Genomic DNA, 46,366 nt, shown 5'->3' on the forward strand with positions numbered 1-46,366 from the left:
TGTTGATAATATCGAGAGCATTAGAAAGTTGCATAAAAAATCCGAATTCTACAAAAGAATTCGGATTCTTACATACCTAGAAGATCGTTCAAGTGCTATTAACTATTTCTTAAATGATCGGCATTACCGGTAATCATTAGCTTTTACCGTGGTGGCTGGTGCCCATATTGTAATTTAGAACTAAAAGCACTTAACGACTACTTACCACAATTTAAAACTCAAAGTGCTCAGTTAATCGCAATATCACCACAACTACCTGATGAAACTCTCTCAACTGCACAAAAAAACGACCTTGAATTTGACGTGCTTTGCGATGTGAGCAATAAAGTAGCTGAGCAATTGGTTTGTTGTTTACACTTGATGAGCGTATTCAAGCGTTATATACACAATTTGGTATTGATTTTGAACACTACTACGGCGATAAAAGCTTTAAATTACCGCTACCGGCCACCTATGTGATAAACCAAGAAGGTGTAATTACATACGCATTTTTAAGCGAAGATTACACCCTACGCGCAGAACCTATTGATGTTATGACAGCACTTGAATCGGAGAATAATTAATGTCTATTTTAAAATCGTTAAAAACACTTACTCTTTCACTACTTGTGGGCACAAGCCTTGTATCTGGTTATGCAGTCGCTGATGAACCAAAAGAACAAGCAAAACCTAAAGTGCTTATTTTTGATGTAAACGAAACCCTACTTGATTTAACGTCAATGCGTACCTCTATTGGTAAAGCGCTAGGCGGACGTGAATATTTATTACCACTGTGGTTTTCAACTATGCTGCATCATTCATTAGTAGATACTGTAAGCGGTAGTTATCACGACTTTGGGCAAATCGGTGTGGCGTCACTTCTTATGGTTGCTCAAAATAACAACATTGATATTACAAGTGAACAAGCTAAAACAGCTATTGTTACGCCTCTTTTAACGCTTCCTCCCCACAGCGATGTTAAAGAAGGACTGGCAAAACTCAAAGCACAGGGCTATAAGTTAGTAAGCCTTACAAATTCTTCAAACAAAGGTGTAAAGGCACAGTTTGAAAGCGCTGGTTTAATGTCTTACTTTGATGCGCGTTACAGCATTGAAGATATTAAAATTTACAAACCAGACTTACGTGTGTATGAGTGGGTACTTAAAAAGCTAAACGTAGCACCAAATGAAGCAATGATGGTTGCAGCCCATGGCTGGGATGTTGCTGGTGCAAAAGAAGCTGGCTTACAAACCACTTTTATAGCACGCCCAGGTAAAGCACTTTACCCATTAGCTAAAAAACCAGATCACGTTGTGAAAGATTTACATGAATTAGCCGCTCTACTTAAATAAGTACACGCTGATGAATCAATACCCAAGCGGCCAATGTTAGGATGACATTGGCCGCTTTTTTGTAACTCCCCCTAAATATGTCTTAGTGTATTTATTTTCATAATCTGTATGTTAAAAATTGAATGTAAACAAAGCATTTAGCCCGCTACGCGTTATTTTATCTGCTAGCAATTTAGTACTCACAACGCTACTATTAAATAAATACGTGGTGGAGAACATAATGAATAGTGAAAGATTAGGTGAGTTTGAGCAGTACTTTCAAATTAATGAAAGTATAAGAGTAAATTTATTCCCCGTATCAAACGGACAAGTTCCTAAATCGCAGCTTGAGCTTGAAGACGACATTCCCCCACTATTTAGATTAGCAAATGAAGTAAGTGAGCTTGAGCAAAGCTCGTTACGCCCACTGCGTAACTTAGGCGATATAGCACAAGAGCTAGCTACTTTTTTACAAGCGCAGTCACGTAAAATAGATTTAATAATGAGCCATATTTTGGCCTCAGAACAAGCCCAAGATAACGCAATACAATGTGATAGCTACGGCGGTGGCGGTATTCGTTTTACATCACCTGAAGTACACTCAATTGGCCAAGCATTTAGAACCAAACTGTTTTTGCACCACGAGGCCTCTGCGGTTTATTGTTACACCGAAGTTGTGGCAGTAGAAAAACAAGATAGCGAACACTACCAATACACTATGCTCTTTACCGCAATTAGAACCACTGACCAAGAACTTATTGTTAGAGCGAGTTTACATGCTCAAACCCGCCAACTTAAAAAACGTCAAGAACTTGATCAAAACCAAGGCGACCTAAACAGTGATAATTAGCTGACATCTTTATGTAAAATGCTAAACTAGCGCCATATTAATTAGTATATAAAATTCATGAACTTTAGACTTTTACCAGAATGGGCCGAGCAAGACGCTGTTATGCTTACATGGCCTCACAAAGACACCGATTGGGCCGACAACTTAGCGCGTGTAGAACCTGTATATATTGAACTTGCTAAACACATAACAACGCAGCAACAGCTTGTTATTGTGGCGCATAACAGTGCCTTAAAAGTGCATATTACAGCATTACTAAATAGTGCTAACGTCTCTCTTAATCGTGTCCATTTTGTAGTAACGCCTACTAACGATACCTGGGCGCGCGATCATGGTCCGCTTACTTGCGCCGCAATTGACTCACCAGAGCAACTAAAAGTATATGATTTTACTTTTAATGGTTGGGGCAATAAGTTTGAAAGCGCATTAGACAACCAAATTAATCGTACTTTGGTAAAAGAGCTAAGTAGCACAAACAACCAATATCAAGCGCTTGATATGGTACTTGAAGGTGGCGGTATTGAAATAAACGAGCACGGTGTGTTGCTAACAACCAGCGAATGTTTGCTTAATAAAAACCGTAACCCTGATTTAAACCCAAATGATATTGAAGCTCTTTTAAAAGAGTACTTAGGCGCGACGAGTTTTTTATGGGTTGAACATGGCTATTTAGCGGGCGATGACACCGACAGCCACATTGATACTTTAGTGCGCTTTGCACCAAATAATACCCTTGTATATGTGCAGTGTGACGATAAAACTGATGAGCACTTTAGCGCACTTGATGCGATGGAAAAACAACTAAAAACCTTTAAAACTGCCGATAACACCCCATATAACTTAATTGAGTTACCGTGGCCAAAAGCCGCTTATGACGATGAGCAAACACGCTTACCGGCTACCTACGCTAACTACTTAATTATTAATAATGCTGTGCTTGTGCCAACGTATAATGATGCCAGTGATGAGCGTGCTCTTGCGCAAGTTCAAAAAGCATACCCACAACACACTATTATTGGCGTTAATTGCCAACCAATAATTGAACAATTTGGCAGCCTGCACTGTATTACAATGCAATTACCTCGTGGATTTTTAGCTGGAGCAGCACAATGACAAGCCCTGCAAAATTAACCGTTGCGTTAGTGCAACAAAGCAATACCGATAACGCTCAGGACAATATGGCAAAATCAATGAGTGCCATTCGTGAAGCAGCTCAAAAAGGTGCAAAACTGGTTGTACTTCAAGAGCTACACCGAAGCCTCTATTTTTGCCAAACCGAAAATGTTGACGTATTTGATTTAGCCGAAACCATTCCAGGCCCTAGCAGTAATGCCTTAGGTGAGCTTGCTAAAGAGCTAAGCATTGTTATTGTGGCCTCTTTATTTGAAAAACGCGCTACGGGCCTTTATCACAATACTGCGGTTGTATTAGAGCAAGACGGCAGCATTGCGGGTAAATACCGTAAAATGCATATTCCTGATGACCCAGGTTTTTACGAAAAATTTTACTTTACCCCAGGTGATATCGGTTTTGAGCCTATTCAAACCTCGGTGGGTAAATTAGGCGTGCTAGTATGTTGGGATCAATGGTTTCCTGAAGCTGCACGTTTAATGGCAATGGCTGGCGCTGAGGTATTAATTTACCCAACCGCTATCGGTTGGGATCCTAACGACGATTCGGCTGAGCAAACTCGTCAAAAAGATGCGTGGGTTATTAGCCAACGTGCCCATGCTGTTGCCAATGGCGTGCCGGTAATTAGCTGTAACCGCGTTGGCCATGAAAGTGACCCTAGTGCGCAAAGCGATGGTATTTCGTTTTGGGGCAATTCGTTTATTGCAGGCCCACAAGGTGAACTATTAGCAGAGGCTAATAATACTGATGAGCAAATTTTAGTAGTAGAAATTGATCAAAAACGCTCAGAAAACGTAAGACGTATTTGGCCTTTCTTACGTGACCGAAGAATTGATCACTATAAAGACCTAACAAAAATATACCGAGACTAAGTAACCTTAACTCAAGATGGCTCTTACTTGCTAAGAGCCAACTATAAATGGAGTAATAAATGGCGTTTGAGCAATGGGCAGCCTTGCCTTGGGTAAAATCTCATAAAGATAAAATTCAATGGGGCCAGCTAAGCGGAAGTGGTTTAAGTATTGCTATTGCTGAAGGCGTTAAACAACAAGATAACTTAGTCTTAATTGTTACGCCTGATACACCAAGTGCACTGCGCCTTGAAACAGAGTTAGAATATTTATTACCCGATAACCCAGTCATGGTATTTCCTGATTGGGAAACTCTGCCATACGATCATTTTTCTCCCCATCAAGATATTATTTCAGCCCGTTTGGCCACTTTAAACACCTTAAAAAAAGAACAACAAAGTGTGTTAATTGTGCCTGTATCTACTTTAATGTTGCGCACAGCCCCGGCCTCATTTATTTACGGTTCAACAATAAACTTTAAAGTGGGCGACAAACTAGACACTCATAACTTCCGTGACAACTTAGAGCAAGCTGGTTATTTAAATGTTCAACAAGTAATGGAGCACGGCGAATACGCTATACGCGGCTCTATCGTTGACTTATACCCAATGGGTAGCCCACACCCATTTAGACTCGACTTTTTTGATGACGAACTCGATAGCATTCGCTTATTTGATGTAGAAACACAGCGCTCTGATGAAAAAGTAGATAAAATTGAGCTACTTCCAGCACATGAATTTCCTACTAACGACGCTGATATTGAACGTTTTAGAATAAGCTACCGTGAAAAGTTTGGCGCAAGCTCGCAGCAAGATTCAGTATACATGCAAGTAAGCAAAGGTAACTGGCCTGCAGGTATTGAATACTACATGCCGTTGTTTTTTGAAAAGCTCGCGACTATTTTTGACTACCTGCCAGATACAACAACCGTTATGCAGCTGGGTGATTTAGAGCATGCGGCAGATAACTTTTGGCACGATGTAAATGTACGCTATGAAAACCGCAGAGTTGACCCACTTCGTCCATTACTTGAACCTAATGCGCTTTATCAGCCAATTGAAGAGCTGTTTTCTAATTTAGGCAATTTTGCACGTATTAGATTATCCCTTGCAAAGCTTGGCACTAAAGCGGGTAATAAAAACTTAAGCGTTAGCGAGCTGCCAGCCATTCGTATTGATCATAAACAGCATGAACCTTATGGCGCGTTTATAAATTATGTAGCAGAGCAAAAAAAGAAAAAAGGCCGCATATTACTCAGTGTTGAATCGGACGGTCGTCGCGAATCATTGCTGAGCATTTTAAAACCAAGCGGTTTAAAATTTAAAGAATTTGAAACACTCGAACAATTTATAAAAAGTGCAAGTGATGTAGGCTTAGTAGTAAGCCCGCTCGAGCAAAGTGTAGTACTTGGCACTAAACCAAGCCTTTCTATTATTACCGAGCAAGAACTACTTGGCATAAAAGTATCTCAGCGCAGACGCCGCAAGCACAAGTACGAAGCCAGCCAAGATGCGCTAATTCGTAATTTAGCCGAGCTTAAAGAAGGTCAACCTGTTGTGCATCTTGATCATGGTGTTGGCCGTTATCAGGGTTTGCAAACAATTGATGCTGCAGGTGTAGTTACTGAATTTGTAACAATTACTTACGCAAGTGAAGCTAAATTGTACGTGCCAGTATCAGCATTGCATATGCTGAGTCGATACTCTGGTGGTGAAGAAGCCAGCGCCCCGCTGCATAAGCTTGGCTCAGATGCATGGGAAAAAGCAAAAAAACGTGCGGCTGAAAAAGTTCGCGATGTCGCCGCAGAATTACTCGACATTTATGCTCAGCGCCAAGCAAAACCTGGTAATAAATTTACTCTAGATGCCCCCGCATATCGACAATTTAGCGATAGCTTCCCGTTTGAAGAAACAGACGATCAGCGCAACGCCATAGAAGCCGTATTAGGTGATATGCAATCAAAACAAGCGATGGATCGTTTAGTGTGTGGTGACGTAGGCTTTGGTAAAACAGAAGTGGCCATGCGCGCTGCTTTTGTAGCGGTTAACGATGATAAACAGGTAGCCATTTTAGTACCAACTACCCTGCTGGCTCAACAACACTATGAAAACTTTAAAGACCGTTTTGCTGATTTTCCTATTGAAGTAGGTGTGCTTTCGCGCTTTAACTCCACTAAAGAGCAAAAAGACACACTTGAAAAAATGGCCAACGGTAAGCTCGATATAGTTATTGGCACGCATAAACTTATTCAGCAAGACATTAAATTTAACGATTTAGGCTTGTTAATTGTTGATGAAGAACATCGCTTTGGTGTTCGTCAAAAAGAGAAAATTAAAGCACTGCGCGCCGATGTAGACATACTCACACTGACTGCAACGCCAATACCTCGTACACTCAACATGGCCATGAGCGGCATGCGCGATTTATCGATAATCGCAACGCCACCGGCGAAACGTTTAGCGGTAAAAACCTTTGTACGCCAACGCGATGTAGAACTTATACGCGAAGCAGTACTGCGAGAAATTAAACGCGGTGGCCAAGTTTACTTTTTACATAACAACGTAGAAACTATTGAGCGTGTTGCACAAGAAATTAGTGAATGGGTACCTGAAGCAAGTGTGACCACAGCTCATGGCCAAATGCGCGAGCAAGAGCTTGAGCAGATAATGACTGACTTTTATCATCAAAAATACAACGTGCTGGTATGTACCACGATTATCGAAACCGGTATTGATGTGCCTACGGCTAATACCATTATCATGGACAGAGCAGATAAACTCGGCCTTGCCCAGTTACACCAATTACGTGGACGAGTTGGGCGAAGCCACCATCAAGCGTATGCCTACTTACTAACAGGTGATCCTAAAGCGCTTTCTAAAGATGCGAGTAAACGCTTACAAGCAATTGAATCATTAGAGGATTTAGGTGCAGGCTTTGCCCTCGCTGCACACGATTTAGAAATTCGTGGTGCGGGTGAGCTACTTGGCGATGATCAATCAGGCCAAATGCAAACCATCGGCTTTAGTTTGTATATGGAAATGCTCGAACAAGCCGTAAATGCGCTGCGCGAGGGTAAAGAGCCAACGCTTGAAAACCTACTTCAAAAACAAACCGAAGTAGATTTAAAGCTAGCTGCATTACTACCTGATGACTACATACACGATGTTAATGCACGCTTGGGTATGTATAAGCGAATTGCAAGTTGTGCTAACCTTGATGATATGGATGAACTACAGGTGGAACTAATAGACCGCTTTGGTTTACTACCTGATGCTGCTAAAAACCTATTTAGCCTACAATTATTAAAAATGAAAGCTAGTAGTTTAGGTATAACTAAAATTGAGGCAAACCCAAAAGGTGGTTACTTTGAGTTTAGCCAAGATACCAAGGTTAACCCTAGCTTCATCATTGGCTTGATACAAAGTGCACCTAAGGTGTACAAAATGGATGGCGCAAATAAACTGCGCTTTGCAATTAGTGAGGCAAATGCCCGCGAACGCTTAAAAATGGTCACTGCAATGATTGCAGATTTCGAAAAAAAGGTTAGCCATTAATGTTGCTAAAAAAATCGCTTATTGTTTTATGCTGCTTATTTAGCAGCACTGCATTTGCAGAACGCTGGTTTGAGGTTGAGGTGCTTGTATTTAAACAGCGCCCTGCCCCGTATTTACAAGAAGACTTTAGCCTTAAGCACAAAGCTATTGAAGATAAAAATACGCTAGACTTACTGACCCCTCTTTACACTGAACAAGCAATGCAGGCCTGCATAGATGGCGATGAGCGTTTTCAAAAACGCTCTTTTACAGATTCATTAGTAAATTCAAACCCGCAATCGGGTGTATGTGGTGACAGTACAAACTACCTACAAAGCTATGATGAGCTACCTGTTACACCTCTAGCGCCCGCTAAAGATGATATGCAGCAAACTTATTTATTAGCGCCAGAACAGCTGCAATTTAAAGCGCAGTACCGACAGCTAGATCGCAAAGGATTAACACCTATTCTACATACAGGCTGGCGCTTTGAAGGCGCAAGTAAGTCGCGTGCACCAAGCATGCATTTAATCGCAGGTAAACACCTTAAAAGTGACTCTAACTTAACCCCTAGCTATTCAAACCCTGATTTTGTAAGTTTATTAAATTCACAACCTGAACTATTTAACGACCCGGAGCAATCAAAGGCAGAATGGGAACTAGACGGTTTATTTAAAATACACTTACGACATTATTTATACATTACAGCTAATTTTGATATTAGCCAAAAGCTAAAAAATGGCGATATAGAGTCAGCCCGCTTTTCTCAGTTTAGACGTGTAATAAGTGGTGAAGTACATTACTTTGACCACCCACGAATGGGCATGATTGTCCAAATCAGAAAATTCAAACATTAATACTAAGTAGGATATAACAATGAAAAAACTCCTTATCATCGCAGCTACATTAAGCCTTGCGGCTTGTTCTAAAGTAAGCCTTGAAAGCTACGAAAAAATTAAAGTAGGTATGGATAAGACTGAAGTGGAAACCATTTTAGGCAGTGCTGATAACTGTGTTGAAAAAACACTGCATACTAATTGTGTGTGGGGCGATGAAGCGAAAAATATCGAGATCACGCTAGTGTCAGACAAAGTAACTTTATATAGTAAACATGGTTTAGCTAATAAATAAATTTAAAAAAGGACTGATTTTATCAGTCCCTTTTTTATTCTTAAGCTTACTTTTTCGAGTAAATGAGCTCAATATTGACGATTTTACTGCGATTTAACGTTATTTTATAGCGTTGGTAAAGTGTTCTATCTTCCTCAGTCAGCACAAGCACCATGTTAAGTTGGTAGCGCCGCTCAACCGCCTGTTTAGATATTTTATTACTGTCTAAATGATATAACTTCCCTTCACCACGTTTTAAATAACGCGCAAATGGCGCAAGACTAAATTGCAGAGTTTGTTGCAAGGTATCGTAACCAGGTAAAAATTCTTTTGCACTTACACGCGTTTCACTCGCAAAATGTAACCACTGCGCAGCTTGTTTATTTTGCTGTCGACGTTTTGAAAATATAGATTTTACTTCTTTAGGGATTTTTTTAAAGCGTGTGTATTCAAGCCAAATTAGCTGACTCGCTATTTTGTCTTTGGTAATACTATTTTTAAAACTAAATCGCCACTTGGGTCGCCCTTGTACAATAGCTCGCCAAATCATACGCGTAATATCTTCTTTAAATATCTCACGCAGACCGTAAATAACCCCCAAAATTAAAATAAGCGTCGCGGTGACTTCAGTAAACGTTGAGCGAGCATTAAGTATCACAACCATCACAAATGCCATTATAACGGCTGTTACCGTGCCCTTAACTAATCGCTTAAGGTAGCTATTAAGAAACCGCGTTTGGCGTTGTAATATAACGCCATGCTCAATTAAGCGTTGTAGCAAGCGCATTTTATTTGTTATTCGATTAGCGTCTTGCATTGTGGTTTCAGAATTATAGTTTTTGTCAGCCCGGTACGCATTTTCGTTTTTACAAAACTGCATTAAATCGTTACGTTCTTTTGCATAATCGCTACTACGGGGGCCTTCATCTAAAAGCTTTAAAAAAGATTGCTCAACATGCCAACTTAAATAGTTATCAGCATTGGTAAAAAATGGCAGTAGCTTTTCGTCATCTGGCGTATAACGGCGCAGCTTTTTTAAAAGCCCTTCACTTTGTTCATATACTTCGTTAGCACGTTTATAAAAATCTTCGGCTTCGTCAATTTTTAACGCGTCTTTTATATCGGCATCAAGGGCTAAACGCACTTGATAACAAAATAAGTTAAGATTTTGACGATAATCTTGTTGCTCACCTTTATTTTTACTCACAAAGCGGCTTCGCACTAAAGGCAGGTGTATATTATTCGCGTTATACGCTAAATGGGATTTGAAGTGGTTATTAAAGTAAGATTCTTCGGTAAGCGTTTGCGGATTAATCCCCATTTCATTAGGGATAGAAAAATACAGATCTATGCGCTGCTCAGAACGAGGAGTTAGTTCTGGCTCAATGACAAAAGATAAGTTTTCATCTTGTTTTAACAATCAGTTCTCCTTCTAAAATATCGTTTTAGTGTACTTGTCTCCTTTGTTTTGTTCAATAAAAAAGGCCCAGTAAATACTGAGCCTTAATACGATTAATGTGCTAGTTAAAACTTGTAGTTTACACTTGCAAAAATACGTGAACCAATTACATCGTAAACCTCAGGAACTGTACCCATATCGTTACCGCCTAATACTTTCTCAGGCTCTTTATCGAAAATGTTGTTCATACCACCAGTAAATCTCAATGCATCATTCAAGTTATAGCTCATTGAAATATCGTGGTAAATAATGTTGTCAGTACTAAAATTTTCGCCGTAGTATTCACCATCCATTCCACGAATGAATCGTGCGTTATAGAGGATGTTTAATGAATCAGTAAGATCGTAATTAACTGAAAGGTTCGACTTTATTTTAGAATAGCCACCAAAGTTGCCATCGATAGTACCTGTATAATTAATGTCATCTTCTTCAAACTTAATTAGATAAGTAGTATCAAGGTTTATACGGTATCTATCACCCGTGTAACTAACATTCCAATCAACCCCAGATGTTTTTTGAGAGCCAACATTAGTTAGTACAGAAGTTAAGTTAGATAAATCGCCAGCTTGAGTCACTCTAATTGATGAACATGAATCTGTATCGCCTTCAAAACAAGAGTTCAATTCATTCTGAACATCCAAGCGGGTAATTGCATTAGTAATATCAAACTTCCAGTAATCTAAAGTACTTGATAAGCCATCAGTAACTTCCCAAACCATACCAAAAGTGAATGAACGGCTTTCCTCTGCTTGTAGGTCATCATCACTTGCACGGTTTACAAGTATTTGAGCATCTGTAGCATTTTCCCATGGATCTGATAAGTAATCATAAGAACCTGAATTTCCGCCAAATAATTCAGCAACATTTGGTGCTCTAAAGCCAGTAGCTAATACAGAGCGCACCATAAATTCATCAGTGACATTCCAAGTGGCACCTAGTTTCCAGGTAATTTCACCACCAAAGGTAGAATAATTATCGTAACGAGCCGCACCTTCTAATGATACAGACTCCAAAACTGGTATTGATGTCTCAAAGTAGACTGACTGTACAGAATAGTCGCCATCTGTAGAATCCTGCTGTGCTGAAGAACTTTCGCCTAATTGAGTAATTAAATCAGGGGTATAAAAACCACTTTCAAAACGGTTTTCAATACCTATAGCATAACCAATATCACTTTCTGTTACATTGCTGTATCCAGCAGAAAGAACGAACTGCTCATTGCCGCCCTCATTATTGGCCATAAATATTGAATTATTAGCTGTTAAGAAGTTGCGTTCTAGAGGTTCGCCACTAAACCAAATATCCTGATTAGCATAAATACTTTCTTCTACTCTGACAGCGTTAATTGAATTTTTTACGCTATCCTTAGAGTCATTTCGCCCATAAGTTGCACTTATATCCCAACTAGCATCATTATCCAAAAGACCTTGTAAAGATACTGAAGCTCTGTAAGTGTCAGTTTCTTGTTCATAGAGACGAGGACCAGCATCAGCCATTCTTCTTTTATATTCTAATGTATCAGCTAGCGTACCATTTTCAGAAAATGAATTGGTATATTTAGCATTAAGTCTATTGGTTTTTAAATCGATACTTGTCGGTTGCGGCGCTAATTGCTGCGATGATTCACGACGCGTATACATTAAATCGATATTTAAAGTTGTATCTGAATCAAGTTCAGTATCGTAGCTTGTAAAAAGACTATACAAGTCATTGGGTGTTTGCGCATAACTAGATGTAGTGAAATCATAAGAAGTCGTTCGATCTTTAAAACCACCATTACCATCTGCAGTTTTACCACCTAATGTACCTTGTGGTATCCAAGATGACTGCCCTGCATCCACAAAGCGCCGATCAGATTGAATTATTTCTCCCCGACCAGAGTACTGAGCGCCAACGACAAAGTTACCATCCGCTACCTGCATACCGTGGAGTATACTAAAACCGTAATTATTGCCGTCATTCTTTGTTGTTCTACTACCATCAATATTGAGTTCAGTGCCTTCAAAATCTTTTTTAGTGATGATATTTACAACACCAGCTATGGCATCAGAACCATATACTGCAGACGCACCATCTTTTAATATCTCAATAGACTTGATCATCGCAACTGGAATGGTATTCAAATCGACAGAAGAATCAGCGCCAGTACCAGATGACACCATTCTGCGACCGTTCAATAAAACTAAGGTACGTTGAGAGCTCATACCACGTAAGTTTACTGTTGCAGAACCACCTGAACCGTTATTACTAGTACCACCTAAGCTTGTACCTGCAACTGAAGGTTGATTTGAAAGTACATCAGCAACTGATGTATAACCACTTTTGGTAATAAAATCATCACCAATGACGGTAATAGGGCTTGACGTTTCCATATCAGTGCGATTAATACGAGAACCCGTCACTTGAATTTTTTCGATTGATTTTGCAGCTTCGTCTGCCGCTAAAACTTGCACACTAGAGAACATTGGGATCGCTGCAATTACAGCTAAACCAAGAGTTGATTTTTTCATGAAAGAACCCTACTTGTTGGAAATTTACCTTTATTGGTAATGCTCACTTTTTATTAGAATAGTGAGTCAGGTGGGCAACTTAGGCGCCCTTAACTGAACGAAAACTTAATGGCAGCTCAATTTATATCATGCAATAAAATGGAATAACTACTTTAGGTACATAGGTTACATTATGTTTCAGTATTAATTAATAAATACAATTTAAAAACAGTAACCTAACAAAAAACCGAAACATTCGAAACACACCTGAAACCAAAGTGATTCACTTTGTAATCAAATGTAATTAACTGAGCTATGTACCAAAAACAGACAAATTAACAACTTAATCACAGCACATTATTAAAACCGCAAAACTAAATGTTAATTAATAACCATATTTATGCATGCTTGGTGCTTAAATAGTCTTATTTAGCCTCTTTGGAAGGTTTTTTGATTAGATTTTTTATTCAGTCGTAATTAAAGTTGAACTTTTTGAGAGCACTTATTCACTATTGAAGTTTTGTCAGTATTAAAACCTAAAAAGGCAATTTTATTGATCTTGTCACTCAAATAATCGTATGTATAAGAAAACGAACTCACATCAAAAATGTAAGCTGTATACAAGAGTTTGTAGTCGCAACTTTAATACGTTACGTAAAAAGAGTAATTGTGTGTTTGTATTACAGAGGTGGCATTATCTTTAACGGTTAGTTCTAAATTCCAAAGCATATTTTGCTCAGAACAAATACCTACCATAGTATTACTTTGCCACAAATCATTATGTTTTTTAAACTGCTGAGGAATGTAACCCATGTACATAGTAATACCTTTTAGCTTGGCATCTTCAATTGTAATGTTTGTTGGTAAATCACTAAAAATAGTAAATGGGGTTTCGGGGGAAAGGGTTTTCTCGCTTAACCATACTTTAACACCATTTGAAAAAGTGCAAGGTAAATTAGCTACACATGTAGTGCTTTTAAGAAATTTTTCATCTGTATTTTTAGAGAAATCACACGCTGTTAATAAAAAAAACACCGCCGTAAATAAACTTAATCTATATATAAACATAACAATTTCGCACTAAAGAAAAGCAAATACTAATAATCGTGACTGTAAATAACAAGTGCGAGTGTTACTATTAGGCCAAATTAGGCACAAACTGTATCAAAAAATAAACAACAAGCTCACAAAGTTTGATTGATGTCATAATTTTATGTAATTGACCTATCTTTTTTAGGCCAAAAAATTTATCATTTCACCCGCAAAAAAATAAGGGTTTCTCAAGTTTTTTTTTCTGAAGTTTTCATGTATTGAAAGTTTTAGATAACACGCTTGGGGAAAATAGTAGGCCCCACTTTTAAAGGTGGGTAATTCATTTCTAAACGCATTTATTGCAGCGGAAGCCAGAAAATGAGCCAAACAGTAGCATCACAAACTGAGTATAACTATAAGGTTGTACGCCAATTCGCTATTATGACAGTGATTTGGGGCATCGTTGGCATGAGTATTGGGGTTCTGATTGCTGCCCAATTAGCTTGGCCAGCACTTAACTTTGATACACCATGGTTAACTTACTCTCGACTACGTCCGTTACACACGAACGCAGTAATTTTCGCATTTGGTACTAGTGCACTGTTTGCGACGTCTTATTACGTCGTACAACGTACTTGTCAAACGCGTCTTTTCTCAGACAAACTCGCCGCCTTTTCATTTTGGGGCTGGCAGCTAGTTATTGTATTAGCAGTAATTACATTACCACTTGGTATTACTAGCTCAAAAGAATACGCAGAACTTGAATGGCCAATCGATATTTTAATCGCTGTGGTTTGGATTGTTTACGCTATTGTATTCTTTGGTACTTTAATCAAGCGTAAAGTGTCGCACATTTATGTTGCTAACTGGTTCTATGCTGGCTTTATTATTACTGTTGCAGTACTACACATTGTAAACAGCATGGCAGTGCCTGTGTCGTTAACTAAATCATACTCAATCTACGCAGGTGCGGTAGATGCTATGGTTCAGTGGTGGTACGGTCATAACGCTGTAGGTTTCCTATTAACTGCTGGTTTCTTAGGTATGATGTATTACTTTGTACCAAAACAAGCAGGTCGCCCAGTTTACTCATACCGTTTATCGGTAGTTCACTTTTGGGCATTAATTTCATTATACATCTGGGCAGGTCCTCACCACCTTCACTACACTGCGCTTCCTGATTGGACGCAAAGTTTAGGTATGGTTATGTCTATTATCCTATTCGTACCGTCTTGGGGTGGTATGATTAACGGTATTATGACCCTATCAGGCGCATGGCATAAACTACGTACTGATCCAGTACTACGCTTCTTAGTTGTTTCATTGTCTTTCTACGGTATGTCTACGTTTGAAGGTCCTATGATGGCAATTAAATCTGTAAATGCGTTATCTCACTACACAGATTGGACAATCGGCCACGTACACTCAGGTGCACTAGGTTGGGTTGCTATGATTTCAATTGGTGCTATTTACCACTTAATTCCTGCGCTATTCGCGCAAGGTCGTATGTATAGCGTTAAATTGGTTAATACCCACTTCTGGTTACACACTGTAGGCGTTGTTTTATACATTGTTGCAATGTGGATTTCAGGTGTAATGCAAGGTCTAATGTGGCGTGCAGTGAATGCTGACGGTACATTAATGTACAGCTTTGTGCAGTCTTTAGAAGCGTCGCATCCCTTCTATATCATGCGCTTTGTAGGCGGTGTATTCATCGTAACGGGTATGTTAGTTATGGCTTATAACGTTTACCGCACTATTTCAGCTGAGAAAGAATCTCTGAAACTAGACGCGCAAGCACAATTAGCATAACGGAGTGAGATGATGAGCAAGAAAAATTCACAAAACAAACATGAAATAGTAGAAAAGAACGTTGGCCTTATGGCTATTCTGACTGTTTTTGCTATTAGCTTCGGCGCGTTAGTTGAGATCACTCCGCTAATGTTTCAAGACGATACAACTAAACCAGTAGAGGGTTTACGCCCTCTTAACGCTTTAGAAATGGAAGGCCGCGACCTTTACGTGCGTGAAGGTTGTTCTAACTGTCACTCACAAATGATTCGTCCTTTTCGTGATGAAGTTGAGCGTTATGGTCACTACTCTGTAGCAGGCGAATCAGTATGGGATCATCCGTTTTTATGGGGTTCTAAACGTACTGGTCCTGACTTGGCTCGTGTTGGTAAGCGCTACTCGGATGATTGGCATTATGCTCACTTAGTTGATCCACGTGCTGTGGTTCCTGAGTCAAACATGCCAGGCTTTCCTTGGTTAGCAGAGAATACGGTTGATACAAGCCTTACTCTGAAAAAACTACAACTTTTCCGTGATACTTTTGCTATTAACCCAGAAAACCCAAAACATCCGGGTTTAGGTTATGGCGATGATGCAGAGCTTCAAGCAGATGTTGATAAAGTTAATGCTATGAATGATGGCAAAGGCGCAACAGAAATCCAAGCTCTCATCGCGTATTTACAGCAACTTGGTACCCACTTGAAGTAAAAAATTATGGATTACGGAACATACAGAGGCATTTTGACTCTGGTAATTTTAGTATTGTTTATTGTGATTGTTGCATGGGCATATAGCAAGCGAAGCAAAACTCGTTTTGACAGCGCTGCTAATGCCATTTTTGAAGATGAAAAAAAACATGACAACACGCTCTCTAACGAGGAAAAGGAGTCTGAAAAATGACTAGCTTTTGGAGTATTTGGGTTATTGTATTAACCCTTGCATGCTTATGCATCATCTTTGGCCTATTAGTTTGGAACTTAAAAAACTATGCTGGCGTAAAAGAAGGTGAAAGCTGTGGACATGAATTTGACGGCATTGAAGAGCTAAATAATCCACTACCAAAATGGTGGACCTACATGTTTTTCGCAACTTTCATTTGGTCAGTATATTACCTTGCAGCTTACCCAGGTTTAGGCAACTGGGAAGGTTTAGGTAAATGGACTAGTTCTAATCAAGGTATTACGTCTTTAGCTGAATCTAAAAAAGCAGTTGCAGAGGCAAAAGCGGATGGTCGCTTTGTAAAACTTGATAAAGAGTACGAAGCTGCAGAAGAGCGCTTTGGTCCTATTTTTAATAAACTTGCACAAGTACCCGTTTTAGATTTAGTTAACTCTAAATTTGAAGGTGATGCTGCACAGCAAATAGCACTTGATAATGGTAATAAACATGAGCAAACAGATGGCCAAGTAGCCATTGAAATTGGTCAGCGTTTATTTTCACAAAACTGTGCGCAATGTCATGGCTCTGATGCACGTGGTGGTGCTGGCTTCCCTAACCTAACTGATAAAGATTGGTTATATGGCGGAACACCTGACAAAATTAAAGAAACACTTCTTTATGGTCGTATTGCAGCAATGCCAGCTTGGGGTCCTGCTCTTGGCGAACAAGGCGTTAAAGAAATGACAGCACATGTGCTGAGCCTTTCTGGTCGTACTGTTAACCAAAAAGACGCAGACGCAGGTGCCGCTAAGTTTGCTATGTGCGCCGCATGTCATGGTGCTGATGGTAAAGGGTCAGTTGCACATAACTTACCATTTGGCGCGCCTAACCTGACTGATAACATTTGGTTATATGGTGGTTCTCAACGTGCTGTTGAAGAAACGCTTAACCACGGCCGTGCCGGTGTAATGCCTGCATGGAAAGACATTTTAGGTGAAGATAAGATTCACTTATTAACTGCCTATGTTTACAGTTTATCGCAAGATAAATAAGCACGCGGTTAATAAAATGTTTATAAATTAATTTATTTAATTCAATAGATTAATCCAGATCAAAAAAGCCTCCACTGTGAGGCTTTTTTTTAGTCTTTTACGTATAATTCCTATAAAATAAACCTCCCTAAACTAATTTAGAGCAACTATGCAACCTACTCCGTGGTATAAAAATTTTTGGCCTTGGTTTTTAATCTTTTTTCCGTTAGTTGCCATTATTGGCTGTATTAGCTTATTTATTACGGCAATAGGTAACGGTCCAGATATGGTTGTTGACGACTACTACAAAAAAGGTAAAGCAATAAACTTAGAACTGACTAAGTTTGAAAAAGCAAAAGCACTTTATCTACATGGCGAATTAAATGTAACAAACGAGCGTGTAAGCTTTAGATTTTCTAAAGGCGACTTTAGTAATGTACATGCGTTGAAGCTATCTTTTTATCACCGCACCATTAAAGCACATGACTTTGCAGTTACGCTTACGCCTAATGCTAATCAAGAATTTACTGCATTACTTAACGAGTATACGCAAGGTGCCTACTCTGTCTTTATTGAGCCAATAGATGGCAGTTGGAAAATGAAAGAAAATATAACGTTACCAACTGAACAAACCGTTTTAGTTACTCCTAATTATAAGTAGTAATAACTATGTCTAACTCTTGCTTTCATTGCCTTGAAAGTGTGCCAAACGGATTTAGCGCAAACGTTATAATTGACGATAAAGCTCAGCCAATGTGTTGCATTGGCTGCCAAGCTGTTGCGCAAAATATTGTTGATCAAGGTATGACCGATTATTATAAATACCGAACGGTTCGTGCTGGAAAGGTCGAACAGCTGGTACCTGAGCAACTCGCATTTATAAAAAGTTATGACAACGAAGACATTCAAGACGAATTTATAGCCACTAACGATAATATCTCAGAGGTATTATTAAGCGTTGAAGGTATAACCTGCGCCGCTTGTGCATGGCTTATCGAAAAACAACTCTTAAATTTAACCTCAGTTAAGCGTGTTGATGTAAATACATCTACCAACCGCGCGATGATTCAATGGGATAAAACCAGCACCCCATTAAGTGAAGTTATTACTTCCTTAGCTAAAATTGGTTATAAAGCCTACCCATTTCAATCAGATATTGAAGCTCAGCAAAAGCAACAAACTGCAAAAGCCTATATTCGCCGTTTAGGTGTTGCTGGTTTAATGACCATGCAAGTAATGATGTTTGCATTTGCCATGTACTTTGGCATGTTTTCAGGCATGGACAGTAACTTTGAGCAGTATTTTAGATGGATCAGCTTAGTACTTGCCTCCCCTGTTGTTTTATATAGCGCACTGCCCTTTTTAACCAATGCTATAAATGGCTTGAAAGCAAAACAGCTCAATATGGATTTACCCGTATCACTGGCTATTTTTGGCGCATTTGGCGCAAGTTGTTACGCCACATTTATGCAAGTCGGCGAAGTGTATTTTGAATCTGTGTGTATGTTCACCTTTTTACTGTTATTAGGTAAATACCTTGAATTTAGAGCGCGTTTAAAAGCCAGTGAGTTTACTGCCAACTTACAAAAACTATTGCCATTAACAGCCCGCACCATTAACGAAAGTGGCGAAGAGCTTATAATTGCAGCCAAAAAACTAAAACTTAATGACGTAGTACTTATTAAAGCGGGTGAAACGATTCCTGCCGATGGCGAACTAATTAAAGGTAAAACCACCGTTGATGAGTCAATGATGACGGGGGAGCATCAACCTGTAACTAAATTTATTGGTCACAATGTTTATGCCGGTTGCGTTAACCACGACGGCGTTATTGAAATAAAAATTAATAAAATTGGCCAAAATACACTTTTAAATCAAATAATACGCCTGCAACATAACGCATTAACCAAGCGCCCTAAACTAGTTGAAATTACTGATAAAGTCGCACAGTGGTTCATAGCTTGTTTGCTTGTATTTGCTTCACTTACAGCGATCGGCTGGTACCAAATTGATCCTGAGCACGCATTTTGGATCACCATTTCGGTTTTAGTTGCTACCTGCCCGTGTGCGCTGAGTTTAGCTATACCCACCGCGCTTACATGTGCAGTGGCAACACTTACTCGAAAAGGCGTATTAATAAAACAAGCACATGTGCTCGAAACACTCTCACAAATCACTTTATTTGCATTTGATAAAACAGGCACACTTACGCAAGGTAAATTTAGCCTTGATGAAGTAGATATAATCGATAAAAAATATACAAAAACGCAAGTGCTAGATATGGCAGCCATGCTAGAGCGTTATTCTGAGCATCCTATTGCCAGCGCTTTTGATGAAATCACGCCCGTTCATAACACTCTTGATAACGTTGAAGTACATCCAGGGCTAGGAATTAGCGCACAAGATACAACTCATCATTACGCAATTGGTAAAAGTGGCTGGTTTGATAGCAAAAAATCGAATGCACAAGCAAGCTTATATATAAATAAACAAGTTGTTGCACGTTTTTACTTTGTTGATAAAGTAAAAAACGATGCGAAAAAGCTTATAGAGTCTCTTCAATCGCAAAACTTAACGTGTCATATGTTAACCGGTGACGCGTCAGATGCAGGGCAAAAAGTAGCTAAACAGCTTAAACTTGAAAGCGTACAATCAGGATGTTCCCCACAGGATAAACAAACCGCAGTTGAGCAATGGTCTTCACAAAGCGAAGTGGTTGCTATGGTCGGTGATGGCATAAACGACAGCCCAGTATTTGCCAGTGCGCATTTATCAATTGCTATGGAAACCGGTGCTGACATATCAAAAAATAGTGCTGATGTAGTGCTTCTTAATAGCGATTTAGCCTCCATTGGTCATTTACTTAATGTTGCCAAACAAACCAGACGTATTATTAAACAAAATCTTGCGCTGTCTTTATTGTATAATGCTTCCATATTACCATTGGCAGCGCTGGGCTTAGTAGCCCCATGGATGGCTGTTATTGGCATGTCTGCCAGCTCAATTATTGTGATTAGTAATTCACTAAGGCTATTAAAGTTATGAGCATAATTTACATTTTGATCCCTATTGCCATTTTATTTGTCATTATTGCTATTGGCGTATTTTTTTGGGCCGTAAAAAGTGAGCAGTTTTCAGATTTAAACAAGCAAGGTCATAGTATTTTGTTTGAAGACGACAAAGAGCAACATAATAAAAGTAATGATTGACCCTCTTTATACCAGCGCATTTTTAATGGGCCTAATCGGTAGCGGTCATTGCATTGCTATGTGTGGCGGTATTGCAAGCTCATTACAACTGGCTAGTGACAAACGCAAAACATTTACCTATTCATTTGCCTATAATGTTGGACGTGCCCTGAGCTACATGGCAGCAGGCGCACTTGTTGCAGGAATTAGTAGTCAATTTGCAAGGCAAAATACGTCCTTTTCTTTAGCCCTTTCATTCATTGCTGCTATTTTTATGCTCCTCGTTGGCGTGTATATAATGCGCTTGGGCCCTACTTTGCAGTGGTTAGAAAGAATTGGCAAAACCTTGGTGTGGCAACACATTGTTAAACTAAATAAATATTTAATGCCTATCAACTCTCCTTTTAAAGCCCTAGGTTACGGTGCTTTGTGGGGCTGGCTGCCTTGTGGTTTAGTATATTCAGCGCTTACATGGGCGATGACTAGTCCTAGTGCTTTAGATGGTGCTTTAGTTATGCTTTGCTTTGCTCTGGGTACTTTTCCCGCGATGATCACGTTAGGCGTTGCAGCGCAAAAACTAAATACTATTATTAACCATCCATGGACCCGAATTGTTTTAGGCAGTGTTATAATTTGGTATGGTATCTACTTATTGATTATTGCAACCGACAAGTTGGTACATTAATCTACACAATGTCGTGAATAAAAATTTAAACGGATTAAATTATGGATTTCTCTCAAAGCCGTACTAAAGGTAATTGTGCTATTAGCTGTAATAACTGCAGTATTAGTCAATTGTGTTTGCCATTTTCACTTAATGGCCAAGAAATGGACAAGCTAGACGAAATTATTGAGCGAAAAAAACCTCTCCATAAAGGCGACTACTTATTTGAATCAGGCGCACCTTTACAGGCTATTTATGCGGTACGTTCAGGCTCATTTAAATCGTACACATTATCAGAGCGAGGTGATGAGCAAATAACTGGCTTTCATTTAGCTGGCGATCTAGTTGGTTTTGATGCGATAAATAAAATGACTCATCCCAGTTTTTCACAAGCACTTGAAACGTCAATGGTTTGCGAAATCCCATTCGATACTCTTGACGAACTATCAGGGAAATTACCTAAACTTCGCCAACAAATAATGCGTTTAATGAGTAGCGAAATTACTTACGATCAAGAAATGCTGTTACTACTCAATAAAAAATCAGCAGAAGAGCGCCTAGCTAGTTTTATTTATAACTTATCTGAGCGCTTTGGTGAGCGCGGTTTTTCGCGTAAGGAATTTAGATTTACGATGACTCGCGGTGAAATTGGTAATTACTTAGGTCTAACTGTAGAAACGATTAGCCGTTTATTAAGTCGTTTTCAAAAAGCAGACTTAATTAAAGTAGAAGGTAAATTTATTACAATTTTAGATAATGATGCCTTGGCTAAAACAGCGGCAATTGTTAAGCCTCGTCAAATTAAATAGTTTGATTTAGAACAACAATTTATATGCTACCCCTTTAACTGTTTTATATTTACGTTACACTAAATGTACACCCGTTATGTAAATGGAGTAGCATATGAACACTATTAAACGCATTATTGCGGTTATTGACCCTACCAAAGACGATCAACACGGCTTAGCACGTTCAATAGATTTAGCTAAAAAGTCTGGCGCAAGTATTACCGCTTTTATGACGGTTTACGACTTCTCTTACGAAATGACAACCATGCTATCAGGCGATGAACGCGAAGCAATGCGTGACGCTGTACTAAAAGATCGTGAGCTATGGCTAAACGATTTAGTCTCTCCTTACAAAGATATAAATATTGAAACCCAAGTGGTTTGGCATAATCGCCCTTACGAAGCCATAATCGATACTGTAATTGATGAAAAGTACGATCTAGTAATTAAAGGCACACATCAACATGGTGCACTTAAATCCGTTATTTTTACCCCGACCGATTGGCACTTAGTACGCAAATGCCCAGCTCCGGTTTTATTTGTAAAAGAAATGGCGTGGCCTGCTCACGGTAATATTTTAGCTGCTGTAAATGCAGTTAGCGAAAATGAAGAGCATGTAGCACTTAATAAACGCGTTATTAAAGACGCACAATTTTTATGTGAACTTGCCAACGCAAAACTTAATTTAGTTAATGCTTATCCTGCAACGCCCATAAATATCGCAATCGAAATTCCTGAGTTTAACCCGGGGCTTTATAACGAATCAGTTAAAAAACATCATCATGAATCAACCAATGCACTTGCTGCAGAGTTTAATTTAAACCCAGAGCAATGTTTTATTGAAGAAGGCCTGCCAGAGGATGTAATCCCTGATGTAGCGAAGCGGTTAAATAGCGAATTAGTTGTTATTGGTACCGTTGGGCGTACCGGCTTAAGTGCTGCTCTTGTAGGTAACACAGCAGAGCATGTAATTGATAGCCTAGACTGTGATGTACTGGCACTCAAACCCGATGGTTACGTGAGCCCACTTGCAAAAAACTAGATTAACCAAAAGATTTTTAGCAAGTAACAGCTCATATACTACTTGCTAAAAATACCGTGTTTAAATTGCTTTTAATTACATCCTAAACTCGCATATTCAGGTGGTTTGGGTATAATACGCCCCTTTATTTTTAGCAAATAACTTTGCTGTATTGTTTTACTAGGGGGCGTAATTGTCACACTCAGATCAAGCTAAAGCTCAATTTAACTTAAATAAGCTGCAAAAGCGTTTACGTCGCCAAACTGGTCAAGCTGTTATGGACTTCAATATGATTGAAGAAGGCGACCGTATTATGGTGTGTTTATCAGGCGGCAAAGATAGCTACACCATGCTTGAAATGCTTCAACATTTAAAACGTGTAGCACCTATAAAGTTTGACCTAGTTGTTGTAAATCTTGATCAAAAACAACCAGGTTTCCCTGAACATGTACTACCCCAGTACCTTGATAAACTAAATGTTGAGTACAAAATTGTAGAAGAAGATACCTACAGCATTGTTACCGATATTATCCCTGAAGGTAAAACAACGTGTTCACTTTGCTCACGCTTACGTCGTGGTATTTTATACCGCACAGCAAATGAGATAGGCGCTACTAAAATAGCCCTTGGGCATCACCGTGATGACATGATTGAAACCTTATTTTTGAACATGTTTTATGGCGGTAAACTAAAAAGTATGCCGGCTAAATTAATGAGTGATAATGGCGAGCACATGGTTATTCGCCCACTTGCATACTGCAAAGAAACCGATATAGCCCAATACGCATTTGCACAAGGCTACCCTATAATCCCTTGTAATCTTTGTGGCTCACAAGAAAACCTACAGCGTAAACATACAAAAGCAATGCTTGCAAAATGGGATGCGGAGCATCCTGGGCGTATCGAAAGTATTTTTACAGCAATGCAAAACATAGTGCCTTCACATTTAGCTGATGCTGACTTATTTGATTTTAAAAACTTACAAACAGGTGAAGTAATTGATGGTGGCGATATCGCCCTTGATAAACCTGACATACCTAAAGTACCAGTAAGTAGTGAAATTGATGAACAAGAAGTGCCAAGTGTAGTTACTATAAATCTTAGCTAACTTTTAGTTATAGTTAGCTAAGAGTAAAGGATTAAGGGTTTGTATTTATATACAAACCCTTTAATTTACCAATTTAATCTTAAGCTTTACTTTAACTCTCAGCTAAACCTTGTAAAAACTCTAAACTTAACTTTTCTTGTGCATTGGCCTGGTATGGCAACTGTTGCAAGCTATCGTACGAAAAATCGTTAATATCAAAGTGACTTATTTCACTATTCCCAAAGCTGTAACGCTCACCGGGGCTTGGGGACATTTTCTCAATTACAAAATCACTTAAACGCATATCTGTAATACCTTGTGGTAATACCGACCAGTGAGCTTTCAAATTAAGTGTTTGGCTTCCCTGTGCTAACCGCTCTTTAGATACTAAATGAGCAAGTGGTGTATCGCCACTGTATAAGTTAGCCCTAACACGATACAAACCGCTTTTTATCACTGTTAAATTAGCTGGCACGACCATGTTTTCATCTTGTGCATATGCAGTTTCAAAACCTGTTAAAGTCGCACTCGGCGCCATATATTGAATTTGTGCAACTACAGGGACTTTTTTACCAGCAACATCACCCTCTACAAACACTTGCAAACTACGAGGGTAATCATCCTCTCCTTTAAAGGTGATAGTTGCCTCACCTTCACGTGCATTGCCCGTATGGGTATTTAATACTTCCTTTGTATCTATATTGGCAAGCTCAACGACTACTTTACCAAGTCCTTGAGCACTTACTCTTATTATTATTTCTTCTGGGTATACAAAACGATACTGCTTAATACTTAACGTTAAAGCATCACCACTTTCGTCAATAGGGCTTGACACAGGGTAAAACTGGTTTGGTTTTAATCGGTCTTCATCTAGTGGGCTTAATGGTTGAGAATAAGGAGGAAATTTGAGTGCGCTTTGGTATTGCATAACCACTTGCTGCGCCGCTTTTGTTAAGTCTTCATTAAACGCGACTTGCTTTTTTGATTGTGTTTTATTTTTTTTAGGTACATCTATGGGAATCACTTTTACAGGTGATAAATCAGCTGCGTTCGCACTGTGTTTAATCTGTGGTTTTATTGGCTCTACAACTTTATGAGTGTCATTTTTACCAGTAAACCATAGCGAAAATAAAATAGTGCTAATAATTAAAGCAACGACATAAAATTTTTTCATTTTTATATTTCAATCTTTTATAAGGCGTATAGTTTTTAATACTAATCTGCTTATATATGGGGTCTATTTAACGTTAAGAAAATTACGCTAGAACTAGGCAAAAATTTTTGTATCTAGTTGTTCTAAATAAAAAATTTTTAACAACGTTATAGTGCAATTTAATTCGTTAAATTGATCAAAGATTTATGCAGATTGGTATAACTACACGCCTTCTATGTTATGGAATCACATTATAAATAAGTGCTGATGCACTTAAATTATTTGAATCCTTAATATAACGATATTGTTTTTTCCAAAACCAACTACCTGTAGTTTTATCAAACGTATTAAACCCTACGTTATTACCTTCAACATTTACGTTATTCATGGCTATTGTGACATTACCTTTACGCTGCGCGTTATGTCTTTCGTTATGGCTATAACTGTCACTCATCATCATTGGATAATGATTTGGCATAAAGCTACTAACAGCATCACCTTGCGATTTTAAATGGCCATCTGTATCAATACTGCTGCTACAACTTCCAAACGAGCCAGCCGAACTTGCACCACATGAAGAGTGCGATGCTACAACCGAATCATCATTACCTTTTAAAAATCCACCTGTTAAACCTAAATACGCATTACCATCTGCCACAAAGCGTAATCTAGGTGTACGTGCATCAGGAAATGGCGATATTTTACGGGCATTATTCACTTTTAAATCGTGTAATACACCAACAGCTTCGGTTACATCGCTCCCTAGCCACCATTTGAGTGCTGCATCGACCGCAAAGTTCCATGATGCGCCAGTTAAAGCACTAACTGCTACATCAGCCAGCTCACTTCCACCGCCCGCGCCTGCTAAATCAAACGTCGCAACAATATTAAGCGGCTGTAAGCCTGCGTTTTCTAACCAGTTTTCTTGGTTATCAATAATATGGCGTGCAACTAAGTTGCCTGTTGAATGTGTTACAAATACACAGCCATCACTGCATAAATTAGAGCGTGAAATTTGCTTTAACTTTGGCCACACCCAATCGGTAGCAATTTTACCTTCAATTCGCTCATAAGCAGGCCAATCAATTCGCTCATCTGCACGATTATTCCAGTACGATTGCCAATATGTTTCACCGTCATTAATTACATCACTACCCGACTTATTGGTTATTTGCGAAGTTTGTAACCCGTGAATTAATATAATTTTGTAGTCTTTACTCGCAGCAGAAAAGCTCATTAGCATAGCAAGCCCAGCACCAATTAGGTGACTTGGTTTAATTAATGTGTGTGTGCGCTTAGTGTTGTTCATACAATTCCTTAATGTTGTGTACGTAATATTTTATTATCATTTAAGGTATTCATACTAGGGCTTGTCAGCCTTGGCGTTCATCAGCATTAGGAGCAAATAACAAAAATGCAACAATTCATTATCATTTATAGGGATGAAGAAACTTATTACTTGTTATTTAATGGGTTAATAAAGAATAGTTGTTAAATTTAAAATTATCAGGGATGTTTCGAGAGTAATATTGAGGGGGGTTAGGTTGAGCGGTACCGGTAAAGGTGCCCGCTTTAGAATAAGGACGTAACTAATCTAGCCGTTAGCTTTGAGTTCACTGGTAAATTGCCCAATCGCATTTACAACTTCTTGTGCGCCTTGCTGAATTTCCTGCATCACATCACCCGACTCTTTAGATAGTGCTAAACCTTGCTCTGCTTTTTCTTTACCTTTTTCTATTACAGCCACCGTATTTTGGGTTTGTGATTGGTTACGCTGTACTACTTCTACTATTTCTTCTGTTGCTTTTGATGTACGAGATGCAAGCAGTCGAACCTCGTCTGCAACCACAGCAAAGCCTCGACCTTGCTCGCCAGCTCTAGCCGCTTCAATTGCGGCATTTAATGCTAACAAATTGGTTTGCTCTGCAATACTACTAATACTTTGTACAATACTCGATATTTGTTGCGACTGCTGATCAAGCGCTGAAATTTCACTTGCCGCTTGCTCCATGTTAATAGCCAGCTCGGTCATTACTGCAACCGTATCTTGTATAACGCTCGCGCCTTGCTCTGCTTTTTTATCCGTTTGGGTTGAGGTGCTATAAGCAATTTCGGCAGCCTTAGATATCGCAATTTCTTGATTTACTTGCTCTGTAATAACTGTTGCAAACTTCATTACTTTATAAAGCTCATTCACGTCATTTGAGATTGGGTTATATGACGCTTCTAACCATACAACATTGCCGTATTTATCAACACGCTTAAAGCGCTCCGCTATAAACTGTCCTTCTCTTAATTTAGCCCAAAACTGTTGATACTCTTGGGAATTATACTCTGAAGCTTCACAAAATGTGCGATGGTGTTTTCCTATTAATTCACTTTCTTGATAACCCATTGCTGATAAAAACTGCTCATTTGCTTTTAAAACATGGCCTTCTAAATCAAATTCAATTACTGCCATAGAGCGATATATCGCTTTGATAGTGTCGCTTTGCTCGCGGGAAGCCGTAATTGTTTTTGTAAGCACACTCCCGAATATAGAAAAATAGAGCAACTGATCTTGCTCCCCTTTTACAGGATGTACTATTAAACGTAACCATTCAGCTTTACCATCACCGCGCGCAATTTGTAATGCACCGCCCCAATGTCCTTCTTTTTTTATAGCTTGCTGTAGGCTTTTAAATTCTGAAGATTGACGAGATGACTCAGTAATAAAATCATCAAAAGAGTTATTAGTAAGATCGTCTTCGTTGTAGCCTAAGTTTTCTAAAAACCTATCATTGGCGTGCGAAATTCTGCCATCATAGAGAATGTTCAGTACTAACATCTCTCGGTAAAGCCCTTCCCACACTTGTTGTAACGGATAGAGTTCTGCTTTTAAAGAGGCTATTTCATTTTGCTTATTTTTAGAAAAAAACATTAATATCCTTACTAGGGCGTGTTGACCTTTGTGGATTGAAATTTGTTCAATCTAGGGGCGATTAAATCACGGCGCGAGGTTTGTAACCTAGTGGGCTAAGTAAAAACCGAGCAAAGCTTCCGCGTCCTGCTCACGCCCCTTACCTACATCCATGTAGGCAACAAAGAGTTAATCGTCCCTAGAAAGAACCCAAAGGGCAGCGTATGTTTGGTATTTATACTACGTTATCGCCTATTTATGGGGAATACCACACTACATAGGCTCTGCCTTGACTAAAAACCAAACACACTACTGCAAATTCACCCACCAAAGATCAACACGCCCGAATACATTCAGTATAAAATTAACTTTAGTATAGAAGACATTTATAATAACGCGATAAATAACAAGCAGTTTGAAGCTAAATTATTAATAAAAAATTCAAATTAAGCTTAAAATTGTAACCTTTCATATAAACCAGATGCTCTTGATACGCTTTTATTCATTGCTAGTTGCAGTACTTTTTTGTCAGCCACCAGCTCAAACTTATTTTTAGCGCGGGTTATTCCCGTATACACTAATTGCCTGTTAATACCCATGCGCGCTTGTTTTAGCGGTGGCAGTACCATAGCGGTGTAACTAAACTCTGAACCTTGTGATTTATGAATAGTCATTACGTATACTTTATCGTGTGCAGGGAGTCGTGCTGGCGAAAATGCTCGTTGATTACCTTGCTCGTCAATAAATATGGCTTTGAGCTGATTGCTTTCATCGGGCATTAAAATACCAATATCGCCGTTAAATAACTTAAGCTGGTAATCGTTTTGGCTCACCATAATGGGCATGCCTGTATAATGATGAGTATTAGGGCTAACTGTTATTAAACCTTGCTGTTGCAATACGCGCTCTATTCGCTGATTTAAGCTATGCACGCCGTAATCGCCCTCTCGTACCGCAGCTAAAAGCTGATAACTAGCAAAAGCAGCATGCACCTGTGCAACATCTGCACCTTGGGCAATTAAGTTAAGGTATTTTGCATAATGACTTGCTGCACTTTTAACAAGCTTTTCAATTGGTTTTGCTACAAAGTCGTAATCTAAAATTACATCGTTAAAGCGCCCTTCACTACTTTCTTGCTCTACGTAATTTAAAATACCGGTGTTATTGGTGTTTACCGCAAGTGCGAGTTGACCAATGCCGCTTTGTGCATCAAATCGATAACTGTGTTGTAAAAAGGCAATGCAATCTGCGAGTTTAAATTCACTCACGCTTTGCGCTACGAGCTTATGCTCATTATTAAAACATAAGCTATTTAGCTCATCACAACGTGCTTGCGAGTAGCTTGGCGTTTGCCCAAGTGTTAAACCTTGGCATAAATCGCTCATTACGCTGCCGGTATCTACCGAGGCAAGCTGATCTTTGTCACCTAGGAGTATTAATCGCGCGTGCGCAGGAAGTGCTTCTATTAATTTAGCCATCAGCGATAAATCGACCATACTGGCTTCATCAATAATTAGTACATCTAAATGCAGCGGATTACTTTTGTTATGCCTAAATTTATTAGTAAACGGTTTTACACCCAATAAGCGATGAATAGTTTGAGCGCTTTGCGGGATCAGCGTTTTTATATCATCAGGAATCGTTGTGAGCTTATTTTTGGCACCTAAAATAGATTCACTTAATCTTGCAGCGGCTTTACCTGTAGGGGCCACCAGCTTAATACTAAGGGGTGCTGTTTCATAAAGTGACTGCAAAATAGCCAGCAACTTAGTCACTGTGGTAGTTTTACCTGTACCTGGGCCACCCGTGATCACACTAAAGCCTTTGGTGGCCGCAATCGCACACGCCACTTTTTGCCAATCAGTTTCAATTGTCGAATCAGCAGGAAAATAGGTATTTAAAAGTTCAGCCAATACTTCATTATTAATATTGAGCTTTCGCTCGCTCATGCTTAATAGTCTATCCGCGAGTGTTTGCTCATAACCGGCAAGGCGCGCAAAATAAAGTCGCTCGTTAAACAGCTGCAGTGGTTTATTTTCGCCCACGCTTTCATGGCTTTGTAAATAATTAAGCGCTGTGTGTACATTAAAATCATCACTAAACGGGCTTAGCGTACTGGGTACATTGCCATCGAGTTTATTAAAGTCACTTTTGCGCAAGTTAAAAGGATTGCTCCAGTCAACCTCATTTAAGGTTAGGCAGCTATGCTGGCTTTGCTGTGATAAGCACAGCAATAAAATAATATAAAATAGTTCATTGTGAGTTTGCTCAATGTCATTAGCACACAGTAATTCAGCGAGCTTCACATCAACTACACGCAGTCGGTTTTGCGCTAATAAATACTCAAGTAACGGGACTTCGGTAATCGTATTATTTAACACAATGTCCTCTAATGGGGCATCTTGTGCTACATTTTTTGAAGTAAGAGGCTCTGCGGCTTCATTATTAAGTGTCTCGTCTATATCGTCAAACAAGCCAGGTTGCTCATTTAAATCGCTCATAGCATAGCTCCTTGGCTAAATAAGCCATCTAAAATAATCACTTGTTCTTCAGTTAGCTTTTTAAAGTACACGCCTTGCCCTGTCGGCATTCCACGTAAAAACGTGTAATACACGCCGCCTAAATGGGTTTCTATCGAGTAATCAGCTATACGTTGTTTTAATAAACGATGCAGCGCTACCGTGTAGATTAAATACTGTAAATGATACTGATGACTGCTCATCGCTTGCTCAAGCATATCGCCTTCGTAATCAGCTGGCGTACTGCCTAAATAATTAGACTTATAATCTAAAATATAATATTTGCCTTGGTAGCAAAATATTAAATCGACAAAGCCTTTTAACAAGCCTTTTACTTGTGAAAATTCAAGCTTACTTTGCGTAAAACCAAAATGTTTAACCAACATTTCGTTTAGCTTAGGTGCACTTAAGCTCTCAAGTGGTAAATTAAACTCCATTTCGACTAGGCAGTCGCTTGGTGTAAGTACACCCAATGAAAGAAGGCTCTTATCTAGAGAGCTGTTATCTAGGGGGCACGCAAGAACATCGAGCACCCACTTTTCAGCCACTTCTCGCCATTGCTCACCTATGTGGTATTTTTCAAGGCAGCGCTTAACAACTTCCGATAAGTTTTGCTCAGTATTAGTTGGGTGGACTATTGGGCTAGTAAAATCTATTTGTTCAAATATTTCGTGCAAACAACTACCGGGCTTTGGCCCTTTAGGAAAACTATAAGGTGATGGCAGTTCGTCCTCTTGCACTGCAAACTCGTCTTTTTCATGATCTTCATCGCTTCGCCCTGGGGCTAATTGGTCGCTGTGCTTTTTAAAGCTCAACGCGCTAAAGCTGGTTGCTCGCCAGTTACGCTCAATAGTTGCCGTTACTTTATTAACACTTAATGTTTGCTGCGCAATTTTACTATTATTAAAACTAAGTGTTCCCTGCTCTAATAATGTGTGTGAGGTAAATTGCTGATAGCTCATCGCGCTATTAGCGTCGCAAAACTCACTTAAATGCGTACGCCATGTTTGGCTACTGGCAAGTTCAAGCCCTGCAAATAACACATGCCCTAGTGCACTACTTTGCATAGCTAAGCGGCTACTTTGCCCTTGCCCAATATTATAAACACCCAGCGCACAAAAGTGCACGGCGCGAGTAAGTGCTACATACAGCAGGCGTAAATCTTCAGCTAGACGCTCTTGCTCTGCTTTTTGCAGGGCATCTTCGTCTTTACTTAAATCGTAAATCAGCTTGCCATTATTGTGATAAAGCGCTTCTTTAGTTTCGCGATAGCCACTGGCAAATGGCATAAATACCAGTGGGTATTCTAGCCCTTTTGAGGCATGCATAGTAACAATTTTAACTAAGTTGGCGTCACTTTCTAGGCGTACTTGTACTGTTTCACCATCTTGTTGGCTTACCTTTTGTGCAAACCAGCGCAGTAAACGCAGCGTGCCTTCAAGCTCTATTTGTTTTTGTTGAAGTATTTCGCCCAAATGCCTAAAGTCAGTCAGCCAACGCTCAACGTTATACCCTAAACCTTGCCATCTAGCGCTAAGCTGATTATGGCTCATTAAACGCTCAAGCATTGCCATAGCGCCTTGCTTGTTCCAAATATGACTAAGTTGTGCAAAAAAGTTTAAGTAGTCTTGCCATTTATTTTCATCATCGGCGAGTGCATGTATTTCGTTATAACTTAGACAAAATAGCGGACCAGCTAAAACACCGCGCAGCAGTGACTCGTCATATTGCCCATGCAGCGCCGTTAAAAAGTTAAGCAGGTGATGGCTAAGCTCTTGGCTAAAAACGCTCTCGCGCGATAAATACACACTCGCTATTTTGGCTTCGCTTAGCGCTTTTTTCATTATTTGCGCTTCAACACGGTCGCGCACTAATATACAAATATCGGCAGCACTTACAGGATTACTGCCAATACACGCATCCCCCTGTTTTGCTTTTTCAAGCAGGGTCACTATTTTATTAGCAAAGTGAGCGGCTAAATGTGCTTGCCCTACACCTTTGTTGGTTGGTTTGTTTTTTTCATCGGCGGCTTCATCCACAAATACATTAAATTCGAATGCGGTCGCGGGTTTGCCATCAATTAAAAAAGAGTCTTCCGCTTTTTTACCTTTAGCAGCCACTGCGTTAAACGGTATGGCGTCGTTATAAATAAAGCTGTTAGCGTGTTTGCCAAATAAACTATTAACACTATTTACTATATCGGTGCTTGAGCGAAAGTTAGTACCCAGCGTAAATTGCTGATCAGTCTGTACAGCTTCTTTTGCGCCAATATACGTAAAAATATCTGCGCCCCTAAAGCCATAAATAGCCTGCTTGGGGTCGCCTATCATGGCAAGTGTGGTATTTTGTTGCCCATAAATTTTACTAAAAATACCGTACTGAATTGGATCGGTATCTTGGAATTCATCAATCATAGCAACCGGAAACAACTGCGCAATTTTTTGCGCCAGTACGTCGCCTTGCTCGTTATTAAGCGCACTGTGTAAATTGGTCAGTAAATCATCTGGGGTGATCACGCTTTGCTCTTGCTTGCGCTTAACTATTGCGGCTTTTACCCAGCGCGCTGCATGTTGTACAACCGCTATTTTGAGCCCTTGGTTTATGCTGTTATTAAGTGCGGCAAGCTCGTCAAATTGACTCAGTAATGGATGCACAAATAATGGCTGATTTTTTTTATAATTGCCTGCATCGCTTAGGTTTTCTGTACTCCACACTTCAAACGAATACTTGTTAGTGCCAAATTCAAAAAACAAATCGCCGCCTAAACAAAATGCTTCAAGCGCACCAAGGCTGCCTTTTCGTGCTGGCGTTTTAGACCCGCTTAAACCCGAGCCTTTAATAGCACCTATAAACTCTTGATCTAATACTGCTTTTTTAAATGCAGGTACACGGGTTATGTACTCCTCACGGGCTTTCCATACATCATCTAAATTTATTTGTGGTGTAATGTGCGCATTAGCTTTGTTTAAAATGCTCGCCACTTGAGCGAATAAAGCCTCAGGTGCGGCAAATACATCTAAAATAGCATCGGTGCGTTCTTTGTTAAGTGGGTATACAAACGCACGCCAAAAATCTTTAATAGTTTCGAGCAGTATGTCGCGCTCATCTAAAATAAATTCGAGGTTAAACGCCACACCCGATTCAAACGCATGTTGTTTTAGCATCCGCTGACAAAAGCCATGAATAGTAAAAATAGCGGCTTCGTCCATTGATTTAGCAGCTGCATCGAGTAAATCAAAGGCGCGGTGTTTATCATCAATTTTGGCAATTACGCCTTCAATGAGTTCGTCGTTTGGGTCTTGCCCAAGTAGTGCATCGCGCGCAGCAATAATTCGGCTGCGTACGCGGTCTTTAATTTCTTGGGTGGCGGCATCGGTAAAGGTTACAACCAAAATTTGCTCAACACTGAGCGGCGTATTTAACTCACCTTCTATTTGCATACCTAACAAGTAGCGTAAATACAGCCCCGTAATTGTATAAGTTTTGCCGGTACCCGCACTGGCTTCTATTAAACTTTGACCAATGAGCGGCATAGTAAGAGGATTAAGCGCTTGCATGGTCACTCTCCTTTGCGTGTTCAAATAAAGGCGTGAGCAATTTATCACTCCATTTTATAAATTCTTCTTGGCAGTCGTTTAGCGATTGCACCGTTAAGCGGATATACGGGTTTTCGCCCTCTCCTCGCCCTATGTATTGCGGGCTAAATTTGCTCATCGCTTTTGTTATATCGCCGCCGCTTTTAACGTATTCATAACCACTTACCGGAAAGAACGGCACAGGCTCCGCGCGCAGCGCTTTGTATAATTCAAACCAATCAAGTAACAATGCATCGGCATCAGCTTTATTAATTGGCGCAAAGGTAATTTGCTTATCGAGTCCAAGTAACAATGTTTCTACTTGTTGATCCATACTTTGCGCTGCGAGGTGATAAATAAAGCCTTTAATTAAATCTTTCGCTTTAATACTCGCACTGCGGTAAAACACTTGTTTTTGCAAATAAACATGATTGAGCCAGCCCTCTACTTTGGTGCCTTCAATGGTAAGCAAAACTTCTATCGGCTCACTTTTTCCGCCTTTAATGTGCTCTTTTACTTGCCCTGCAAGCGCATCAACTCGGTGCTCCATACTCTCAAATATGAGGCTGCCTACATTGGCTTGAGGTAACTCACCCCGCTGCAGTATCTGCTCGGTACTCAGTGGTTGCTCGTTTATATTGGCTTTAAGTATTTCATCAAGGTAAAAATAACGGCGCAGCGCATCTAGGCTAAAGGGTTCTTCGTCTTTTGCTACTTCGTTAAATTGTGGTAGGCGTAAGCCCAATGTTTGTTGATAAAAGCTCTCTTGTGCGCTGCACACACTTCTAATAAACACATCAAGATCTAACTGCTCTGGCACAACAACATCAAGTGCAATAACCGGTTGTGGTTTAATTGACTCACTTGGCAGCCAAATTGGATTGTAACTGTGGTTACTCAGCACAGTATTGGCTTGCTCATCGGCTAAATAATAATGGCTATTAAAGGGCTGTAAATGCTGCTGATTAATTAGACATACGGGCAGTGTTTTTTCGCTTTTCTCGCTTAATACAAAGCTACGCCCAATATATTCTAACAGCTCGCTTACAAGGGTTGATGGCATACGCGGTTGGTTATCAAAACACGAACGACCAATGTAACTCATGTATAAGTTGTCGCGGGCACTCAGTAGTGCTTCTAAAAATAAGTAGCGGTCATCTAATTTACGTGATCGGTCACCTTTTTGCTTTTTAGAATAAGGCACCAAGTCAAAACCAATAGGCTGTACGTTGCGCGGGTAGTCGGCATCATTTAAGCCCAGCATACACACCACTTTAAATGGCACGGCGCGCATGGGCATAAGCGTACAAAAGTTTACTTGGCCTACTAAAAACCGCTGCCCCACGCCTTTTTCTTGAATGCCTTGTTTAATTAGGTAACTAACAATACGCTGCGAAACCGCTTTACTGTAATCGCCGTTGTCGTGGTGCTTTTGTAACTCTTCGAGCACATTTTGCAGCACTAATAAATCCCAGCTGTCGTCACTTTCACTTTCGTATATAGCGTTTAATAGCTCACTTAAAATATGCGCTTTATTAGTGAGCGTATCGTCGGGCGTTAGCTGCTCTTTAAAGCTTTGCAGTACATCAATAAAGTGCACGAGCTTGTTGAGTGTATCAAGCGCCATGCCTTCTACTTCATCGGCGCTGTAAATACCGTTAAACGGGCATTGCTCGTCGCGCATGGCAATGCCAAGCAACAAACGGTTGAGCCCATGTTGCCAGGTATTTAAATCAATAGCGGGCAAATCAAAGCTGCTTTTATGCGCTGCGTTTATACCCCACTTAACCCCAACACGTTCAAGCCAGTATTGAATTTGCTCGTATTCGTGTGCTTCAAGCCCAAACTTTTCGGCTATTTGCGTCACTTGTAATAAATCGAGAATATCCGACACACCAAAGCGCGAAAACGGTAAGTTAGCTAAACTCGCAAATGAGCTAAGGACAGGCTTTTCTTGCTCTATGGCTAAATCGGCCAATGCGTAAGGAATAAAGCGGCTACCTTGTGCTCCACCAAATACGGCTTCAATGTAAGGGCTGTAAGTGCCTACATCGGGCATCATGACGATTATGTCTTTAGGGGTAAGCGCTGGGTTTTGATTAAATAAGTTAAGTAAGTAGTCGTGCAAGCGCTCAACTTCCCTAAGCGGTGTATGGCAATCGCTGAGCGTAATGCTGGTGTCGGTTGCGCTGATTGGTAACTTACCTTCGTCGTTTATAAACCACTCTTTGTTATCACTCAGCGATTCACCTTTAAACGCAAGCTGATAAATCTCGCTTTGTACTTGCCCTAGTAAGGTGTCGTCAAACACATCAATAAAACCATCAATCCAACGGGCATCTAACTGTACAAGTTGTTCAAAATAGTCGCGACCTAATTTACCCCACGACGATAATAACGGATTACCAATAAAGTAGTACTCTTCATCTGGATTGGTTTGTTTTTTTTGTTGTGCTTCTACCAGCGGCATTTTAGCGTATTTAGCGCTTATTTTAGCCGCTGTTTTTTCATCTATGATATCGCCCCAGTAATGCTCACTCGGGTTAAAAAAGAATAATATAACCTCGGTTTTTTTACTCAGCGCTTCAAACACCTCAAGCTGGGAGCTGGCAATCGCCGATATACCAAATAAGCTAATGCGTTGTGGCAGTAAGCTATTATCCATAGTCTCAAGCGCTGCAAGTAACTGCCCTTGCATATTAGCGCGATGAAATTGACTTTGCCCAAGGTCTTGGCTTAATTTTACAATGCGTCGCCATAAGTCAGGTTGCCATGGTGCAATGGCTACATCTACATCATCAAGCTCATCTTTGCCGCTATCCCATGTGGCTATCCAGTGCGGTCGGTACATTAAATATTGGTCGTACACATCGGCTATTTTTTCGCATAACGCAAAGGTTTTTTGCCCGTCAATATCGCCCTCTAAATAGGTTTTTAGCGGCAAATATAATGGCTCGTCAATACAGTTTGGTAAAATTGCAAACAGTTTCCAAGCAAGGTTAGGTTTATTAAACGCCGACTCTTTAGGGACATTTGGCAGCAATTGCTGATACAACTGCCAAATAAAGCTCGATGGCAGCGGAAAATCGACCTGCGCTGCAACCCCTAAGTTTTCGCTCAAACCTATTTTTAACCACTGCGACATACCCGGCGATTGCACTAGCACTACTTCTTTGTCGAACGGGCTTTGCAATGGGTTTACTTTTAACAGCTGGTGGAACTGCGCTTGCAGGGCTTCCATCCGGTTTGATTGAATAATATTTAGCATATAACACTGACCTTGCTTGAGATAAAACCAGTGTAAGATATTTTCAATATTAGGGGTAGCGCAAACGGGTAATTGGCTTTAATAAATCAGAGAGTTAAGAACTAACTTACAGATTTTATACGCACAGCATCTATTTTATATACTGTGCGTAGTAGTGAGTTTATTTATAAGGGCTAATACTTGATAAACTAAAGTCACTTTGCATTATTACTTCGCCATCAATGCCTTTTAATTTAAGTGAAATAGTGGGGTCAATTTGCTGCCAGTCTATGCTTAAATTACCATAATTTACGTTATGAGTAAAATTCCCTACTCGGTGTTTGTTAGGGCTTACATCTTTCCACTTTTCAGTTAAGCCAGAGCTGGTCATCTCAATTAATGGGTAATCAAGGTTTTGCTGATACTTTGATATTTCACCCCAGTGCGTATCGCCGCTGATGATCACTACCCCATTTACCTTATGCTTTTTAATCAATGCAAATAAACGGTTTCTATCTTCAGGAAAGTTTGCCCATGACTCCCAACCTGTAAAATCGGGTAAAAGCTGTAAGCTTGAGGCAATCAATTTTATTGCAGCAGGCTTTTTAAGCTCTTGTTCAAGCCATTGCCACTGGGCTTCACCTAGCATTGATGCGCCCTTCACTTCACTAGGACTATACGGGCCTTGGTTATTAAGTTTACGCTTAGTGTAGTATTCAAGCTCACCTACATGGTTTAGCGCATCACGGTTCCAACGTAAATCAGGCATTATTACTTGTATGGTTTGCTCATTTTCACCATACATGTACGAGGTATAAATTCCATCAGGACGAGTGCGACGCGCTGAGTTTACAGGTTCATCCCAAAAATTAAGCATAATTTGGCGTGATTGCTCTTTATGCGGATACTCTTTACCTGCATCGTTTTGGCCATAATCGTGGTCATCCCACATAGCAATGATAGGCGTTTGCGCTTTTAACGTTTTAAAACCAGGCTTTGCCCCTAAACGTTGGTACTTATCGGCAAGTACATCCATATCGTTGGTATCGCCGTAAATATTGTCACCCAAAAATATAAACAAATCCCCCTGCTCTTTGTTAATTGTATTAAATATGGGTATGTTTTTATCTTGATGCCCACACGAACCAAATAGGATTTTAGATGGCGCGGCATTAACACTCGCGCTAATAACCAAACTCAACGCCAAGGCAGATAGGGTTAATGGTTTTAATAGGTTCTTCATTTTAAAATCTCGCTAATAGCTGGCGCCATATTTGAATTTATTTCATTTGGATTCTGCCCAAGAGCCTTTAAAACGGTCGCTGCTATTTGTACTTGTTTAAGCTCATTTTTAGTTTTAATTAAGCCCCGTCCTTTTATTGCGGAGCCGATGGCTGCAAGCCAAATATGTTCAGAGCCGACAATTCCTTCTGGGTAGGTATTTTCACCTAACTCTAGCTCAGCAAGTGCACGTTTAGAGCTGTGATGTTGCCAATCGTTGGCATTATTGCCACGCCCGTGATCAGTGGTAATAATTAGTGTGGTGTTATCTTTATAACCCGCTGTAGTTTGAATGGTTGCCCATAAGTCTTTTATAAACGCGTCACTTTGCCTTGCCGATTTAAGGTATTGGTCGTAATGACCATCATGCGCAAAGTCATCGGTTTCGCCTAAACTTATCACTAACAACTTAGGCTTTTTAGCCAACATATACGCTTTAGCAAAGCGATATGTAAAATTGTCTAATCGTACGTTATACCAAGGGCTGGGGATTTCATTTTGTAGTGCATTTAACAATGGCGCATCAGTGAATAAATTCTCTTCAATTGACATAAAACCTGCATTTACATACACGTTACTGCGCTTAGTATTTACAATGTATGGAAATACATCCCAACTACCAAATAAGGCTGTGCTACCTTTAAACTCAGGTAACTTATCTAAACGCTCTAAAATAGTTTTATTTGGGTTGAGCACTTTGTTGTTACTATTTATACTTTCGTCAACTTCACCGGTGAGTATTTCGTTGTAACCAGGGTATGAAAAATACCACGGGTTACTTACCGACATAGTAGAGCCGTTAGCTCTATCGCCAATAATTACGCCTTGTTTAGCCACTACTTGCGTTAAAAAAGGCATTAGTAATTGCTGGCGCTCATTTGCTGTTTTTGCCCAAAACTGGGTCTTTAATTGCTCTGGCTTTTTAACAAAATCAGTATTATTAATTAAGCTATTATCAGCCCCATTAAATACTTCTTGCCAGCGTACTCCATCAAGCGTTACCAGCACTACATTTTGCGCTGCTGCTGCAAAGTTACTCGCTAATACACTTAAGCTAAATAGTGTTACTTTTAAAATCGTTTTCATCGCGTTTTGCGCCCTTTCATATAATAAAGCCCATCAATGATGGGCTTTATTTTAATTCAATTACTAAAACTTAATTAAAAGTCAGCGGTAAATGTAACTGCTGCGGTGCGTGGCGCGCCAATGTAATAAGTAGCGCCGTTACCAGTACCACCTGCTAAGTAGCTTTTGTCAGTAACGTTATAAACAACAAACGATACGTCAATGGCTTTAAACGGGCCTGCATCTACGTCAGTTGAATAACCTGCATTAAAATCAAGTACGGTGTAGCCGTCTACTTTATTACGCGTGCGAGTATCTTCGTCTTGCCATGCACCTAAGCGCTCACCAGTGTATTTAGCCGATAAACCAACACGAAAGCCATCGCTAAAGTAATCGGTAGATACCACAAATAAATCTTCTGATGAATCTATTATGCTGTCGCCTTTTCTAAAGCTCGGTGCTACCTCATTACCACTTTCATCTCTTAATATTACACCCTGTGAATCGTATGCATTTGGATCATCGGATGAATACTCAGAACTGCTATTAGTATACGACGAGTACACGCTCCAGCTTGGTGTTAACATATAGCTTGCTGCAAGCTCAAGCCCATTTGAGTCAATACCCCCTACATTTACGTACGAGCCATTTGTACCAATGGTGTAATCAATCCCATCTGTGCCACTACCAGGGGCAATAAAGGTAATGCGGTTATCAAACTTAACACTGTAAGCCGTTGCTGTAAGGGTTAATCTGTCGGCTTGGTAACGTACACCAAAGTCGATGTTGTCGGCAGTTTCTGGCTCTATGTTTATAAGTGTTGAGCTATCTCGCTCAAGTACACCGTCTTTTATTGCTGAAAAATTCTCGCTGTAACTAGCAAATAATTCTGTGCTGTTATTTAGCTGATACAATACACCACCACTAAATAACACGTCTGAGTCGCTATCTACTTTATCTGATCTTTCGTTAGCAAAGTGGTCGTATTTTTGTAATTCAACTAAATATTGTTTTGCACCAATATTTAATGTTAAGTCGCCAAAATTAATCGAGTCTTGTAGGTACCATTTGAATGTATCGGTATCAAAAGTGTTTTTGTATTGTGTCCAGTAAGGCGTGCTATCAAAGTGATGATAAATACGCGCATCAATTACTTTGTGCCAATCACGCGATTCATCACGTTCGCTTTGCTCATACCAAAAGCCCGCTTCGATATCGTGATCACCAAATGTAGCTTGGTAATTTGCCGTTACACCTAAACGATCTTTGTTGTAATGCGTGTGGCGGTAAGACATAACAGGCGTTGCTGTTGCATCGTAACACGCAGGATTTAAACCAGGACCCGACTCCCATGGCCTGCTCAAACTTTGCGTACAATCGGCATTGGGTGCAAGCGGGTTGCCTTCACTATCAGCAAAACCATAAGAGCCTGCATTAGTGCCACCCTCGGTTGTTGGGTTGCCATTTTCATCAACCGGCGTTGTTAAATAAGGTGGGATCCAATCGCCGCGACCTGAATTTTTATGATAATAAGGGCTAACAGTTAATAATGAAGTTGGCGAAATAGCGTATTCAAATTTTAAATAGCCTAAGGTATTTTCACGAAGCGTTCCCCAACCTTCTGCAAACATTTGGTCAAAATGCGGAACTCCTGTCCAATTCCATGTTAGCTGATCCCAATCGGGTGTTTGTTCAAACTGCTCAAGGCTTACGCTGTTATAGTTTGTCTCGCTTACATCATCGTAAGATAAACGACCAGTAAGTGTTAAATCGTCAAAATTAGATACAAACTTAAGCTCTGCGTGTTGGTTGTCTTTGCCCCCATTACTGCCTGAACCAATCCAGCGGCTTGTATCGGTTTGCGAGTAACTTACGTACGCTTGTGTGTTATTAAAAACAGTGCCTGTTTCGTGTTTAATATAATAACGCGTGGCATCGTGACTGCCTGAGGTATAAGCAAAGGTAGTGCCTTTTTCAAGGCTTGGGTCTTTACTTACAAAGTTAAATGTCCCGCCTAGTGCTTCAAGTGAAGCCGACTTAATATCAGACGTACCTTGACCTACTTCTACCGTTGCTAAATTTTCACTCTCCAAGTAACGGTTAGCTTTAGCACCACCGCCGTAATTAGAGCCACCATTGGGGATGCCATCAACGGTCATACCTAATTGTTGTTGGTTTCCATCAATACTAAAACCACGCATAGTGATTGTAGTAGACCAATCGTCGCCACCAAATGCATCACCTTCGTTTATGCTAATCCCTGGTAAGTTATCAATAACCGATAATATGCTCGATACCGAACTTTGCTGCTCAAGCATTGCAGGCTCAATAACATTGTTAGCGTAGCTCGTTGGTTTAGCTACAACGGTTACTTCTTCTATGGTGCTGTCGTTAGCATAAGTAGATGTTGATACAGTCATGGCAATAGCCATGCTCAATAGCGATTTGTTTTTTAAAGCGTACATTGTTGTCCCGTTTAGTTTTAATTATGTAATATGAAAACGAGCACAGTATGAATTTTAAATATGACAACGAGGATGAACTTTATTTACATAAAGGTTAAACAAATATGGAAGATTTATGGCGAGAATATGTACAAAAAAAGACACCCAAAGGTTTAGCTTTGGGTGCCTTAATTATTTTCTAGAACTTATTACAAATAGTAATTTATTTTAATTCAGCTAGCATTTCATCGCTGTAAGGTACTAACTCTTCACCGTTTGCAATTTTGCTAATGTAATCTGGGTTTGCGATAAGTGGGCGACCAATCGCGATTAAATCAAACTTAGCATCGTTAATTGCTTCTTTTGCTGACTCAAAAGTATAGCTGCCTACGCCTACTAATGTACCTTTGTAGCCTGCACGTAAAAATTCAGACGTCGTTTTACCTTCAAGCGACTCAAACGCTGTACTGTCGTCAAAAATACCGCCGTGTAAGTATGCTAAATCTCTCTTCTCAAGCTCTGGTAATAAGTAATCAAATACCGCTTTATCACGGTTATCTTCGCTCATATTAAAATAAGCACCCGGTGTAACACGTAAAGCAGTACGCTCATTACTTACAGCGGCGATAACTGCATCGGTTACTTCTAGTGCAAAACGCGACATATTTTCAGGCGTTTGACCGTATTCGTCGCTGCGTGTATTTGCAGCGTAATGTAAAAACTGGTCAATCAAATACCCGTTAGCACCGTGAATTTCTACCCCGTCAAAACCCGCTTCAATCGCATTTTCTGCCGCTTTTGCGTAATCAGCTACTAGACCTTTAATATCATCGGTTGTGGCTGCTTTTGGCGTAATGTAAGTAAGCTCACGCATACGAGGTACAGAGCCTTCAACGCCAATTGCCGATGGTGCCAGTACATCGCCATCAAAAAAGTGAGGATGTGCAACACGGCCAACATGCCAAAGCTGTGCAAACATTTTGCCGCCGTTAGCGTGTACTGCATCTGTTACTTTTTTCCAACCTTGAATTTGCTCACTGGTAAATAAACCCGGTGTATTTGGGTAACCTTGCGCATCTGGACGAATAATAGTTGCTTCGCTAATAATTAAACCGGTTTCGGCACGGCGAGCATAATATTCAACCATATCTTGTGTTGGCACTAAGTTATCGTCAGCCATACAACGCGTTAATGGTGCCATAAGTACGCGGTTTTTAAGCTCAATCGTATTATTTAGTTTAAACGGAGCAAGTAGATCAGTAGTCATTTTTCAATCCTTCATTAAGTATATGCTTACTACAATGTGGCCTTTTTACAAACATTCAAGCTTATTTTGAATGATCGCTCAAATTAGTTGTGACTTATACTGTTCAATATACAAATTAGATCTGCATTGCTGAAATTAAATAGCAACTTTTCAACACTCTGTCATATAACTCGATATACTTGTGTGCATATAATTTAGATATAGTAATTAAGAGTGAGCTAATTATGACAACGCCAAATTTAAGCGAAGAACAAGCAGTAATTTTAGGGCTTGGAGCAAAAAAACGCCTAGCCTATATGTTCGAAACCGTACAACAGTTCAAGCAAGTATGGATTTTAAACGATGATGATGGCTGCGTTATGCTTGCCAACGAAGATGACGACTGTGTGCCAGTTTGGCCAACTCGTGAATTTGCAGAAGCATGGGCAACTGGCGAATGGGCTGGCTGCAGCGCTAAAGCAATCCCACTTGCTGACTGGTTTAGTCGCTGGACACCGGGTCTTGAGGAAGATGACTTACTTATTGCTGCCTTCCCTACAGAGGAAGATGATGGCACGATATTGTTTTCAGATGAGTTTGAAAAACAATTAAAAGCGCCAAAGCAAAAATATTAAGGTTCAAAGCCTAAATACTCAGAGTTCTAAAATTTATAAACGCGGCACTCAATTTAGTAGCCGCGTTTTTATTGGCAATATCTAAAATTCAAATAAGCCTGTGTAATTGCATCTGGATTTTCTACTTGCGGATAATGCCCAAGCTCTACAAACTCTTGTACGCGCGCATTGGGAATAAGCTTTTTATAATGCTCAATCATATGCTTACCAGAGATGGGGTCTTCTGCGCCTGCTATAAACGTAAGTGGTATATTGCTATTTATGGTGGCACCAACCCAGCGTGCTCGGTTTTGCTGCCTCTGCTTTATATAACTAATAAGTTTGGGCATTATGGCTAAGCCATCTTTATAAATTAGCAGCTCCCAAAGTGTGTCTACCACTTGTTTTGAAGGCGGTGTACTTTTACCAAAAATAGTAAGTAGATTATTGGCAAATTTTTGTTTATTCATTAATTTTGGCACTATCCAACCTAGCTTTGAAAGTAAAAGCTTTTGTATAAATAAGGGTTTATGCACCTCAGGAAATAACCCACCATTTAAAAAGCACACACTGTTTATTTTAAAGTCACTTTGGCTAACGACTTGCCTTGCTAATAACTCTTGAGCCACAGTATCGCCATAGTCATGAGCTAAAATATGTATATCATTAATATTTAACGTTTTTAAAAATTGAGTATATAAGTCGGCTTGTTCAGTAATTTTATAGCCTGCATTTTTAGGTTTATCTGACAAACCAAAACCTAGCATATCGAGTGTAATTACAAAATAATGTTCACTAAGGGTTTGCCACATACCTTCCCAGTCCCAACTAGCACTTGGAAAGCCATGTATTAAAAGCAGCGCAGGCTTAGTTATATCACCAGCTGTTTTAGTAAAAATTTGATGGCCACTAATTTGAGTAAATTGACCCTGTGATTGCCACTGTTGAAGAGAAAACATATATTAGCTTAATTTTTATTATTGATTTGTTAGTTTTATCATAAAGATAATGAAAAAAGGAAACAAAACCAATGCATAAAATTTGCATTGGCTTATTAAAAGTCATGTTAAAATTTAATAGTGTAATCTACATAAACTCGGTGGTCGGCTCTGTCGCCTTTAACACCATCAACACTGCCTGATTTTTCGGTTGTATAATCTACAAATAACCAACGTAAGCTTAAGCCTTTTATTTTCTCAACTTTATAGCGAGTATCTACAGCCCAATATTTTTCGTCGGCTGTACCACCTAACTTACCCAATGCAGAATTTTCAGCATCGCTGCCGTCTGTGTAGTAAAATTTAGTTGTTAAGCCAGGCGATACTGCTTTCAAATCAATTCCTAAACGAGCTTGCCATGATGTTTCATTTTGGTTTGTTAAATCGGCACCAATTAATGAGCGAGTTGGAAATGGGTTTGTACCATGGTCGCCACTGAAATTATCTTCAATCCAAGCATCACTTACTTTAGTAAATGCCGCACCTACACTCCAAATATCTTTTTTCCAATCGGCATCTAGGTAATAGGCAAACCCATCGTTTTCACTTTTGGTTAAACCTGTTAATGCACCAGGTGCATCTTCATCATCTAAATCACCACCCTCTGCGCCTGTTACAAATAAATCACCATCATCTTGTGAGGTAAATATGCCAGTTGAAAGGGTTAACTTACTTTGCTCAAGCTTAATGTCGTAACTGATTTTTAACCCGATTTTACTTAAATAATTGTGCGAATTTAAATATTCAGCCTCTAATATTAGATTGTCTTTTTTATGCGTAGCACCTACGCCCCAAATTACGCTAATAGCACCAGTTGCCGATTGATCGGTAGAAAAGTCTTCCCATCTATCATCGTGTCGACGGCTCCATTTATCGTAAACGTAACCGTATAATTTAGGGCGTGTTGATCTTTGTGGTATGAAAAACAAACAGCATGAAGATAAGGTATAATTGAATTCGCCAGAAAACTTTACACCGAACCTACATGCCAAGATTAATGTTAACAGACGGGACATGGAATGTCTTATCAAAAGTAATGTACTTAAGTGGTCGAATTTATAATAAGCCCGACCATAGAAAAACGCTCGAAAGCATACTGTATAAGATGCGCA

At 39.7% G+C, this 46,366-nt stretch carries 34 protein-coding genes and 2 pseudogenes; 21 read left to right on the forward strand and 15 right to left on the reverse strand.

Annotated elements, in window-relative coordinates; translation table 11 throughout:
- Positions 1 to 126: 126 nt before the first annotated feature.
- The 8 genes and pseudogenes from QL998_RS20775 to QL998_RS11640 form a co-directional block, all read left to right on the forward strand.
- A pseudogene (locus QL998_RS20775) lies at positions 127 to 563 on the forward strand (peroxiredoxin-like family protein); the annotation flags it as partial.
- On the forward strand, positions 563 to 1,330 hold the full coding sequence (locus QL998_RS11610; protein ID WP_290192725.1) for a haloacid dehalogenase type II: 768 nt from the start codon (positions 563 to 565) through the stop codon (positions 1,328 to 1,330). The pseudogene QL998_RS20775 and the gene QL998_RS11610, both read left to right, overlap by 1 nt.
- Before the next feature lie 220 nt (positions 1,331 to 1,550).
- Complete coding sequence (locus QL998_RS11615) at positions 1,551 to 2,159, forward strand: PilZ domain-containing protein (protein ID WP_002961502.1); 609 nt, start codon at positions 1,551 to 1,553, stop codon at positions 2,157 to 2,159.
- Positions 2,160 to 2,216: 57 nt separating this feature from the next.
- Positions 2,217 to 3,272, forward strand: coding sequence for an agmatine deiminase family protein (locus QL998_RS11620; protein ID WP_290192726.1), 1,056 nt, complete (start codon positions 2,217 to 2,219; stop codon positions 3,270 to 3,272).
- Complete coding sequence (locus tag QL998_RS11625) at positions 3,269 to 4,162, forward strand: carbon-nitrogen hydrolase (protein ID WP_290192727.1); 894 nt, start codon at positions 3,269 to 3,271, stop codon at positions 4,160 to 4,162. The genes QL998_RS11620 and QL998_RS11625 overlap by 4 nt, the downstream gene beginning before the upstream one ends.
- A gap of 59 nt (positions 4,163 to 4,221) precedes the next feature.
- Positions 4,222 to 7,695, forward strand: coding sequence for a transcription-repair coupling factor (gene mfd, locus QL998_RS11630; RefSeq protein WP_290192728.1), 3,474 nt, complete (start codon positions 4,222 to 4,224; stop codon positions 7,693 to 7,695).
- Positions 7,695 to 8,531, forward strand: coding sequence for a peptidoglycan binding protein CsiV (locus QL998_RS11635; RefSeq protein WP_290192729.1), 837 nt, complete (start codon positions 7,695 to 7,697; stop codon positions 8,529 to 8,531). The genes mfd and QL998_RS11635 overlap by 1 nt, the downstream gene beginning before the upstream one ends.
- 19 nt (positions 8,532 to 8,550) lie before the next feature.
- Complete coding sequence (locus QL998_RS11640; RefSeq protein WP_010554066.1) at positions 8,551 to 8,805, forward strand: hypothetical protein; 255 nt, start codon at positions 8,551 to 8,553, stop codon at positions 8,803 to 8,805.
- A 46-nt stretch (positions 8,806 to 8,851) separates the two neighbouring features.
- Here the strand turns inward: QL998_RS11640 and QL998_RS11645 are convergent, their stop codons facing one another.
- The 3 genes from QL998_RS11645 to QL998_RS11655 form a co-directional block, all read right to left on the reverse strand.
- Positions 8,852 to 10,204 carry a hypothetical protein gene (locus QL998_RS11645; protein WP_024599138.1) on the reverse strand — a complete coding sequence of 451 codons (1,353 nt, stop codon included), beginning with the start codon at positions 10,202 to 10,204 and terminating at the stop codon, positions 8,852 to 8,854.
- Positions 10,205 to 10,308: 104 nt separating this feature from the next.
- Positions 10,309 to 12,753, reverse strand: a complete 2,445-nt coding sequence (locus QL998_RS11650) for a TonB-dependent receptor (RefSeq protein ID WP_182194322.1) — start codon at positions 12,751 to 12,753, stop codon at positions 10,309 to 10,311.
- A gap of 621 nt (positions 12,754 to 13,374) precedes the next feature.
- On the reverse strand, positions 13,375 to 13,800 hold the full coding sequence (locus QL998_RS11655) for a hypothetical protein (protein WP_290192730.1): 426 nt from the start codon (positions 13,798 to 13,800) through the stop codon (positions 13,375 to 13,377).
- A 342-nt stretch (positions 13,801 to 14,142) separates the two neighbouring features.
- Between QL998_RS11655 and ccoN the strand changes: the two genes are divergently transcribed.
- The 11 genes from ccoN to ttcA all read left to right on the forward strand — a co-directional run bounded on the left by ccoN (position 14,143) and on the right by ttcA (position 24,234).
- The gene (gene ccoN, locus QL998_RS11660; RefSeq protein WP_007585649.1) at positions 14,143 to 15,576 is read left to right on the forward strand and encodes a cytochrome-c oxidase, cbb3-type subunit I; all 1,434 of its coding nucleotides are present in this window, start codon (positions 14,143 to 14,145) and stop codon (positions 15,574 to 15,576) included.
- A 12-nt stretch (positions 15,577 to 15,588) separates the two neighbouring features.
- Positions 15,589 to 16,263, forward strand: coding sequence for a cytochrome-c oxidase, cbb3-type subunit II (gene ccoO / locus QL998_RS11665; RefSeq protein ID WP_010554062.1), 675 nt, complete (start codon positions 15,589 to 15,591; stop codon positions 16,261 to 16,263).
- A gap of 6 nt (positions 16,264 to 16,269) precedes the next feature.
- Positions 16,270 to 16,455 (forward strand): cbb3-type cytochrome c oxidase subunit 3, encoded by a 186-nt coding sequence (locus QL998_RS11670; protein WP_010554061.1) that lies wholly within the window; start codon positions 16,270 to 16,272, stop codon positions 16,453 to 16,455.
- Positions 16,452 to 17,486 carry a cytochrome-c oxidase, cbb3-type subunit III gene (gene ccoP / locus QL998_RS11675; RefSeq protein ID WP_024606036.1) on the forward strand — a complete coding sequence of 345 codons (1,035 nt, stop codon included), beginning with the start codon at positions 16,452 to 16,454 and terminating at the stop codon, positions 17,484 to 17,486. The genes QL998_RS11670 and ccoP overlap by 4 nt, the downstream gene beginning before the upstream one ends.
- A gap of 148 nt (positions 17,487 to 17,634) precedes the next feature.
- Entirely contained in the window at positions 17,635 to 18,126 is a 492-nt protein-coding gene (locus QL998_RS11680) for a FixH family protein (protein WP_024606035.1), read from the forward strand.
- Between the two features lie 8 nt (positions 18,127 to 18,134).
- Positions 18,135 to 20,510 carry a heavy metal translocating P-type ATPase gene (locus QL998_RS11685; RefSeq protein ID WP_290192731.1) on the forward strand — a complete coding sequence of 792 codons (2,376 nt, stop codon included), beginning with the start codon at positions 18,135 to 18,137 and terminating at the stop codon, positions 20,508 to 20,510.
- On the forward strand, positions 20,507 to 20,674 hold the full coding sequence (ccoS, locus tag QL998_RS11690; protein WP_002963071.1) for a cbb3-type cytochrome oxidase assembly protein CcoS: 168 nt from the start codon (positions 20,507 to 20,509) through the stop codon (positions 20,672 to 20,674). Before QL998_RS11685 ends, ccoS begins: the two co-directional genes overlap by 4 nt.
- Positions 20,667 to 21,338: a sulfite exporter TauE/SafE family protein gene (locus QL998_RS11695; protein WP_024596434.1), complete on the forward strand. Its 672-nt coding sequence runs from the start codon at positions 20,667 to 20,669 to the stop codon at positions 21,336 to 21,338. Before ccoS ends, QL998_RS11695 begins: the two co-directional genes overlap by 8 nt.
- Before the next feature lie 41 nt (positions 21,339 to 21,379).
- Positions 21,380 to 22,126 carry an FNR family transcription factor gene (locus QL998_RS11700; RefSeq protein ID WP_024596435.1) on the forward strand — a complete coding sequence of 249 codons (747 nt, stop codon included), beginning with the start codon at positions 21,380 to 21,382 and terminating at the stop codon, positions 22,124 to 22,126.
- Positions 22,127 to 22,220: 94 nt separating this feature from the next.
- Positions 22,221 to 23,147, forward strand: a complete 927-nt coding sequence (uspE, locus tag QL998_RS11705; protein ID WP_024606034.1) for a universal stress protein UspE — start codon at positions 22,221 to 22,223, stop codon at positions 23,145 to 23,147.
- A 172-nt stretch (positions 23,148 to 23,319) separates the two neighbouring features.
- On the forward strand, positions 23,320 to 24,234 hold the full coding sequence (ttcA, locus tag QL998_RS11710; RefSeq protein ID WP_024599147.1) for a tRNA 2-thiocytidine(32) synthetase TtcA: 915 nt from the start codon (positions 23,320 to 23,322) through the stop codon (positions 24,232 to 24,234).
- A 91-nt stretch (positions 24,235 to 24,325) separates the two neighbouring features.
- On the opposite strand, the gene QL998_RS11715 is transcribed toward ttcA, so the two are convergent.
- From QL998_RS11715 to QL998_RS11760, 10 genes are all read right to left on the reverse strand, one after another.
- Entirely contained in the window at positions 24,326 to 25,387 is a 1,062-nt protein-coding gene (locus tag QL998_RS11715; RefSeq protein WP_290192732.1) for a hypothetical protein, read from the reverse strand.
- 217 nt (positions 25,388 to 25,604) lie between these two features.
- The gene (locus tag QL998_RS11720) at positions 25,605 to 26,675 is read right to left on the reverse strand and encodes a hypothetical protein (RefSeq protein ID WP_290192733.1); all 1,071 of its coding nucleotides are present in this window, start codon (positions 26,673 to 26,675) and stop codon (positions 25,605 to 25,607) included.
- A gap of 285 nt (positions 26,676 to 26,960) precedes the next feature.
- The gene (locus tag QL998_RS11725; protein ID WP_024596440.1) at positions 26,961 to 28,286 is read right to left on the reverse strand and encodes a PAS domain-containing methyl-accepting chemotaxis protein; all 1,326 of its coding nucleotides are present in this window, start codon (positions 28,284 to 28,286) and stop codon (positions 26,961 to 26,963) included.
- A 431-nt stretch (positions 28,287 to 28,717) separates the two neighbouring features.
- Positions 28,718 to 30,766, reverse strand: a complete 2,049-nt coding sequence (gene recD, locus QL998_RS11730) for an exodeoxyribonuclease V subunit alpha (RefSeq protein ID WP_182194308.1) — start codon at positions 30,764 to 30,766, stop codon at positions 28,718 to 28,720.
- Complete coding sequence (gene recB, locus QL998_RS11735; protein WP_290192734.1) at positions 30,763 to 34,341, reverse strand: exodeoxyribonuclease V subunit beta; 3,579 nt, start codon at positions 34,339 to 34,341, stop codon at positions 30,763 to 30,765. The genes recD and recB overlap by 4 nt, the downstream gene beginning before the upstream one ends.
- Positions 34,328 to 37,627, reverse strand: coding sequence for an exodeoxyribonuclease V subunit gamma (gene recC, locus QL998_RS11740; RefSeq protein WP_290192735.1), 3,300 nt, complete (start codon positions 37,625 to 37,627; stop codon positions 34,328 to 34,330). Before recC ends, recB begins: the two co-directional genes overlap by 14 nt.
- 160 nt (positions 37,628 to 37,787) lie before the next feature.
- Entirely contained in the window at positions 37,788 to 38,849 is a 1,062-nt protein-coding gene (locus QL998_RS11745) for an alkaline phosphatase D family protein (RefSeq protein WP_290192736.1), read from the reverse strand.
- On the reverse strand, positions 38,846 to 39,973 hold the full coding sequence (locus QL998_RS11750; protein WP_290192737.1) for an alkaline phosphatase family protein: 1,128 nt from the start codon (positions 39,971 to 39,973) through the stop codon (positions 38,846 to 38,848). Before QL998_RS11750 ends, QL998_RS11745 begins: the two co-directional genes overlap by 4 nt.
- 74 nt (positions 39,974 to 40,047) lie before the next feature.
- Positions 40,048 to 42,417, reverse strand: a complete 2,370-nt coding sequence (locus QL998_RS11755) for a TonB-dependent receptor (protein ID WP_290192738.1) — start codon at positions 42,415 to 42,417, stop codon at positions 40,048 to 40,050.
- 202 nt (positions 42,418 to 42,619) lie between these two features.
- Positions 42,620 to 43,663: an alkene reductase gene (locus QL998_RS11760; RefSeq protein WP_290192739.1), complete on the reverse strand. Its 1,044-nt coding sequence runs from the start codon at positions 43,661 to 43,663 to the stop codon at positions 42,620 to 42,622.
- Positions 43,664 to 43,887: 224 nt separating this feature from the next.
- On the opposite strand from QL998_RS11760, the gene QL998_RS11765 reads away from it, so the two are divergent.
- Positions 43,888 to 44,277 (forward strand): DUF2750 domain-containing protein, encoded by a 390-nt coding sequence (locus tag QL998_RS11765; RefSeq protein ID WP_138585855.1) that lies wholly within the window; start codon positions 43,888 to 43,890, stop codon positions 44,275 to 44,277.
- Positions 44,278 to 44,345: 68 nt separating this feature from the next.
- On the opposite strand, the gene QL998_RS11770 is transcribed toward QL998_RS11765, so the two are convergent.
- Both QL998_RS11770 and QL998_RS11775 read right to left on the reverse strand, forming a co-directional pair.
- On the reverse strand, positions 44,346 to 45,215 hold the full coding sequence (locus tag QL998_RS11770) for an alpha/beta hydrolase (protein WP_182194287.1): 870 nt from the start codon (positions 45,213 to 45,215) through the stop codon (positions 44,346 to 44,348).
- Between the two features lie 107 nt (positions 45,216 to 45,322).
- On the reverse strand, positions 45,323 to 46,183 hold the full coding sequence (locus QL998_RS11775; protein ID WP_290192740.1) for an OprD family outer membrane porin: 861 nt from the start codon (positions 46,181 to 46,183) through the stop codon (positions 45,323 to 45,325).
- A 56-nt stretch (positions 46,184 to 46,239) separates the two neighbouring features.
- On the opposite strand from QL998_RS11775, the pseudogene QL998_RS11780 reads away from it, so the two are divergent.
- Positions 46,240 to 46,366: pseudogene (locus tag QL998_RS11780) on the forward strand (IS5/IS1182 family transposase); the annotation flags it as partial.

Origin of the sequence: Pseudoalteromonas sp. APC 3691 (assembly GCF_030408135.1) — a bacterium.
Taxonomy (GTDB): Bacteria; Pseudomonadota; Gammaproteobacteria; order Enterobacterales; family Alteromonadaceae; genus Pseudoalteromonas.

Excerpts from the sequence above, each read along its gene's own strand:
- QL998_RS11610 (WP_290192725.1), top strand. The coding sequence starts at position 563 with ATGTCTATTTTAAAATCGTTAAAAACACTTACTCTTTCACTACTTGTG.
- QL998_RS11615 (WP_002961502.1), top strand. The coding sequence starts at position 1,551 with ATGAATAGTGAAAGATTAGGTGAGTTTGAGCAGTACTTTCAAATTAAT.
- QL998_RS11620 (WP_290192726.1), top strand. The coding sequence starts at position 2,217 with ATGAACTTTAGACTTTTACCAGAATGGGCCGAGCAAGACGCTGTTATG.
- QL998_RS11625 (WP_290192727.1), top strand. The coding sequence starts at position 3,269 with ATGACAAGCCCTGCAAAATTAACCGTTGCGTTAGTGCAACAAAGCAAT.
- mfd (WP_290192728.1), top strand. The coding sequence starts at position 4,222 with ATGGCGTTTGAGCAATGGGCAGCCTTGCCTTGGGTAAAATCTCATAAA.
- QL998_RS11635 (WP_290192729.1), top strand. The coding sequence starts at position 7,695 with ATGTTGCTAAAAAAATCGCTTATTGTTTTATGCTGCTTATTTAGCAGC.
- QL998_RS11640 (WP_010554066.1), top strand. The coding sequence starts at position 8,551 with ATGAAAAAACTCCTTATCATCGCAGCTACATTAAGCCTTGCGGCTTGT.
- QL998_RS11650 (WP_182194322.1), bottom strand. The coding sequence starts at position 12,753 with ATGAAAAAATCAACTCTTGGTTTAGCTGTAATTGCAGCGATCCCAATG.
- QL998_RS11655 (WP_290192730.1), bottom strand. The coding sequence starts at position 13,800 with ATGTTTATATATAGATTAAGTTTATTTACGGCGGTGTTTTTTTTATTA.
- ccoN (WP_007585649.1), top strand. The coding sequence starts at position 14,143 with ATGAGCCAAACAGTAGCATCACAAACTGAGTATAACTATAAGGTTGTA.
- ccoO (WP_010554062.1), top strand. The coding sequence starts at position 15,589 with ATGAGCAAGAAAAATTCACAAAACAAACATGAAATAGTAGAAAAGAAC.
- QL998_RS11670 (WP_010554061.1), top strand. The coding sequence starts at position 16,270 with ATGGATTACGGAACATACAGAGGCATTTTGACTCTGGTAATTTTAGTA.
- ccoP (WP_024606036.1), top strand. The coding sequence starts at position 16,452 with ATGACTAGCTTTTGGAGTATTTGGGTTATTGTATTAACCCTTGCATGC.
- QL998_RS11680 (WP_024606035.1), top strand. The coding sequence starts at position 17,635 with ATGCAACCTACTCCGTGGTATAAAAATTTTTGGCCTTGGTTTTTAATC.
- QL998_RS11685 (WP_290192731.1), top strand. The coding sequence starts at position 18,135 with ATGTCTAACTCTTGCTTTCATTGCCTTGAAAGTGTGCCAAACGGATTT.
- ccoS (WP_002963071.1), top strand. The coding sequence starts at position 20,507 with ATGAGCATAATTTACATTTTGATCCCTATTGCCATTTTATTTGTCATT.
- QL998_RS11695 (WP_024596434.1), top strand. The coding sequence starts at position 20,667 with ATGATTGACCCTCTTTATACCAGCGCATTTTTAATGGGCCTAATCGGT.
- QL998_RS11700 (WP_024596435.1), top strand. The coding sequence starts at position 21,380 with ATGGATTTCTCTCAAAGCCGTACTAAAGGTAATTGTGCTATTAGCTGT.
- uspE (WP_024606034.1), top strand. The coding sequence starts at position 22,221 with ATGAACACTATTAAACGCATTATTGCGGTTATTGACCCTACCAAAGAC.
- QL998_RS11715 (WP_290192732.1), bottom strand. The coding sequence starts at position 25,387 with ATGAAAAAATTTTATGTCGTTGCTTTAATTATTAGCACTATTTTATTT.
- QL998_RS11720 (WP_290192733.1), bottom strand. The coding sequence starts at position 26,675 with ATGAACAACACTAAGCGCACACACACATTAATTAAACCAAGTCACCTA.
- QL998_RS11725 (WP_024596440.1), bottom strand. The coding sequence starts at position 28,286 with ATGTTTTTTTCTAAAAATAAGCAAAATGAAATAGCCTCTTTAAAAGCA.
- recD (WP_182194308.1), bottom strand. The coding sequence starts at position 30,766 with ATGAGCGATTTAAATGAGCAACCTGGCTTGTTTGACGATATAGACGAG.
- recB (WP_290192734.1), bottom strand. The coding sequence starts at position 34,341 with ATGCAAGCGCTTAATCCTCTTACTATGCCGCTCATTGGTCAAAGTTTA.
- recC (WP_290192735.1), bottom strand. The coding sequence starts at position 37,627 with ATGCTAAATATTATTCAATCAAACCGGATGGAAGCCCTGCAAGCGCAG.
- QL998_RS11745 (WP_290192736.1), bottom strand. The coding sequence starts at position 38,849 with ATGAAGAACCTATTAAAACCATTAACCCTATCTGCCTTGGCGTTGAGT.
- QL998_RS11750 (WP_290192737.1), bottom strand. The coding sequence starts at position 39,973 with ATGAAAACGATTTTAAAAGTAACACTATTTAGCTTAAGTGTATTAGCG.
- QL998_RS11755 (WP_290192738.1), bottom strand. The coding sequence starts at position 42,417 with ATGTACGCTTTAAAAAACAAATCGCTATTGAGCATGGCTATTGCCATG.
- QL998_RS11760 (WP_290192739.1), bottom strand. The coding sequence starts at position 43,663 with ATGACTACTGATCTACTTGCTCCGTTTAAACTAAATAATACGATTGAG.
- QL998_RS11765 (WP_138585855.1), top strand. The coding sequence starts at position 43,888 with ATGACAACGCCAAATTTAAGCGAAGAACAAGCAGTAATTTTAGGGCTT.
- QL998_RS11770 (WP_182194287.1), bottom strand. The coding sequence starts at position 45,215 with ATGTTTTCTCTTCAACAGTGGCAATCACAGGGTCAATTTACTCAAATT.